Source organism: Arenibacter flavimaris (assembly GCF_030291335.1).
Taxonomy (GTDB): Bacteria; Bacteroidota; Bacteroidia; order Flavobacteriales; family Flavobacteriaceae; genus Arenibacter.
Window position 1 is genome coordinate 116,115 of record NZ_JASWIM010000005.1, and the last position, 57,671, is coordinate 173,785.

The window sequence follows — 57,671 nt, forward strand, 5'->3', positions numbered from 1 at the left end:
CCTTGATGTTCCCCAAGGCTTGTGGTGAACTATAGTTCCATCGCATATAGATGCAATTCTTAGGGAAGATATCCAGAAACTCCAATAACTTGTGCTCGTTATCCTTCCAAACCTGATCCACTTCTTCCTGTGTCATTTCCTTTTTGAACATGGGGTCGTAGACATCGGCCTGTTTTAGAGGCATATCATCCCAAAAAATAGGGATTTTTCCGTGTTCTTCAGCAAATTTGGACACTTTGTCCAACCACATCAACTGTAGTTTTAAAGGAGATTCCTTACTGCCCCGTCCAGTAGTGTGTACCTCGTCTCCTCCAACATGCAGGTATCTTCCGTAAGGAAAAGCCTCCATTGCGTCCAAATAAAGGTCAAATTGTACTTCGTAAGTTTTGGGATCCAGTGGATTAAAGGCCCAATCGCTTTCCGGACTATCTCTTAACTCCTTGTATTCGGGGTGCTTTAGAATAAAGGAGGCATGTCCCAAACCCTGTACCAATGGACTGATTTCTATATGGCGGTCCTTGGCGTAATCACTGATCTTTCTCCATTCCTCAATACTCAAGGCATCTTCGGAAGCAACTTTAGGTTGGCGTTTAAATTTCAATTTGTCCTCAACTTCCAAAATAATACCGTTGATCTTGTAGCTGGCTAACTTATCCATCAATTCATAATAGTATTCTGTTTTTTCCAAATGGTGTTTTACATCCAGGTGTATGGAACGATAGGCTAAAAGGGGGTAATCCTTTAATTGGCACAGTGGCAGGTTCACCTTCTGGTCCTTGGCATCTACCATCAATTGTTCCAGGGTTTTGAAGGCATAGAACAATCCGGTCTCATCCTTAGCCTTTATATGGATCTGTTCCTCGGAAATAGACAGGGTGTAACCTTCGGCAGGAGTATCAAGATTGTCATCTATCCCGTAGATCAAAGTATATTTACCTCCTGCTCCAAGCATTAAAATATCCTTGTTGATTACAGGTGTTGCTTCCCCGTTTTCTGCTTTTAATTTGAGGATGCCATCGTGGGAAATTGAACTAACACCGGACACTTCAAATTCTTGAAGTTGTGGCAGCAATTTAAAGTCGCCCAACTTATTGTTTTTTTGGGAACAAGAGAGGAGTAAAATGGAGATTGCCAATAGATAGAAACTTGTAATTCTTTTCATGAAATTTAAAATTGGGAATTGATAGTGGAATTGGTATTTTGATTAATCTGTAAAAATATTGAATAATATTCAAATAATAAATCATTTTTCAGGGAACGATACAGAGCTCTCTGGGAAGGTATTTATTAAGTGGCTAAAAGCTATATTCCTTTATTTGCTATACTCCAAATTGTTCCAGATGATGATTGAGATGCTTGTAAAACATATTGTTCCATTCCGTTTTGCCCAAGGCTCCAAAAGAATGTGACTCCTTATTGTGAAAGTAATCCTCCCCCAATTCTTGGGTTTTGATCAAATGGTCTATCAATCGCATCTTTTCATCATCATAATCCCTTTCGTCAACCATTAAGAAGGCTGGAGCAGTTCTGCTATTTCTTTTATAAGGTTTTTCACCGACCACAGTTTTTTTTACAAAAAGTTTAAGCATAAGCTTTATTGGTCCGTAGGGTTTGGGGTGCTTTTCGGTATACACCATTTCATAGGGGACATTGCAGTGGGCCAACATCTGGGCAACATTCATTTTGCCCCATATTCCCTTGCTTTTGGGAGTTAATTTATTGATTCTTTCTATAAGTCCGTCTACTACTTTTTTCTCAAAAATGTTCTTCATGTTTCAATATCTTATGGTTGTTGCTATTTCTTATACCGATCGTATGGTTTGGGTAAAGCATTCAAAAAATTGGGTTGCCCGCTTTGGTCCAATTTTAAGATCTGGATAAAATTCAAATTTGTGCCTAGGTTAGGAAGGGGTGTGTAAAATTACTAGATGTTTTTTTTTGATTTTTATTAATATGTTAAAAGGTTGCGATAGTAAATAGAACTTGTTTGGTAAAAGGGCTAAAGTGGTCCTACTTGCATTATTTTACCATAAAAAGTGCATTGACGAAGAAGAGTTTTCCATTTTCCCAAAAGCCCCTAAACAATGGGTTGTCTACCATATAAATAACTTGGCCCTTGCCCACTTCCTCTACACCGAATACCATTGTATTGGCAATTTTTTTCTTTGCCTCGCTACCAGCAAAGCCTGCAACCTTTGAATTGGCGTTCTCCAAGTAGACCACGGTCCCGGTCTCTAATTTTTCAAAGGCATCGTCACTTAATTTAAGGGTAAAATAACGATCGCCATAACCATATGCCAAGGGATGTGTTTGGTCGACCTTGGTTTTAAAGATGGCTCCGGTAATTGCATTTTTAATATTTTCCCGTTCCGCATCTTCATATGGGAGTATATTCTCTGTACTGTCTTTCTTTGTTTCCTTTTCCTTTATGGCAAACCCGTTCTCCCCATTTATACCTTTTATGGCTCCTTCCATGGCAATCAACTTTCCTCCATTGGAGACAAAGTCCTTTAGTTCTTGTCGTTTCTCCTTGGTAAAGAATTGGCTATACCAACCGTTGGGTAGTATAAGGACGTCGTATTCGGACAAATCCACCTCATCGTAATATTCGGTATCCAAAATAGTTAGTGGATAGTGAAGTTGTTGTTCAAAAAAGTGCCAAATTTCCCCAAATTCGAGGGTGCTCACAGGTTCTCCGGATAGCATGGCTATTTTGGTATCGGTAATCATAGGGACATAGCTGGAACCAAAATCATTTCCTTTTTCCACAAATCCGGTATTGGCTGGGGTCAATATGGTCCTAGTGTTGTTCGCAACGCGACTCAAGGTTTCCAAAAAGTCTTTGTGGTTTTTATTGTCGCCTTTGGTAATGATCAAGCTCCCCCGGTCAAATTTTTTGCCTTCTGCCCGAAAAGGATTTTTAGCAAATCGCACCCTGATATTTTCATTCAACAATGCAGTTAAAAAACGGGCGTCTTTCATGCTGGACCAATCGCTTATATAGGCATAGGTGTCCAGGTTGATGTTGGCGGACATGGGAGGGAAAATTTCCCAGTCCCCAGAGGGTACAGATTCCACTAATGCTTGGGAAGCAATAGCCTCCAAGCCGTATGCATAAGGTAAGGACCATGCGGTTATATCATAGGTAAGTGAATCACTTAGCTTTGTACTGGGTTCCAAAAGAACCTGGGCCAGGGTGCCTTTGGTCTGATCGCTGGAAACCACCAAACTGGATGGGGTGGTTTTTATGGAGCCCAATTTACCCGAACTATAAAGATGGCCTTTGGCAGTACCCTCTTTGGCCCAGCCATATTTAATCTCATGGGACCTAAGGAGGTTCGCAAGAGCATCAATTTTATCGGGATCCCCATTCATTACGTAACTTTTGTATTTGAAACTTTTTTCCTGATAAAACTTCTTGAATTCCCTATTTAATTTTTCTGTGTTTTTGGAAGCTACTTCCACGGTAGAGAGACCAGTGGTAAGATGATGGGCAATACGGTCATGTAAGGTAAGGGTGTCCCCAATAAAGGTTCTTACTCCCAGTCCGGCACGTCCACTGCCTCCTTGCTCATAGGTCATTCCAATGCCGCCATTATAGGTGGGGTAGGTATCACCATAACTGGGATATAAAAGGTCAAAAACTTCTTTTGTAAAATAAAACCAGCCATTGGCATCAAAGTACTTTGCGTGGTTCTTCCCAATGGTAATCTGAAAATCGCGTTGAAAATCGGTTACCACTTCATGAAAGGGTTCAGCGGCCGGGGCAAAATAATAGGGGTTGTTTACTCCTTGTTCATGGAAATCAACATGTACATGTGGTAACCATTGGTTGAAAACTTTTATACGTTGTTGACTCTCAATTTGGGTAAGCCATGCCCAATCCCGGTTTAGGTCGAACATATAGTGGTTGGAACGCCCGTTAAGCCAACCTTCATGGTGTTCCTTGCTGTTGGGGTCTATATTGTGGGGAGTGTTTTTGAATTGATTGTACCAGTTAACATATCGATCGCGACCATCTGGATTAATGCAGGGGTCTATGATTACTACCGTATTTTCCAAATAAGCCGATTTACTGGTCAAAAGTTCATAAGTGGTCTGCATGGAAGCTTCGGAACTTACGCTTTCATTGCCGTGAACATTGTAACTTAACCAAACGACGGCCTTGGTGGGTGATCCCTGGCCCGTGGTATTCATCATGTGCTCCAATCTAATGCTCTCCAAATTTGCCATGTTTTCCGAAGTAGAAACAAAGGCAACGATCAGGGGCCTACGTTCATTGGTTTTTCCATATTCCACCAATTTAACACGATCCGAAGCATTTTCGGCCAGATATTTATAATAGTCCACCACTTGATGGTGCCTTGTAAATTCTGTTCCCAATTCATATCCTAAAAATTCCGACGGAGATAGTAATTTTTGGGAAATACCCAAGGAGGTTGAAAGGAGAAAAAAGGATAGTAGCAGTTTTTTCATTTTAATCCATTGATTTGCAAGAATCAAATCTAAGGAATATTCGTGATATTGGTTGTCTTTCAATAATACTTGCCACATCCAGCATAGGGTAGGGTGCCTATCAAAAAGATATTAAAAAGGTGAATATTAAACTTCTTAACGTATTTTTAGGAACTGAAAAAAGGGATAATTTTATCTTTACCAGCTATTACCAATATTTCTATGGAAGTCGAATGTATACCCTTTAAAAAAACTGGTTATTTTTCCAATTTAATATGTGACTATCTTGATGGGAAGGAATGTTTGTCCCCATTTTATGGGAGGCCACCTCAAATAGATCAGTTTGCGGAGCAGATCAAAGCCAAGCAAAATTTCCCTAAGGCCCATCGTGAAGTGCTGTATTCGGTTCTGAAAAACCAGTATAAGGATGTTGATGTTTCGGAGGATACCAGGGTGAATATATCGCTCCTTAAGGAAGCCTCTACATTTACGGTAGTAACAGGGCATCAATTAAACTTGTTTACCGGGCCATTGTATTTCTTGTACAAGATCATATCTACCATTAATTTGACCAAAGAACTGAAGCTGGCCAATCCGGAAAGTAACTTTGTGCCTATTTATTGGATGGCGACCGAAGATCATGACTTTGATGAAATAAACTACTTCAATTTCAAGGGAAAAAAATTACAATGGAATAAAAATGTTTCAGGTGCGGTAGGGCCTTTGGCAACCGATGGACTGGAATCTATCCTAGAGGCTTTTTCCAATGAAATGGGCAACAGTATAAATGCCGGTAAACTTAAGGAATGGTTTAGTAGGGCATATTTGGAGCACGATAACCTTACGGATGCCACCCGTTTTTTGGCCAATGTACTTTTTGGCGAACACGGTTTGGTTATTTTGGATGGGAACAATACGGCCTTAAAGAGTTTATTGGTACCTTATGTAAAGCGCGATTTGCTGGAAAATGCTACGTACAATAAGGTGGTTGAAACCATAGATCAACTACAGCAACTTCCGGAAAAATATGGTATACAGGTCAATCCAAGGGAAATCAATTATTTTTATTTGATCGATGGGGTCCGTGAGCGGATTGTGGAGCAGGATGGTAGATTTTATATAAATGATACTAAAATTGAATTTAGCAAAGAAGAAATTCTTGCGGAATTGGAGAATTATCCTGAGCGATTTTCGCCGAATGTCATTACCAGACCTCTTTATCAGGAGGTGATTTTGCCCAATTTGTGTTATATAGGTGGTGGCGGCGAATTGGCGTATTGGTTGCAATTGAAACCCATGTTTACGGAAATGAAGGTGCCTTTTCCAATATTATTGCTGCGAAATTCGGCCTTGGTCATTACAGGGAAGCAGATGGATAAATTAAGGAGAATGAATATTTCCCTTTCCGATATTTTTTTAAAGCAAAGTAGTTTTATGAACAAAAAGATTAGGGAAATATCCAATATTGATATCGATTTTTCACCCCAAAAAAAATATTTACAGGAACAGTTCAAGGAATTGTACGACTTGGCCGCCCAAACGGACGCCTCCTTTTTGGGGGCGGTTAAAGCTCAGGAGGTGAAACAGTTAAAGGGGTTGGATAATTTGCAGGCCAGATTGCTGAAGGCGCAAAAAAGGAAGTTACAGGACCATGTAGTGAGAATGACGGATATTCAGAATCAACTTTTCCCCAATAGATCACTGCAAGAACGCAACCTTAATTTCTCAGAACTTTATTTAGAGTATGGAGAGCGACTGATTCCGCATTTGATGAAGGCACTCAGGCCACTTTCCGGAGAGTTTTCCATTGTAAAAATGGATTGATCTACACTGGTTTATTGCACTTCCGGGCAGACTTGTAGATAGGCAAAAAGCTTATATTTGTTAAAAACAGACTATGTCCATGCACAAAATAGACTTTGAAATGGTGGAAATGACATTGGATGTCATGAAATACGCCATTGGTCGAATTACCCATCCAGCTCCTGAATTGGGCAAACCTAAAAAAGAAGAAGAGTTAAAGAGCTTGGTTGGGGAAACAATAACTCCCGATGGAATAGGCGGGGAAAGGGCTTTTCAGTTGTTTAAAGAGGTACTTATAAAAGCTACCGTACCTATTGATCACCCCAGACATTTGGCATTTGTACCGGCCTCACCTACAAGAGCGGCGGTCATGTTCGATCTGGTAACTTCGGCATCAAGTATTCACGGAGCGTATTGGATGGAAGGGGCAGGGGGTATATTTTGCGAAAACGAGGCTATGAAATGGTTGGTGACCTTAACTGGTTTGCCAAAGGGATCGTTCGGGGTATTTACCAGCGGCGGAACGGCTGCCAATTTATCGGCCATGGTAACTGCTAGGGAAAATTGGAGGAAGAATCCGGGGAATGTGAATAAAAAAGGCTTGATCATAACCTCTTCCGGAGCCCATTCATCGGTAAAGTCGATGGCCAAGGTTATAGATTGTGATGTGCTTTTGGTGGAAACCGAGGAAAAGATGACCGCAGAGGCCCTAAGTGAAAGATTAAATTCCTTGGATGCCCAACAAAGGGATAGGTTATTTGCCGTTGTGGCAACTGGGGGTACCACAAACGCTGGTATAATAGATGATTTGTCCGGTATTGCCGAAATTTGCAAGACCGAAAACCTTTGGTTCCATGTGGATGCCGCCTATGGAGGGGGCGCCTTGGCCTCTAAATCGGCCCGGCCCTTGTTTCAAGGGATAGAAAGGGCTGATAGTATTACCATTGACCCGCATAAATGGCTTTTTTCACCCTATGATTGTGGGGCCATAATTTATAAAAATCCGGAATTGGCCAAGGAAGCGCATTCGCAGGAAGGTTCCTATTTGGAAATATTTAAGGATGAGGGTGCCCATGGTTTTAACCCTTCGGATTATCAAATACAATTGACACGTAGGGTCAGGGGATTGCCGCTTTGGTTTTCACTGGCCATGCACGGGACCGATAAATATTCATGGGCAGTTGATCAGGGTATTGGGTTGGCCAATTTGGCAGGGGAATTAATAAATAGGCACCCCTTGGTGGAATTGGTAAGGGAGCCAAGTCTTTCCTGTGTTTTGTTTAGAAGAAAGGGATGGTCTCCAGAAGATTATACCCAATGGACCTATAAAAATCACCGGGAAGGTTTTGCCCTTGTAACGCCCACCAAGTATAGACAAAAGGGTGTTTATGTAACGGTGGCTCGTTTTTGTTTTATTAATCCGGATACCACGGAGAAGGATATCTCGATGATATTGGATTCCATGGCCTAGAATGGTGTTAGGGCACCAAGTATTCACTTTCCCATTGTACACCTACTTTGGAGAATCGGACCCTAATATGGTGGGGTTGACTTAACTTTAGATATTCAATTTTGTAGGGTGTAATCTCTACAAGACAGAAATGGTTTTCTTCACTCAAATATTCAAGATTTTGGGGGTTGATTAAATTACTCCCAGGAGACCTGCTAGTAGTGTATTGCTTTTTTGCGTAGCTGTCCAGTTTGCTCCAATATTGCTCTTTGGTGGCATCGTCATCTTTGTAGGTGGCCGTGCCTTCGATTTTTAATTGAAGCAGTTTACCTGGATGGTATAGGAGTAGGCTAACCCTTTTGTTTTCTTTTATATGGGTAATTTTTTTTGAGCGCTTATCGGTATAAAAAATCAGTAGTAGATTTTCGGAAACTTCCCTCAATACGACAGTGCGTAAACGGGCTACCTGGTCCAACCCTACAGTGGCAAGCGTGAAAAAACGAAAGGGATGGTCTTTTTCCTTGGGGGCCTTTTGTAGTTCTTCCCTTATTTCCTCTAAATAATCGGTGGCCATGATAAACTTTTTTAGGTTTATTAAAGATAAAAATAAATGTTGGAGTAGGGTATTTCTTTTCTCAGGTGTTATAGATATAAATTGCTATGAATTTGAAAATAATTTCTCAGGAAATTGTGAGTACTAATAATTAGTTAATTGGTTTAGGTTGGTTTTGATTAGTAAGCCCGGTTGGTTACCGGGCTTTTTTTGTGCTTATATTAAAAAATCTTTGCAATTGAGCCAAATTTTCACCCTGTTCCAATTGGGTTGTTGTGGGTTACAGGCAATTTTTGTGTTTTTTACGGCTTTAATGAAGCCTTAGTTTAATAGGCTATATCGACAAATAGCCTCCCCAATAACTTGCTGTTTATAAGTTTTGTGATTATTATACCCAAAAGATACTTTTTCAAAAATTTCAAATTACTATTTTTGCCCATGCAAAATAACGTCCTCATATTAGATTTTGGTTCCCAGTATACGCAGCTCATCGCTAGAAGGGTCAGGGAACTTAATATTTTCTGCGAAATAAAACCGTACAACCATTTGCCCGAAGATTTATCGGAATACAAGGCTGTTATCCTTTCTGGATCGCCTTTTTCTGTTAGGGGGGATGATGCTCCACATCCTGATCTATCCCAGATCAAAGGGAAGAAACCTCTATTGGCAGTTTGTTACGGAGCCCAATATTTGGCGCACTTTAACGGTGGCAATGTGGCTCCTTCCAATACCCGTGAATACGGCAGGGCAAAATTGTCCTTTATAGATCACAGTGAATCCTTTTTTCAAGGGATTTCTGAAGGAAGCCAGGTTTGGATGAGCCATAGCGATACCATTAAAAAATTACCTGAAGGAGCCATTAAATTGGCAAGTACCCATGATGTGGAAAATGCGGCCTATAAGTTAAAAGGGGAAGATACCTATGCCATTCAATTTCATCCGGAAGTATATCATACTACCGATGGGAAGAAATTGTTGGAAAACTTTTTGGTCCATATAGCTGGGGTGGCCCAAACATGGACCCCGGATTCTTTCGTTGAAACTACCGTTGCGGAATTAAAGGCTAAAATTGGAGGTGAAAAGGTAATACTTGGGCTGTCCGGGGGGGTGGACTCCACAGTAGCCGCAGTCTTATTGCACAGAGCAATTGGAAAACATTTACACTGTATTTTCGTTAATAATGGACTGTTGAGGAAAAACGAGTTCCAATCGGTATTGGACCAATATGAAGGAATGGGATTAAATGTGAAGGGTGTTGACGCTTCGGCACGTTTTTTGGATAGTCTGGAAGGGGAAAGTGATCCTGAGAAGAAAAGAAAGACCATTGGAAGGGTCTTTATTGAGGTCTTTGATGATGAATCCCATTTGGTGGAAGATGCAAAATGGTTGGCACAAGGAACAATATATCCCGATGTTATAGAGTCTGTCTCTGCCACGGGAGGTCCGTCAGCCACCATTAAAAGTCATCATAATGTTGGTGGATTGCCAGATTATATGAAATTGAAGGTAGTGGAGCCCTTACGAATGTTGTTTAAAGATGAGGTTAGGCGTGTTGGTGCCAGTTTGGGAATAGATAAGGAGTTGTTGGGAAGGCATCCCTTCCCTGGACCAGGCTTGGCCATTCGCATCCTTGGGGATGTTACACGCGAGAAAGTGGCTATTTTGCAGGAGGTAGATGCCATCTTTATCAACGGATTAAAGGAATGGGGACTTTATGATAAGGTTTGGCAAGCAGGGGCTATGCTTTTGCCTGTGAATAGTGTAGGTGTAATGGGAGATGAAAGGACTTATGAAAAATGTGTAGCTTTAAGAGCGGTGGAAAGCACGGATGGTATGACGGCCGATTGGGTAAATTTACCCTATGAGTTCCTTCAAAAAACCTCCAACGACATTATCAATAAGGTTAGGGGTGTAAATAGAGTGGTTTATGATATTAGTTCCAAACCACCTGCAACGATCGAATGGGAATAATTTGAGAGCTAGTACCAAGGAATTATGAATTTCCGGCTGTGCATTATTTTTTAGTTTTAATTATAACATTGTTGTATTTATGTTCGTTCTCAATTTTGTACATGGCATATTTTAAATAGAACAAATAAAATCTATACTTGTGAAAATATTTGGAAAATTAATATTGACGACATTTTTATTAATGTTGGTGAGCATCAATGCAATTGCACAAAAATTCACTACCCATTCCGTTAAATCGGGGGAAACATTGGAAAGTATCGCAAAAAGATACAATGTTAGCGAGCAAGGAATATTACATTATAACAAGGAGCTAAAAAAGGGCCAGGCTCTAAGGGCCAATACTATTTTGGTAATACCATCTTCCAATGGCGCGGGTGTAAAAAGTGATAGCGTTTCAAAGGTAGATGCCTTATTGCAGGCATTACAAGTTGACGAGTCCAACCCTAAGCATCGGGAGCCAATAGGATATACTTCGCACAAGACCAAAAGAAAGGAAACCTTGTTCGGAATTGCCAAACGGTACAATATCTCGGAGGATGAAATTAAACGGTACAATAAAGAGCTGTACTCCGTTCAATTGAAAAAAGGCATGATTCTTAAGATACCCAAGTATAAAAGGGTAGACCCATCCGAAAAGGCATACATTGAAGAAAATTATGAAATCTATACGGTACAACCCAAGGAAACGCGTTGGAGTATAGCCAATAAGTACGGGATTACCATAGATAGCTTACTGGTGTTAAATCCTAAATTGTCCAAAATAACCGATTATCTGTCCTCTGGGCAAGAGTTGCTATTGCCCAAGATACTGGGGAGCTCCATTGAGGATCAGGATACCCAACTGTACAATTCATATACGGTTCCGGCCAAGCAAACTTTTTATAGTTTGGAGAAAAAATTTGGATTAACGGCCAACGAAATAATAGCCTTGAATCCTGAAATAAAAGAACGGGGAGGGTTAAAGGAAGGTATGGTCCTAAGGATTCCGGCGAAAAAGATTGAGACTGGTGAGGTCAATATTGATAATTACAATTTCTATGAGGTGAAACCAAAGCAAACCGAGTTTTCACTTACGCGCAAATTTGGTGTTACCTATACGGAGTTATTGGAACTAAATCCAGAGTTAAAGGATGGATTAAAGGCTGGTATGGTCTTGAAGCTTCCCAAGGCCCAAACAGGGAATTTTGATGTAAAAAATGCCCTTATCCTGGATAAGATCAATTTAAAGGACAGCATCAATACGCTAAACCGCCCAAAATTGGTATTTCTTTTGCCTTTTAGATTGGACAGATTGGATCTAAACGACAATGCAGCTACCAAAAGTGCCATTGAGAACAGAAAGGATGTAAAATATAGTTTGGGACTTTATTCCGGGGCCATGGTTGCCTTGGATTCCATAGCCAAACTCGGAATCTCCGTTGATGTTAAAACCTATGATACCCAATTGAACCTAAATCGCACCAAGGGCATATTGCAAAAGGAGAATTTAATGGGGGTATCGGCAATTTTCGGGCCTTTGGAGACCCAATCCCTAAAAGAGGTAGCGCTGCAGGCCTCTGAATATGGAGTGCCCGTGGTTGCGCCTTTATCGGATAAAAGCGATTTAAGTTTGAACAATGTGTTTTTCGCCCTTCCTTCGGAAAAGGTCATGCAGGAACATATGATGACCTATGTAGAGGGACTAAGGACAAATGAAAACGTTATCATAATTGCCGATCAAAAGAACAAGGCTACCGAATCTGCTTTGTTAATGAAGTTTCCTGGGGCTATAATAGTGGCTTTAAAGGAAGATCGTTCAGTGGATATCCAGAAAATCACCAAAATATTTTCTTTGGAGACGGAGAATTGGGTGTTTTTGGAAACTGATCAGGCAAATGTGGTTTATCACGTAGGCTCTTTGCTTAATTCAATGATAAATGAGGATATTAGCATACGCCTTTTTACCACGGATAAGAACAAGGCCTTTGAAAGTGAAATTGTTTCCTACGCCCATCTTTCCAATTTAAGATTTACCTACCCTTCTGCATCCAGGGAAGTTGGGGAGAATAGTTTTGTGAAATTATATAGGAAGAGGTATGGTGCGGAACCGGATGCTTACGCAATTCGCGGATTTGACCTTACTTATGACCTACTTCTAAAATTGGCTTATAAAGAAGACTTGGTAAGTGCTTCCAAACTTGTTGGTGAAACCGAATATGTGGGCAACAAATTCAATTTTAACAAAGATATCTCATCCGGGTATTACAACAGGGCTTCCTACATCCTCGGATTTGAGAATATGAATATTGTAGAACTTAAGGATTGATTCCGTTGAAAGCGAAACTAACCTTTGCAGATGGATTTGGCACGAGCTGTGAATTGATGGGGATGGAATCGGAGGACTTCCCTACCGGATCCAAAAAGCATATGGAGGTCTATCCTAGACGGATCGCCAAGATTGTTTCTAGTAAATACGGAAGAAATTTTAAGCATGCGGCAAGTACATATCCTGTGCATAATAGCCCGCATCCATCTATAGTAAGGAATATCATTTTTCAGTGGGAACTTTAACGAAAGTAGTATGGCTTCTTATATGGCTTATGTCCCATTTGGGCTATGCCCAGGAAGATGAGTTGATTTTATGGACCCCGGAAAAAAAATTAAGCTGGTCCGATTTCAAGGGGAGGCCATCCGGTATTTCCAGTGCCGCGGCTATTACGGCCAGTGGTATCTCCTATAGTTTTTCTGCACAAGGGACCAAGGATGCAATGGAACTTGATTTTAAGGTGGATACTTATTTTTATTCGGATAAATCGTGGTACAAGCCTAAATTGGCCAACCCGATCATCCTGAGCCATGAACAATTGCACTTTGATATTTCCGAAGTGTTTGCCCGAAAATTGAGACAAATACTGGCCAGGACCAAATTCACCAACAATGCAAAGGCGGAGGTTAAAGAGATATATAGGAATGTGCTCCGTGAGCTAAACGACTATCAGAACCAATATGACTCAGAGACCAATTTTTCCAGGGATACCGTTCAGCAATTAATTTGGAACAAAAAGATAGGAAAAGCACTAAACAATTAACGGGATACCTTTTCAAAAGTATCCCGTTCACCATATTTAACTTTATACGTCGCAAATGGTCACTCCCTCTTTTAGGGCGGCTATTTTATCCTCCCAAGTGGGGATGAATTCTTGGGCCACATGTCCTTTATAACCTGTTGCCAGAATAGCCCTCATGATGGCAGGATAATATAGTTCCTGAGTTTCGTTAATTTCATTTCGTCCGGGATTTCCACCGGTGTGGTAATGCCCAAAGTACGAATGATAGTCTTGGATGTTCCGAATAATGTCGCCTTCCATTATCTGCATATGGTAAATATCATAAAGCAGTTTGAAATTATCGGACCCTAATTTTTTGCATAATTCCACCCCCCATTCGGTGTGGTCGCACATATAATCTTCGTGGTTCACCTTGGAATTCAATAATTCCATTTGGATTACCACCCCGTGTTTTTCGGCAAGGGGCATAATCTTCTTTAATCCGTCTACACAGTTTTGTAGTCCAACGGCATCATCCATTCCCCTTCGATTGCCGCTAAAACAGATAAGATTGGTATAACCTGCGGCCGCTACCTTGGGAATCATCTCTGTGTAATTATTAATCAAAGTTTCATGATATTTGGGGTCGTTCCAACCCTCGGTAAGACTTATTTCGGCCCCGTTGCACATGGAGGAATTAATATTGTACTTCTTTAGCAAGGGCCAGTCTTTAGGACCAATAAGGTCTATACTTTTTATTCCCAATTCGTTTAGGGACTTTAGAAAATCTTCAAGAGGGATGCTCCCATAGCACCAATAGCAAACGCTGTGATTAATGTTGTTGTTTAGTTTTGCTTCAATTTTTGTGTTTGTTTGCATGGCATTTCCATTTTTGCAAGCCAGTAGGCCAACCGACGCGGCTGCTGAGGTTCCTATAAATGTTCTTCGTTTCATCTATGTGTTTTTATATGAAGGTCCAGTATGGTTTTTAAAAAGGTTCTTAGATGATATTTTCCGGATATATTGAACTACCTAATATCAGAATGATCAATCCAAATTGTTGATAAAGCCAAATCCAAGGCTAAAATTTATAAATGTAAATTATACGTGTTTAAAGATAGGGGATTTGTCTTAAAAATACGAAATTCCCTATGGGAATGTTGAAAATACGTTTGGTATAAAATTAGTATTGGATTTTGATCAAATGCTTGGGTTGCATCTTTGAAGGTCCTATCTTTGGATAGAATCTTTAGTATGAATGTAGTTCCGGACAAGAGGCAATTAATAGAATTGGCCCATTATAGAATGCCATTTGGTAAATTTAAGGGAAGATATTTGGTGGAACTTCCCGAACCTTATTTGGTGTGGTTTCAACAAAGCGGTTTTCCAGAGGGAAAGCTGGGAAATTTGTTACGGGCCATGCTGGAAATTAAAATTAATGGACTTGAGGGCTTAATTCGCAAAATTCAAAAAGATTTTCCCCAATAATACCCATGAATTGTTATAGCAATTCGTATTTTTGCTCGCGTTACGAATTCAACCTAACGCTTCATGTCGCAGACTAAATATATTTTTGTAACCGGTGGGGTTACTTCATCCCTCGGAAAAGGGATTATAGCAGCCTCTCTTGCCAAATTGTTACAGGCTCGGGGTTATAGAACCACTATTCAAAAATTGGACCCTTACATAAATGTTGATCCGGGAACTTTAAATCCCTATGAACATGGCGAATGCTATGTTACCGATGATGGTGCAGAGACCGATTTGGATTTGGGTCATTACGAGCGCTTTTTGAATGTTAGGACTTCACAGGCAAATAATGTAACCACCGGAAGAATTTACCAAAGTGTTATTGAAAAGGAACGCAGAGGTGAATTTTTGGGAAAAACGGTTCAGGTAGTGCCTCATATCACCAATGAAATTAAGGAGCGTATCCAGTTATTGGGGAAAAGTGGGGATTATGATATTGTCATTACCGAAATTGGGGGTACTGTTGGGGATATAGAATCCTTGCCATATATTGAAGCTGTACGCCAGTTGCTGTGGGAGTTGGGCGATAATAATGGGATTGTTATTCATTTAACCTTGGTGCCTTATCTTTCTGCAGCTGGGGAGTTAAAAACCAAACCTACCCAACATTCCGTAAAAACTTTAATGGAAAGCGGTATCAAGGCAGATATTTTGGTCTGTAGAACAGAACATGAGATTCCGGATGACTTAAAGGAAAAATTGGCACTTTTTTGCAATGTAAAAAGGGAAGCGGTTATACAATCCATTGATGCATCAACCATATATGATGTACCTATATTGATGCAAGAGGAAGGATTGGATACCGTAACCTTAAAAAAGTTGGCACTACCGGACAATGTAGTGCCCGATCTTACAAATTGGAACCAATTTTTACAGTGGCACAAGAATCCAAAAAATGAGGTGACCGTTGGTCTTATTGGGAAGTATGTGGAATTACAGGACTCTTATAAATCCATTTTGGAATCCTTTATCCATGCAGGATCGGTAAACCATGTAAAGGTAAAGGTGAAATCAATTCATTCCGAACATCTTACGGCCAAGAATGTGGAAAAAAAGATGCAGGGTCTGGACGGAATCCTAGTAGCCCCAGGTTTTGGTGAAAGGGGAATAGAAGGCAAAATTAAGGCAGTGCAGTTTGCCCGTGAAAATAAAATACCATTTTTGGGTATTTGTTTGGGAATGCAAATGGCCGTAATTGAATATTCCAGAAATGTACTAGGTCTAAAGGGAGCAAATTCCACGGAGATGGACGAAAACACCTCTGACCCGGTAATCAGTATTATGGAAGAACAGAAGAATATTGTTAACAAGGGGGGGACTATGCGACTGGGAGCTTGGGACTGTCATTTGGAAAAAGATAGTTTGGTACAAAAGATCTATCACGGAGCTTCCGAAATTTCTGAGCGCCATCGGCATCGTTATGAGTTTAACAACAATTATAAAAAGCAATTGGAGGAAGCCGGGCTGGTTGCCTCCGGGATAAATAAGGAAACTGGTTTGGTAGAAATAGTAGAGGTGCCTGCCCATCCTTGGTTTATTGGGGTACAATATCACCCTGAATACAAGAGTACGGTAGACAATCCGCACCCGTTGTTCGTAGGGTTTATTAAAGCTGCCTTAAAACATCAGAAGGAAGGAAAGCAATAAACTATGCCAGTTTGACATATATAATCTAATTGGGCATATATTTGCAAGCTGATTTAATCCGTTGGGAACGTAGCTGTTGTTTATATCCCTGCCGATAATATTTTAAAATTAAATTTTAGATGGAGGAAAAGAAATTGGATATTAATACCATTATCGGTTTTGTGCTGATTTTTGGTATTCTTATTTTTATGTTTTGGCAGAACCAGCCAACACCGGAAGAGCTGGAAGCGCAGAAGGCAAAACAAGAGCAGCTTGAAGCCGCTGAAATGCAAAAAGCCGATGTAACCAAAGAAGAGGTTGCCCAACCAAAAACAGTTGATCTACAAGATTCTACGGCCGTTGCAAGTTACAAAAGTGCTATAGGTGCCTTTGGTTATACGGCTCCTTCAGAGGGAACAACGGTATTGGAAAACGATGTTGTTTTTTTGGAAATAAGCAATAAGGGAGGCCAGATAATCGAGGCAAAGATGAAAGGGTACGTAACCTATGATTCCATTCCCGTTTATTTAATAAAAGATGGCAATGCCAATTTTGCCCTTAATTTTAGTACTTCGGACAACAGGGTATTGAACACCAATGATCTTTACTTTGAACCCACACTTTCCAAATCTGGTGACAATCAGGTGCTTTCCATGAAAGCCAAAGTGGCAGCGGATAAGTTTCTGGAGTATCGCTACGAAATGAAACCAGACGAATATCTCATTGGTTTTACAGTGCGTTCACAAGGTTTAAATGGCATTGTTAATAGTTCCAAACCCATTGATTTGGATTGGAAGATGAAGGCGATCCGCCATTCCAAAAGTATCCAATATGAGAATAGATATACTAGGGTTACCTATAACCACGATGGGGACAAAATAAGTAAGTTGTCCGAAGGTAGTGAGGATGAGGAAACGGAGGTGGATGTGAAATGGATTTCTTACCGTCAACACTTTTTTAGCTCTATACTTACCTATGCCAATAAGTTTGAAACCGCGAAATTGAATTCTGTAAATTTGGTGGAGGAAGAAAGTCACACCCAACAATTTACCAAAGAATTTGCCGCTGTGGTACCTTTGGAGTTGCAAGGTGGTGAATTTGCCTATAATTTTAACTGGTACTACGGGCCTACAGATGTCAAGGTCTTGGCTCAGTACAAGGAATTGGGGCTGGAAGATTCCATTCCCTTCGGTTGGGGTATTTTTGGATGGATCAATAGATATATCTTTACCCCTGTATATACATTCCTTAGTTCGTTCCTGCCTTATGGTATTGCCATTGTGGTCATGACTATTTTGGTAAGACTTATTATGTCACCGGCCACTTATAAATCTTACTTGTCCCAAGCTAAAATGAAGGTGTTGAAGCCTGAAATTACAGAGCTTAATGAAAAGTTCAAGGACAATGCCATGAAAAAGCAGCAGGAAACCATGAAATTGTACAACAAGGCCGGGGTAAGTCCTATGAGTGGCTGTGTGCCTGCTTTGTTGCAGATGCCAATTTTCTATGCCCTGTTTATGTTTTTCCCAACTTCCTTTGCATTGAGACAGAAGCCGTTTTTATGGGCAGATGACCTTTCTTCCTATGATGCCATTGCACAATTGCCGTTTACCATTCCATTTTATGGGGATCACGTAAGTTTGTTTCCAATATTGGCCTCCGTTGCCATATTCTTTTATATGATGATGACAACAGGACAGAATATGCAGACCCAACCCGGAATGCCTAATATGAAATTTATTATGTATTTGTCCCCCTTGATGATGTTGGTTTTCTTCAACAACTATGCAAGTGGACTGAGTTTGTACTATTTTGTATCTAACTTGATCACCATTTTTATAATGTTGGCCATCAAGAATTTTATTTTGGATGAGGATAAGATCCACGCCCAGATACAAGAGAATAAAAAGAAGCCTAAAAAGGAAAATAAGTTTCAGAAAAAGATGAGGGAAATGATGGAGCAGGCCGAGGAACAGAAAAAGTTAGGCAAGAAATAAGACGAAATCCACTTAATATAGAATTAAAGTGCTTGGATTTATTCAAGCACTTTTTTTTTGAATTTTATGGATGTGCTTAAAACCTAGTAGTAAGGTGCCGGAGTCATTCCTTAAGTAAACTACCTCGGGGCAAGCCCGCGAGGCATTCGTAGGATACGAACTTTAATTTACGAGGCAAGCCTTGGGGTATTATACCCTTTTGGCGGTATCAATAAAAACCCCGGCCATTTGGTCGGGGTTTTTAGCATTGGCTTGGTTTAATTTGGTAAGATTTGGGTCTCCAAAGATTGTTTTTTTTTAGGCTGTATAAAACTAATAGTTGTAAAGTGTTCTTTTTAGTATGCTAAAGTGGCTTCTTTTGATGTATGGGTGTTTTTTATAACTTGATTATTCTTCTTTAAGAGGGGGGGCTCCACTTTTATCAATATGGTATGCTTAAAAGAAATAGGCACAAGGCCAAATTAATATGGGTCCAGATAATTTATTAGTGAAACTCAATTTTGAGAAGTCAGTAAGACGCACTTAAAATTACAAGTTGAACTAATCCCGCCTTTTTCGGCGGGATCTAGGTTCAATACCTCGACCCTAGGGTCGATTCCTATTATTGGGTTCAGGGCCTGCCTTTGTCGGCAGACAGGCCTGCCTTTTTCGGCAGATAGGCTTGTCCTGAGGTTTAATACCTTTATTGGATGGCAATTGATTATCATTGGGTAAGCACATATCCCGGCAATTGTCATTACACGGTATTTTTGGGGGAAGCAAATTCCAATTTCGTATTTTTGCAGTGTAAGTCATAATTGGTTTGGAACGACTAAGGATAACATTAAATAATTACAGATGCAAAAGGTGGTAGTCGGACTTTCCGGCGGTGTGGATTCCAGTGTTACGGCATATCTATTAAAGGAGCAAGGCTATGAGGTTATTGGCCTTTTTATGAAGAATTGGCACGACGATTCCGTGACCATTTCCAAGGAATGCCCTTGGTTGGAGGATAGCAATGATGCCCTTATAGTGGCGGAGAAGTTGGGAATACCCTTTCAGACAGTGGACTTAAGTGCCCAGTACAAAGAACGTATTGTGGATTATATGTTCAGGGAATACGAAAAAGGTAGAACTCCAAACCCCGATGTGCTGTGCAATAGGGAAATAAAGTTTGATGTATTTATGAAAATTGCTATGCAGCTGGGAGCAGACTATGTAGCAACAGGACACTATTGTAGAAAGGGCATTATAAAAAATGAGGACGGAACGGAGACCTATCGATTGCTGGCAGGTGCGGACGGAAATAAGGACCAATCCTATTTTTTATGTCAACTATCCCAGGAACAACTCGCCAAAACCTTGTTCCCAATAGGGGAGTTACAGAAGCCTGAGGTTAGGAAAATAGCTGCTGATAATGATTTGATCACTGCCGATAAAAAGGATTCCCAAGGATTGTGTTTTATTGGGAAGGTACGGTTGCCGGAGTTTCTGCAGCAGAAATTACGACCCAAAAAAGGGGTAATTGTAGAAGTTCCAGCTGTGTTGGAGCAGTATGGGAGTACGGTTCCCCAGTTTGCCTCCAAACTGGAGGAATTGGCCTTTTTTGCTGAAAAGCCACACTATGAACCAACCGATGGGAAAGTAGTAGGGGAGCACCAAGGAGCCCATTACTTTACCAAAGGACAGCGCAAGGGATTGGACGTGGGGGGCACCAAAGAACCCTTGTTCGTAATTGAAACCGATGTTGACCAAAATGTAATCTATACTGGTCAGGGCAAGAGTCATCCTGGGCTTTACCGTAGAACGCTATTTGTGAACAATGATGAATTGCATTGGGTGCGCGCAGATCTGGCATTGGAAGTGGATCAGACCATGGAGGTTATGGCAAGGATAAGATATCGTCAACCATTGCAAAAAGCAACACTTTACAGGGTGGATGCAGGTCTGTATGTAGATTTTGTTGAAAAACAATCGGCTATTACGGAAGGGCAATTTGTAGCCTGGTATATTGGAGAGGAACTTATAGGTTCAGGTGTAATCTCTTAAAATGGCCAGGGCTACTCTTTTATTATTTATAATATTCTCGGTTTGGGGAAGGGCACAAGAACATGCCTGGGTATATTTTAATGATAAAGACCAAGTGGAGGAGTCCATTTTAAATCCATCAAGTATTTTATCGGAACGGGCAATACAAAAGAAGAATAGATTCAATATAGCCATAGACGAAAGGGATGTTCCTGTCAACGAGGACTATATTGCCCAGTTAAAACAGCAAAACGGCATCACGGTCAAGTCCAAGTCCAAATGGTTCAATTGCGTCCACGTTATAGGCAGTGAATCCAATATTGCAGCCTTAACGAACCTTCAGTTTGTAGACCGTATTTCTTATGCCGATAGGGTGTTAAATGCCAGGTCTGGCCCGGTTATTACATCGGAAAGTAAATCCAATAACCAGGTAAACAAGTTTTTGCAGCAAGAGACGGATTTTGTCTATGGCCAAAGCGATGTGCAGGTAAAACAATTGGGAGTGGATGTCTTGCACTATAATAACTTTACCGGTGAGGGATTTTTAATTGCCGTTTTGGATAGTGGCTTTCCCAATGTGGATCAAATGGAGGCATTTGATCGTTTACGTGCCAACAATGATTTATGGGGTGGGTACGATTTTGTTGCCCGCTCAACAAACATTTATGCAACCAATGGAAATGATCACGGAACAAGGGTGCTGTCCGATATGGCTGGTTTTGTAGACGGACGGTTTGTTGGTACCGCCCCTGATGCAAGTTATATTCTCTTTAGAACAGAAGATGCCGCTACCGAAACACCAGTGGAGGAAAGTTATTGGGTAGAGGCTGCCGAGCGGGCAGATAGCCTTGGGGTAGATATTATTAACAGTTCCTTGGGCTATAGTACTTATGATAATCCACGCTATAGTTATTCCCCAGTGGATATGGATGGAAATACGGCGTTTATTTCCCGGGGTGCCAGTATAGCAACTGAAAAAGGGATATTGGTTGTGAATTCTGCAGGGAATTCCGGTGATAGTTCTTGGGGCAAAATTACGGCTCCGGCAGATGCCAATGTATTTGCGGTTGGAGCGGTTGATGCCTCCGGCAACTATGTGGCATTTAGTTCCAGGGGGCCAAGCGTAGATAATAGGATTAAACCAGATGGGATGGCCTTGGGCAAAGGGGCAACGGTAATTGGGCCGGACAATAGATTGGTGGGAAATAATGGAACCTCTTTTGCTTCACCTATTATGGCTGGAGCCATCGCTTCCCTTTGGCAGGCTTTTCCTGATAAAGACAATATGGAAATTATGGACATGGTACGGGAATCCTCTTCCCTTTATCAAAATCCAAATTCACGAATGGGTTATGGAATACCCAATTTCGCCAAACCCTTGGTGCTATTGGGGATCGATATTTCAAAAGGCAAAGATGATTTGTGGTACCTATATCCGAACCCTTCAAAGACAGCATTTCAAGTACAGCTCCCCGAAACCTATGGGAATGCCCAAGTGACACTGTATGACATCTACGGAAAACGTATCCTGGAAAGGCAATTTAACCAAGGCAACGAGCAAATATCTGTGGATAATTTAAGCAAGGCCATATATATTATTCATGTGAAGGTGGATGGAATCAGTAAGAAATTTAAATTGATAAAAGAATAATGGGAAATAGAATTACCGATCTTTTTGGAATTCAATATCCAATAGTCCAGGCCGGTATGGTTTGGGCCAGTGGCTGGCGTTTGGCATCTACTGTTTCCAATGCCGGTGGATTGGGTATAATTGGAGCGGGATCCATGTATCCGGAGGTACTTCGAGAACATATAGAGAAGTGCAAGATGGCTACCAATAAGCCTTTTGGCGTTAATGTTCCTATGTTGTATCCGGATATTGGGCAGCTTATGGAGATCATAGTGGAGCTTGATGTAAAGATTGTATTTACTTCGGCAGGAAATCCTAAAACCTGGACTACCTATTTAAAGGACAGGGGCATCACTGTAGTGCATGTGGTGAGTAGTGTGAAATTTGCGCAAAAAGCCGAGGAAGCTGGGGTAGACGCTATTGTAGCGGAAGGTTTTGAGGCTGGCGGGCACAATGGTAGGGATGAGACCACCACACTTACATTGATTCCTGCGGTAAGGGAAAAAATAAGCATCCCTTTAATAGCTGCCGGTGGAATTGCTACTGGTAGAGCCATGTTGGCCGTTATGGTTTTGGGTGCCGATGGGGTTCAGGTGGGCAGTAGATTTGTAGCCAGCAATGAAGCCTCATCACACCCCTTGTTTAAGCAAAAAGTGGTAGAGGCGGGTGATGGTGCCACACAATTGACATTAAAAGAGTTGGCTCCGGTACGCTTGATCAAAAATAAGTTTTATGCCGATATACAAAAAGCCTATGCGGGCTGTGCAACGGTAGAGGAACTAAAATCCCTCTTGGGCAGGGCCAGGGCTAAAAGAGGAATGTTCGAGGGCGATTTGGAGGAAGGGGAATTGGAAATTGGCCAGGTAGCGGCACTAATCCATGAAATAAAACCCGCTGCCCAAATTGTGATGGACATGATGGCGGAATTTGCCCAAGCCAAGGAAGAAGCCAAGCATTTGTAGGAGGAGCAATAAATTCATTTCTGCATAATTCCCACAAAGGGAAAGGGTTTTTAAAACACCTTGCACACTTCCTTAAGCCGTGTTTCGTTATTTTGTTGTGCACAATTATAATACAGAAGTTTTTAAAGGGATATCGGCATGTTTCCATGCATCATTATATTCCTGCTCGATCTTTTTTGCTTCCTCCATTTTACCTTGGCTAATAAGGCTTTTATACAGACCCATTAAAGACCAGCCGTTTTGGCGGAGGATTTCCAGGTCTGCCTTATACACTTCTTCAGCTTCTTTATATTTTTGGGCCTTTAGTAAAACGGCACCCAAGGTCTGTCTTACCGGTATATGCCATGCTGTTGGTTCGCTGTAAATTAACTGGTCTTCATATAATACAGCTTGCTTTAGGTGTTGCACAGCCGCTGGAATATTTCCAATGGCACTGGCTAACTCACCTGAAACAACCCCATGTGCAATTTGGGCTATACTTGAAGATGGATTGGTGTAATTGGCCAGAACAGTTTCTAGTTCCGGATCGTTTTTCATGAGCCTTAGGGCCTCCAATTCTTCTTTGGCCTCCTTGATATTATTTTTCCTGATAAAGGCAATTCCCCTTGCGTAATGCCAAATAAGTTTAAGATGTTTATATTCATCTCCAGGGAAGGGGATGGTAAGAACTTCATTCCATTTTCCAAAACGGGTATAGGCCAAAAGTGGTGAGGAGGCAAAATCCTGTAAAAATGGCAAAGTTGCCATTTCGCCAATTGGGACCTTTTCCGCAGTTTTCTTGGCGGCATTAATGGCTTTGTCACTGTTGCCCAGGAGTGTAGAGGCAGACCATAGAAAGTGCAGATTGTGAGGGTAATATCCCAAGGGATACATACCCTGGGAATAACATTGGGAGATATAATCCTCATCTGCCAAAATAGCGGCTTCATTAACTTTTACTGCATCCGCGTATCTTCCTACCCTAATATAAATATGTGAAGGCATATGTACAATATGACCGGCTGCCGGCATTAAGGACCCTAGTTTATCCGCACTGGGTATGGCTAGGTCCGGTTTGGGAAGTTCAACCATATGAATATAGTAATGGTGCGCTCCTGGGTGATCGGGGTTTAATTCCATGGCCTTTTCCAGCGCAGTTTTGGCTTTAAGGGTGTTGTGAGCCGGGTTGCCCTCTAGGTCCCAATAGTTCCATGGCATCGTATTCATTATGGATGCCGCGTACAAGGTCTGTACATGGGCATCATCCGGAAATGATTCCACTACTTTTGCCATGGCCCTCATATAGGCCATGTTCAATTCTGATAATTCTTTGGTTATATCATCGCTATATCTATGGCTCAAAGCTTCTATTAAAGCTTTTTCTTTGGGCGAACTGTTTTGAGACAGGTTCTTGGCTTTTAAGATTGCTTCATATGCTTTTATTCTTCGTTCGTCATCGGGCGTGGGGTCATTTATGTTGGGCCCCAATGTGTAAGCCTGTCCCCAATAGGTCATGGCGGTCTTTGGATCAAGTCGCGAAGCTTCCATAAACGAGCGGTGGGCTTCGGCATGATTAAAGGCATAAGTAAGTTTTACGCCCTGATCAAAATAGGTTTGGGCTTTTTGGTCTTTGGTACTTATCCCAAAATGTAAATTTCCAAGGTTGGCAAATAAGGGGGCAATTTGTTGGGTGGTATCCACATTGCTCAAAAGATATTTGGCAACAGTACATTTCATGGAGTAAAAACCGGCTTCCTGTGTTACCTCCAACACCTCGGGGGTGGTTTGCGGTTTCCAATAAAGGGATATGGCCAATAGCACTAGCAAGAATATGGACAAGCTTAGTTTTGTTTTCATGATGTTGAAGTTTTATGTTGATGCTATTAAATCTAATTTGGATTTCCAAGGTGCTACAATGCGTCAACCCATGTCTGAAGATAGGTTGTTTCAATTTTTTTAATAAGGACTGTTTAATTGCGAAGGGGAATTCTGTGATCGCTCTTATACAGGGGAGATGAAAAAGTGATTTTTTATTTTATCTAAAAGTAGTGAATTCCAGTAGGTTATACAAGGGATCAACTGTTTGTGAAGCAAAGGGGGCAAAGTTGATATTTTAAAAACTTAGACTAGGCCATTTGTATAAACCTTAGGGTCAAGAACGATTCAGGGATAAATTTCATGTCCACACCTACTTTTAAGCACCAATAATTTCTTGGACAATACTTTGCGCTTTTTCCAACTCATCGGCATGGACAAAAACTTCCTGGTTCCCTTGGATGCTCGATCCAAAACCTGCCAATCTTCCAGATTCGGATTCATCCTTTATAACCGGTATTATGCCTATGGCCTTGAGTTGGTTGAATATGGTCTGGGCCAAAATAAAATTTCCTGAAAATATGCGGGTATAATTGGAATTCATTTTTTTAATATTGATTAACTCTTGTTAAGATACATATTTTTTATAAATCCCCATTTAAGAGTTTTTGTATTGGCATTAGTATCTTTGTGGCCGATGAAGTATGTTATAGTTGGGTTTATGTTTTTTTTGTGCTCCATGCCATTGTGTGCACAACTGGAAAAGGATAAGGTGAAACATTTTACGGCAGGTACCCTAAGTGGTGCTATTGGAGCAGATATAGCGGATGGCTTATCGGGAGGTAACCGCTATTGGAGAATTGCCGGTTCCGTAACTTCAAGTTTGCTGGCAGGCTTGGCCAAAGAGGCATATGATGAGTATAAATATAGTGGATGGGATAATAGGGATCTTGCGGCTACGGTATTGGGTGGGGTTTCCATTGGAATCACTATTGATATATTTTCGGAGCGGAAGCATAGAAAGCGAAATGAGATGTTGGTCCATATAACCCAAGAAAATATGGATTTTGGTAGTTGGGAAATGGATATCCAAAGGAATTGATGTATTCTTAATACTAAATAAGTCCCCGTGCTTTTATTTCCAAATATTTGTTAATGGTATTTATGGTCAGGTGCTCCGGTTTTGTTAGAATGGTTTGAATTCCGTATTTCCTTAATTCGTTAACGATAAGCTTCTTCTCATAAATAAATTTTTCGGCAACTGTTTTCTCAAATATTTGATGAATGGTCTCGGCTTTTTCTTCCGTAAATTTGATCAATTCGGTGTTTTCAAAGAAAATGACCACCAATAAATGTTCCCTGGCAACAGCTTGTAGGTAGGGTAGTTGTCGCTGCAGGGCATCCAAGGTCTCAAAATTGGTATAGAGTAAGAGCAGGCTTCTATGGGGGATATGCCTTTTAATATCGGCGTATAGTCGGCTGTAATCACTTTCTTCAAAATTGGTTTCCAAATTGTAGAGTGTTTCCAAAATAAGGTTCATTTGGGAGCTTCGTCTTTCTGCAACTACCCTATTTTCAATTTTTTTACCAAAGGCAAACATTCCGGCCTTGTCCTGCTTTTTAAGGGCAATGTGCGAAATGACCAATGTAGCGTTGATTGCATAATCCAGTAGGCTAAGTCCGTTAAAAGGCATTTTCATTACCCTGCCCTTATCTATTATGGAATAAATAGGTTGTGATTTTTCATCCTGGTACTGATTAACCATCAAGCCGCCTTTTTTAGCCGTTGCTTTCCAGTTGATGTTCCGGATATCATCTCCTAGGACATAGTCCTTTATTTGCTCGAACTCCATGGTATGGCCAATACGGCGAATTTTTTTAAGGCCGTATTCGAAGAGTTTATTGGAAAAGGCCATAAGGTCGTACTTCCGCAATTGTAGAAAGGAGGGGTACACCGGGACTTGCTGCTCATTGCCAAAAGTGTACTTTTTGCAAATGAAACCAATAGGGGAGTGGGCAAAGACATTTAAATTCCCAAAAGAATATACTCCTCTTTCGGTAGGTCTCAGATAATACTTAAAAACCTTTTCCTTTCCTTTCCCAAGAGTAGTGTAAATTCCGAAATCGCGCTTTTGAAATTGATGGGGGACTTCATCCAAAATTTTCAATCCGGCGGGGAACAAATATGAATTGGACACGCTTATTTTAATTTCGTTTTCATCCCCATTGGAAAGTTTTTCAGGAACCGAACGTATACCTTTGATTCTGCCTTTGGAGGCGAATACCAAAATAATATCGACCGCAACAAATAGGACAAAAACATAGAACAACAATTTTAGTGCCCCCAAAATGTCCGGTACCATATAGGAGATCAAAAAACCAAAGACCAAACCAGTAAATACAATAAAGAATCTTTTTTGTAGATAGATGTTTCTCAGGATTTTTTTCATTTGCTTGAGGTAGCTAAGATGAATTTTTGGGCCGATAGGCTTTGATTTTTATCTTGGAATTTCAATAGTCTCCAAAATTTGTTTTATCACCTTATCCGGGGTAAATCCTTCCATTTCCCTTTCTGGTGTCAATATAACCCGGTGTCCCAATATTGGGGATGCCACCTTTTTAATATCATCCGGGGTTACAAAATCTCGCCCGTTAATAGCTGCCAGCGCTTTGGAGGCGTCCATGATAGCAATGGAAGCCCTTGGAGAGGCCCCGAGGTATAGATTGCCATTGTTACGTGTATTATGGACAATTCCTGCTATGTACTTCATTAAATTGTTCTCTATTATAATTTCCTTGATAACCTCTTGGTAGCTGGCTATTTGGGCAGCGCTAAGCACTGAGGTTATTATGCTTTCCAAGTTCTGGTTTTTTTGGCGATGTTTACTTTCCAGAATCTCTATCTCTTCTTCCAAGGACGGATAGTTCACTTTGATTTTAAAAAGAAATCGGTCCAATTGTGCCTCTGGAAGTCGGTAAGTACCTTCCTGTTCTATAGGATTCTGGGTGGCAAATACCAAAAATGGCGGCCGCATTTCATAAGTTAGTCCATCCATGGTAATTTGGCGTTCGGCCATTGCCTCAAACAGAGCTGCCTGCGTCTTGGCGGGGGCTCTATTTATTTCATCTATAAGAATAATATTGGAAAATAAGGGGCCTTTTTTAAACTCAAATTCCGAAGTCTTTACGTTAAAGATAGACGTACCCAAAATGTCGCTCGGCATTAGATCCGGCGTAAATTGGATCCTACTGAAGTCTACGTTCATAGTTTTTGCCAAAAGTTTGGCTGTAACGGTTTTGGCTACTCCGGGAACCCCTTCAATTAGGGAGTGTCCATTGGCGAGGATAGAGATAATAAGTAGTTCTATCATTTCCTGTTGCCCAATGATGACTCTTCCCAATTCCGTTTTTATCTGCGCCACCGATGTCTGTAGTTGACCTAGGTCTATCCTATTTTTAAACTCCAACGGTTGGTGGTCTTCCCCTTGCTGACTTTCTTCCATGTATTATTTTTTAAATTGATTCAATAATTTGTTCAGGTGAATTACATCCTGTTCACTGTGATGTTTCTTGTTTTTAAGATGTACAATCAAATCTAAAAGCTCCTTGACTTTTATGAGTGGTTTATTCGACCTTCCCGCTAGATCCATAGCAGTCTTATCACTGATAGCTTCGGTATTTAGGTGGTAAGTACTTCTAATATATTCCAGGAAAAAATTAATCTTTTTGATGATCAAATCTGTATAATCCCTATGCTCATAATACAGCCCTCCAACGGTTTTGGCAAATTCAATGGATGAATTTTTCAAAGGTTTTATTATTGGAATGATACGTTGTTCCCGCTTCGCCTTAAATATTATAAAGATCAATAATCCCATCATACTGAGATAATAAGCCCATTTTAAGGGTTCTTGGTTAAGTACAAAGCGCATAGGGGAATCTATTACGATTCTTCCGGATTTTTTATAATTATCCCAAAAAATATCTATATCCTTAAGATAGGAAAGGGCATGTGCCACATACTCCTGATTGCCCCTCAGCATATAGTAGTTTGTGAACGTTTGCGGAGTAGTGTTGAGGTAAAAATGGCCCTTGCCGAATTTTACCCTTACAAAATTTAGTGCCTTGTTTTTGTTTATGGATGCAGTTGGTAAAGGCCCCTGTTCCGAATTAAATGCGATATACCCTAAGGCCGTTGAGTTCAATGTATCTACCGAAGTAAAATGCGTATTGTAAACTCCCCGTTTTAAGGGGTAATTTTGTTTGGAAAATGTACTGTTGGCAAGACTTATCCGTACAGTATCCTCCGTAATGGTGTATTGGGTTTCAACTTCAATATTTAGGGTATCCGAAAGGTAGGTCCCGAAATTGGAAGCAGCAATAAAGGTATCATTGCCGTCCTGTACGTATTGAAGTAATTTATTGACCTCCTGTTTGTCAAGTTCCAAGAAATCATTGATCAATAAATAGCTGGAGGCGCTGGTGGGATCCCGGTTCGCCAAGATATTGTACAAACTTTGGTTGGAAGTATGTATTTTTTGTCCCGGGAATAATTCTGGAAGTTCATTGTACAATACATAACATCCAAAGGGAATTTTGTCCGAGGATGTATAGGAAGGCCTCCAGTTCACCGGCTTGGGGCGAACAACCTCGGTTACCACAATACCAATAAGTACCGCAAGAAACAACCCGAGGATTATTTTGGAACGCTTATCCATGGGTACTTATATTGTTTAGGTGTACAAACTTCATTTGGGCTGCCTTGTATTTAAACTCGTCTATTTCCTGTTCCCCGTACCAAATATGGTCGTACAGATAGGATACATCCTTAAATAGCAATTTGGTTTCCGGGACTATTATTTCCTTTTCGTAGTCCTGATTTGTTTTTTCATAATGCCATTCAATGATTTGATGTTGGGACAGTGTTTTTAATACCTTTAGATGATGATAGCGAATGGCCAATCTGTAATTTTTTTGTTGTATGGCATCACTTATCAGCGCTTCCAGATCCAAACTTTCTATATGTTCTTCTGCCAGGTTAAGATTTATGGCCGGGGCCTCCTTTTTCCTAAATATTGACGAAGCGTTTTCTCCCGTCAGGAATCGTATGAGCAAGTAGATGGCCAAAGCTCCCATTAACCCATAAATTAGATATTCCATCAGTTGGGTAATCCTTGGTGGAATGTCAATACCAAAAACATTCCTGAGTCCGTTCATCACCCAATTGAGAAAGCGGGCCAGTAAATTTTGTGAATCCCCGTCCTTGATGTCATAGTTGAATTCTTTTCCCTGATACTTTTCGGAAAGATTTTCATCCAATGTCCGCAACACCAATTTAGTGTTGGTATCTTGGGGTAAGGGTACCGAATCTTTTTCCCCTTGGGCCAAACCGGGGAATAGGATGAAAAAACAATAAAAGGTGGCAACTAATCTTATCACTGGTCTTGATGGCCTATTTGGTCTATTTTGCTTCTTGAATTTAAATTATATGTTTTTTCGTGCAGTGAAAAATACAAGAGTCCATTTACGAACTGTGATAAACATTGTGAATAAACCCCTATGATAAGGAATAGGCAAGTCCCTAAAGTGTAAATGATGGTGGGTACCACAGAAGCTCCCAGATCTACATCATTTTGAACTACGTGAAAAGTATAGATACCTATAAGAATCCCTGGAATCATAATAACGACCATAAACAAAAGACCGATCAAAAATCCTAGGATAAAATTAACCCCTACCGATCTCCAAAAATTCTTGGTCACCAAGTTCCAGCCCTCCCCTAGGGCATCCGTAACACCTCTTTTTTCTTTTAGCATAACAAAAAATGATACGCCGACCCATGCCATTATGAAATATTGAATTACGTATTGTGCAAGCATTCCTGCCAAGGGAATAAAGGTCAAGATTACGGCGGCGATCATAAGACCAAAAAAAAGCAGTATCACTATCAAAATAAAAATAACAATGCTTCCCAAATTATTTTTTACTTCTTGCCAAACGTCGGTTTTATCAAAATTCTGTCCTTTTCGCTCTTCGTATTTTATCATATAGGAAGTGCTGAGACTATAATTTAGCACGGCTACCATTAAAAAAATTATAAAGAACAAAACTCCTCCAAAGATAAAATACATTATATAGGCTTCACTGCCGGAACCTATTGTATCCAGGACTGTATTTTGGTTATCGGTGATTAGGCCTATTACTCCGGATACCAGTAAGTAGCTAACGATCAATAGCCCTATTAGGAAAATTCCATTGTAGCTTAGGAAAACATTGGTGAATTTTTTAAGGTTTTGCTTGAAGAATTCGAAGTAAACATTGATGATATCCCCAAAGTCCCTATCGACTCTAAGTTCAATAAATTTTTCCTGGTTTTTGACTTGCATAAGATTGGTTTAACAAAATGGGATAAATGATATAATAAAAAAGAATCAGGAGTAAGGAACAGCCTATAATTAAAAACGCCAACCAAGGGGACATATTGGAATAGCGGGTAATAAACCCTTCTATAAATCCGGCAATTATAAAAAAGGGAATGGTGCTGACCACCACCTTTAATCCATCCTTGGCACCCTTCATAAAGGAAGCGCGTCTGGAATATGTTTTGGGGAACAGGATACTATTGCCCATGATCAATCCGGCACACCCAGCAATGATAATGACGGAAATTTCTATGGTTCCATGTAGCCAAATCTGTTTGTTTGCTTGGTAAAAGACATCCTGAGTGTAAAAAAAAGTAATGAATGCTCCCAGCATTACGCCATTGCTGAATAGAATATAGGCGGTGCCAATACTGGTAATTACCCCAAAGGAAAAGGCCATAAAGGCTACTTTTATATTGTTAATGGTAATCCCTAAAAAAGTACCAATTTCACTACCTCCTTTATATATGGCCGTTGGGTCTCCATTGGCAATATTGTTGAGGGTTTCGTTAACATAGGCATCACCTAAAATCAATCTTACAAAGGTATCGTCGTTCATTGCGGATACACTACCTATAGCAGCGGCAATCATAAAAATTAGAAAGGCGATACCCAAGGTTTTGTGATATTGCCTAAAGAAAAGCGGGAATTCCGTTTTCCAAAAATCCACTATTCTATTCCGATTCTCCTTTTTGTTTTTATATATTTTTTGATGTGCCTGGGATGCCAAGGAATTTAAGTACAATAAAGTCTTGCTTTCCGCGTAATAGGTCTGTGCGTAGGCAAGGTCGTTGGTCAGTTGAATATAACCATGGGCAAATTCGTCCGGGCTAATGTGGGCATTATAGTTGATAGCCTTTTCAAATGCTATCCATTTTTCTTTATTTTGCTTCACAAAAGCTGCCTCACGCATACTGGGATAATCCTTTAAGAAATAAAAATAATACTAATATGTCCAAACTTCAAATCAATACAACGCAAAATGTTAACCTAGATTATAAAATTGTTGGTATTGGTGAAAGGATCGTAGCTTTTTTAATCGACGGATTTATACTATACCTATATGCCGTGCTTGTGCAGGTGATTGGAACGGCCATAGGATATGTGTTTGACGATAGTTGGACACAAATAGGATTGGAGAGCCTTATTTTTCTTCCAGCCATGTTTTATAGCTTAATAATGCACAGCCTATTCAATGGTAGAACAGTAGGGAAAATGCTCATGAAAATAAGGGTGGTAAGATTGGATGGATCCCCGGTGCATTGGTCCAATTTATTGGTTAGGTGGATGCTACGTGTGGTTGATATTTGGCTTTTCTTTGGGTCTGTAGGATTGCTGACCATTTTATTTACCGATAAAAAACAAAGATTGGGGGATGCCGCGGCCGGTACCGTGGTCATTAGTACAAAAAATTCGGTAAAAATTTCCCATACCATTTTGGAAGAGGTAGAGGAAACCTATGTCCCTAAGTTTACCAATGTTACTTTATTGACCGATAAGGATGTTCGTCTCATAAAGGAGACCTACCAAATTGCCAGAAAAAGTCATGATTTTAAGACAATGAAGGCCTTACGCGATAAGGTGGAGAGTCTTTTAAATTCAAATTCCGACCTTTATGATGTGCCATATATTGATACCGTATTAAAGGATTATAATTTTTACACCCAGAAACCATAGCCTATGTTTTATTTTGTGATTGATATATTAGGAATAATTTCCTTTGCTATTTCGGGGGTTATGGTGGCCATGGATAAGAAATTGGATCTATTTGGTGTATTTATCATTGCTTTTGTCACAGCTATTGGAGGTGGTACGTTAAGGGATATGCTGATTGGAAATACTCCCGTATTATGGATGCAGGAACCAACGTACGTTTATGTAATTGCCGGAACCGTTGTTTTTGCAATTATTTTTAGGGATCAGCTGAAGTATGTACGAAAGTCGCTGTTTCTTTTTGATACCATTGGTATTGGTCTGTACACCATGGTAGGTATTTCACATGGACTACAGTCGGGCCTGCCTCCTGTTATGTGTATTGCCCTTGGAACAATAACAGCTTGTTTTGGAGGGGTAATACGGGATATATTATGCAATGAAATACCTGTAATATTTAGAAAGGAAATATATGCCACGGCATGTATATTAGGGGGCATCGGTTTTTTTCTTTTGCGTAAATTGCCCTATGACGAGGCATACGCCTATGTAGCTACCATATTGATTGTCATAGGAATCCGATTACTTGCCGTTAAATTTAAAATCTCGTTGCCCAATATATATCGCCATTCCAAGGTGTGATAGGTTTAATTTACAATGGGGATCAAAGTAGGGTATGGGTAGGGGCCCATTTTTTTTTCTATTTTTTCCCAATTGTCCATCCTCTATTCAAAAGCTTCCGCTTTTAGAATATAGATGTTTTGGGAAGGCCAATCCCCGTTGTCCACAGGTTGGCTGTTTATTTTGTCTACCACATCCATACCGTCTATCACCCGTCCAAATGGGGTATATCCTCCGTCCAAATGATAGGAGCCCGGTTTGGTAACTACAATAAAGAATTCGTAGGGTGATGCCAACTTATGGGGGTTGTTAATTTCACTACTGGGCATGGATACAACTCCCCTATGGTGTTTGTGTCCTTTTCTAGTATCAGGAGGTAAAAGATACCGTCCTATCTTCGATCTTTTTTCGGCCGTTTCCACATTGTCGGCATTTCCTCCTTGTATTATAAAGTTTTTAACCACCCTATGGAAATAGGTGTTATTAAAATACCCCATTTTGGTAAGGTATATAAAGTTGGCTTTGTGATAGGGGACGTTGTTGAACAACTGAATTGTAATGGTTCCTAGACTAGTGGTAAGCTTTACCTTATTCTCCTTTAGGGTTTTGCTGTAATTGAAGAAAAACTCTATGGCATTATCCTCTGTGAGCTCAAAGGCTTCCTCTTCCTCTTCTTCTTTTTCTTCTTCACTTGGAACTTCGGGAGCAATGCTATCTTTTTTAATACTGTTTTGGAGAAGCTTATTTTCCTTGGAAGCCGGCTGGTCTTTGCAGCTTCCTAAAAGGAGCATAAACAATATTGCAAAAAGTGAAATCTCTTTAAGTGCCATGTAATATGTGTTATTTTTTAAATGATTGTTAAAAGATTAATATCGCCCAAGGGTTGGTTGTTTTTTAATTAATTTGCTGAAAATTACAAAAATTGAATTCGTGCGTTTTGACGATTTTTCCAACAGAATATCAAAAATAGAAAATCTAGAACTTCCAGGGAGTGCTTCTCATTATAAAATGGCCCCAATGTTTAGGGTTAAGGAACTGGAGTCTGGTAAAATCGTAAAACAAAATCCGAGACAGGCTGCGGTTATGGCCCTTTTTTACCCAAGTGTGGATTACGGGACCAACTTACTTCTAATACTGAGAAATACCTATAAGGGTATACATAGTAATCAGATTGCATTGCCGGGGGGCAAGGTGGAAAAGAGGGATCTAAATTTAATGGAGACGGCTTTACGTGAAACCCATGAAGAAGTGGGGGCTGTTCCGGAGCAGATTACCGTAATCCGTTCTATGAGCAAAATCTATATTCCTCCGAGCAATTTTGAGGTCACCCCATACCTTGGGCTCTATAGGAAGGAGCGGCCATTTTTAAGGCAGGTAGACGAGGTAGCCGCCATTGTTGAGGTTCCTTTGAATGATTTAATGGATGATAAGAAAATATTTCATCAAATTTTAAACACTTCCTATGCCCAGAATGTAGAGGTACCAGCCTTTAAATTAAATGGTTATACGGTTTGGGGGGCAACGGCTATGATGTTGAGTGAAATTAAGGAATTGTTCAAACAAGTGTTATAAGATACTTATTTTGTAATTTTGAATGTTAACAAAAAAATATGGGCTTGTTTAAGAAAAATCCGTTTGGACATAATTTGTTTTTAAAGAAGTGGCTTATTCGTATTTTGGCCGTTATTACCCACAAAAGATATAGAGGGTTTAATACCATTGAAATTGAGGGGTCGGATATTATTAGAAAACTACCGCCACAAAATGTTCTTTTCGTAAGTAACCATCAAACTTACTTTGCCGATGTAGTGGCCATGTTCCATGTATTTAACGCCAGTTTAAGTGGGCGTGAAGACTCTATAAAGAATTTGGGGTATATATGGCAGCCCAAATTGAATATGTATTACGTAGCGGCCGCAGAAACCATGAAGAAGAGCCTGTTGACAAAAATTTTGGCCTATGCCGGGTCTATAAGTGTAGAACGAACTTGGCGGTCCGAAGGTAAGGATGTTAACAGGAAGGTTAAATTTAGCGATATATCCAATATTGGTACAGCCCTTAATGACGGATGGGTAATTACCTTTCCACAGGGTACTACAACACCGTGGAAACCTTTGAGAAAAGGGACGTCTCATATTATTAAAAAATACAAACCTATTGTGGTGCCTGTTGTTATAGATGGTTTTCGCCGTTCATTTGATAAAAAGGGTTTACGCATAAAGAAGAAGGGAATCCTTCAATCAATGGTAATCAAGGAGCCATTGGATATTGATTATGAGAATGAGTCATTCGATTCCATCATTGAGAAACTGGAATACGCCATAGAGCAACACCCTTCCTTTTTAAAGGTTATTCCCAAGAGTGAGTTATTGGCTTACGAAGAAGAAAATAAAAAACGAAAATTTAGGGTTTAAATATCCATTTCCTTAAGTTCTTTATAGTTTTTATTGAGTTTCTTAAGGAGAATACCGTAAAGTAAAAAATAAATGCATCCCATTACAAGGGTTACAACCACCCCTAATACAACAACTGTTGCAACCAAGGTGGTCTTTAATTTTTCGGGGTTAATATTTTCTGCTTTATAGCCATAACCCAAGGCGGTCATAGGGTCTTCGTTCAAATATATCCCTACGGCCATGACGATAAAGGATATAAATATCAGGGACAGACAAAAAATGACATAATATTTAACGGTCTTTCTAGTTTTTAAGATGTTGGACATTAGTTTTTTGGCATTGTCCAAAGTAGATATTTCCCTATATCTTTTATAAAATTGAAAGATAAAAAATAGTACTACGGAATATTGAACTACGTTGGAAATCACTAAAATATTCCCTAGTCCCAGATCTTTCCCGACCGCCAAATTTTTGGACATAGATGGAACCAAGTATATCAAGTGGGGCACTAAAAATTCCATGATACTTATAAAGAAAATCCATTTTACGACTGAAGAGGATTTCTTCCAGATCATTTTGTAAATCTCATCAAAGGATAGTTGAGGCAATTGCTTGTCTTTCTTTTGCCAATCCCTCTTTAATAATTCCAGTTCATCCATCATATGGCTAGGGATTTAAAATAGTTTTTAATTTGTTTTTTATTCGGTTCATTTTTACTCTGGCATTTACCTCGCTAATACCCAAGGTTTCCGCTATTTCCCTATAGTCTTTGTCTTCCAAATAGAGAAAGACCAAGGCTTTGTCCACATCCCCTAATTGTTTTACCGCATTGTACATCAGTTTAAGTTGTTGTTCCTCGGTAGGGTCGTATTCGTCCGCTGTTATTTTAAACATAACCGACTCATAATCTTGGGTCGGAATACTTTTTTTCGATTTTCTATATAATGTTATGGCCGTATTAAGCGCAACGCGATACATCCAGGTACTAAACTTGGATTCTCCCCTAAACTTCGGATAGGCCTTCCATAATTGAATCGTAATTTCCTGAAACAAATCATTATGGGAGTCCCTGTCATTGGTGTACAACGTACAGACCTTGTGTACAATATTCTGATTGCACTCTAATTCCGTAACAAATTGATGTTCCAAATCTTTGGTCACTCGGTTCTTGTAGTTAGTTGATGATTAGTAGTTGAAAATTTGGTTTTGTTACAACGAATATAGAAAATACTTCTATAAGGTGGGTAATTGAAAAATATTGCCGATTGGCTAGGGCGGACGGTATGTTTTGGAGCTCCATTGGGCACGGCTATTGGCTAAAGTTGCTAAGGTTGTGTACTGTTTAATGGCTGTGGAACCCAAATAGTCTTAAAACCAATATTCTTCTTCTTGAATAGTTTTCGAATGTTTAAATTTACCCATATTTTAATATATGAATATTCCTAAGACTAGTTTTCCAAGAATTGTTATTGTAGGTGGTGGTTTTGCAGGTATTTCCATCGCCAAAGGATTGAAGAACAAAGAGGTGCAGGTAGTACTTCTGGACAAACATAATTATCATACGTTTCAACCCTTGCTTTATCAAGTATCTACAGGGGGGCTGGAACCAGACTCCATTGCTTATCCCATACGCAAGGTTTTAAAGGACTATAATAATTTTTTCTTCAGACTGGCCCATGTGGAGGAAATAAGGACAGAGGAAAATACCATAGTGACCAATATTGGCACTTTGGATTATGATTATTTGGTAATAGCCACTGGTTCTGAAACCAATTATTACGGGAATAGGGAAATTGAATTAAATAGTATGGCTATGAAGACCATACCCCAGTCATTAAATCTTAGAAGTTTAATACTGGAAAACTTTGAGCAGGCCCTTCTTACAGATCAATATCATGAAAGGGATGCCCTTATGAATTTCGTTATTGTAGGGGCTGGGCCTACGGGGGTGGAATTGGCCGGTGCCTTGGCGGAAATAAAAAAAGGAATTCTGCCAAAGGACTATCCGGATTTGGACACCAGACGGGTACAAATTCACCTCATCCAATCCGGAGATCGTATTTTAAAGGAAATGAGTGAAAAGGCTTCCCAAAAAGCAGAGGATTTTTTAGAGGGACTTGGTGTTCAAATTTGGAAAAATTCGAGGGTAACGGGCTATGACGGCAAAACGGTTACCACCAATACCGATGTTGATTTTGAGACCGCGACCCTAGTATGGGCAGCTGGTGTAAAAGGGGTGGAGATTAAAGGCTTAAATGCCAAAGATCTTTTGGTAGCTGGCAGTAGAATTCCGGTAGATGAGTATAACAGGGTTAAGGGGTACAATAATATTTTTGCCGTAGGGGATGTGGCCTGTATGCAGACAAAGGATGCGCCCAAGGGGCATCCCATGATGGCTCAGCCGGCAATGCAGCAAGGAAGGAACCTTGGGGAGAACTTGGTGCGATTATTGGAAGATAGACCCTTGGAACCTTTTGTTTACAGGGATAAGGGCAGTATGGCCACTATTGGAAGGAACAAGGCGGTAGTGGATATGAAGAATATTAGATTCCAAGGTGTTTTTGCCTGGTTCGTTTGGATGTTCGTACACCTGTTCTTTCTTATCGGATTTAGGAACAGAATGGTCGTCTTCGTGAATTGGGTGTACAACTACGTGCGCTTCGATAGGGAGGCGCGTCTGATCATTAGACCTTTCAATAGAAATTATAGCGCCTTTAAGGATTAGGGGCATTAACCACTAAGTTTAATCGTCTAATTGGATATCCCACTTTTTCTAGGATGGTACTTGTTCATTACCTCGGCCAAATGTGTGCGATCTACATGCATATAAACTTCGGTAGTGGTTATACTCTCATGGCCGAGCATTTGTTGAATGGCCCTCAAATCGGCCCCATTCTGCAATAAGTGAGTAGCAAAAGAATGACGAAAGGTATGGGGACTTATACTTTTTTGAAGCCCTATATCCTGTGCAAGTTGTTTAATTATGGTGAATATCATGGCACGGGTCAATTTGTTCCCTCTGCGATTTAAAAAAAGGACATCTTCGGCTCCCTTTTTAATGGCCATATGTATGCGTATTTCCTTTCTGTAGATATTGATATATCTTTTGTTGATTTCGCTAATGGGGACAAAACGTTGCTTGTCTCCTTTACCGGTAACCTTGATGAAATCCTCCTCAAAATAAAGGTCCGATAATTTTAGATCCAATAACTCGGAAACCCTTAGCCCACAACCATATAGTGTTTCCAAAATAGCACGGTTACGCTCCCCTTCCGGTTTGGAAAGATCTATGGCCCCTATTAATTTGTTGATTTCCTCTTCGGATAGAGTGTCGGGCAGTTTACGGCCAACCTTAGGGGATTCTATTAATTCCATAGGGTTGTCCGCGCGATAATCCTCGAAGACCAAGTAATTGAAAAAACTTTTTAATCCTGATATAACCCTAGCCTGAGACCTGGGGTTTACATTTTTCGCTAGGTCGTGTATAAACTGTTGAATCCTATTTTTATCAATATTTATAGGGGTTTCCAAAATTTCATGGGATTCAAGAAAAATAATTAATTTCTCAACATCCAAAACATAGTTGCTTATGGAATTCCTGGATAGACCGCGTTCCAAATGTAGGTAATGTTGAAAATCCTGAAGTGCATGATTCCATTTCATAGGTTAAATATAATGGACTTTTTTGGGTTCAAATAGTATTCATGTACATTAACTGTTGCGTTACAACCATTATCCTTCTTTTTACAACTTTCATTTTATGGTAAGGCTACACTCCATTATGTTTGGTGCAACTTAAACAATAACATTAAAATCCAATTATGAAAAAAGTTTTATTAGTAGCAATGGTTGTTATAGGAGCAGCGTTTCAGGCAAAGGCCCAGGACGGAACCCCAACTTCCAAAGGGAAATATCTTATTGAGGCCAATACCGGTTTCGGTGGGGGAGGCATAGGTGTTGGACATACAGCAAATACAAGTTTCGGTTTGGTTTCCATTGATGGCACCACTATATGGTCTATTGGTGGCGAGGGAGGTTACTTCGTGGCAGATGATCTTGCGGTGAAGGTAGGATTGGGCTATTCGGACACGGACGGCAGTAATTCCATTTCCTATAAACTAGGTGCCAAGTACTATATAAATAGTTCCATTCCTGTTCAGCTGGACCTTACTGGGGCAAGTATTGAAGATTATAATGAAAACCCTTTATGGTTGGGGATTCAAGGTGGTTATGCCATATTTTTAAACGACTTTGTTAGTGTGGAACCAGGTTTACGATATAATTTAAGTTTAAACAGGGATTTTACGGACGAAGGGATCTTGGAATTTAGAATTGGGTTCGCCTTACATTTTTAAAAGTAAATAAGGGCGTTTTTAGTAAGGACTTGGATAATTTAATGTCCTTAGGAATTGTATAAAAAAGTGGGATCAAGAATTGGATTCCACTTTTTTTATGAAGTACAATTCCTTACATTTAACCCATGAAGATTATCATTGTCAACGGACCAAATCTTAACCTTTTGGGCAAGCGCGAACCGGAGGTTTACGGAAAAACAACTTTTGAGGAATATTTTGCAACCCTGCAATTCAAGTTCAAGGAGGTGCAATTGGAATATTATCAGTCCAATATAGAGGGTGAAATCATAAATAAATTGCACGAATGTGGTTTTGAAGGATACGAAGGTATTATCTTGAATGCCGGTGCATATACCCATACGTCCATAGGTATTGGCGATGCCATAAAAGGAATTAACACTCCAGTAGTGGAAGTGCATATAAGCAATACATTTGGACGCGAGGAGTTTAGGCACACTTCCTATATTTCCCCGGCGGCCAAAGGTGTAATTTTAGGTTTTGGCCTAAAGAGTTATGACCTGGCCATTCAAAGTTTTTTTAATTAAAGACTAAGGTTGCGAATAGGATTAAATACTTGCCATACAAGTTCAATACATTAATTGGACAATAAAAAGGGACTGTTTCAAAAAAAAACAGAGGTATTGCCTCCTCAAAACTGCCACCGGTACACTGGGGACTGTTCACTTTTTACGCCATCTGAGGCCTTAAATACTTCTTGTCTATATAAAAAGTACCGAATGGGACCAGGGAAGCAATAAAAAGAATGGCAAACATTTTTAGGCCCCATTTTTTTTCTACACAGACTACGATTGCCAAGACAACATAGGCCATGAAGAGAAATCCGTGGGCATACCCTATATAGATGTTGGGCTCTGGTATTTGGGCCATATATTTTAAGGGCATTCCAATACCAAAAAGTAGCAAATAGGAAATACCTTCGAGAATTGCGGTCAAGCTAAAAATCTTCAACATGTCGTTCTTGGTAATGTTTAGTGATCTGATTATTATTTAGACCCGTTAGGTTTGGGCCTAACGGGTCTATTTTGTAAAGGTCTATGCCTTCAGAAATTATTTAAATGTGTATTACTTCGCCGTAAGCATGTGCTACAGCTTCCATTACCGCCTCACTCATGGTAGGGTGTGGGTGTACAGCTTTGAGGATTTCATGTCCGGTAGTTTCCAATTTACGGGCTACTACCGCTTCGGCTATCATATCCGTAACTCCTGCGCCGATCATATGGCAGCCTAACCATTCACCGTATTTGGCGTCGAATATTACTTTTACAAAGCCGTCCTTGTTACCGGAAGCACTGGCTTTACCACTTGCCGAAAATGGGAATTTACCCACTTTTATATCGTATCCTTTTTCAATGGCCTGTTTTTCGGTAAGACCAACGGAGGCAATCTCAGGGGTGCAATAGGTACATCCGGGAATGTTGCCGTAATCCAAAGGCTCCACATGCATACCCGCAATTTTCTCAACACAAAGTATGCCTTCTGCCGAAGCAACATGAGCCAAGGCCTGTCCTGGTGTTACATCGCCAATGGCAAAGTATCCGGGAATATTGGTCTGGTAATAATCGTCCACCAAAATTTTATCCCTATCCGTTGCAATACCAACATTTTCCAAACCAATATTTTCTATATTGGTCTTGATGCCTACGGCAGACAATACGATATCGGCTTCGAGGATTTCTTCCCCTTTAGTGGTTTTAACGGTGGCCTTTACTCCTGGGCCAGAGGTATCTACCTTGGTTACTTCAGCGGAGGTCATAATCTTTATTCCGGCTTTTTTAAGACTTCGCTCCAATTGTTTGGAAATTTCTTCGTCCTCTACGGGTACCACATTGGGTAAAAACTCCACTACGGTAACTTCGGTACCCATTGCATTGTAGAAATAGGCAAATTCTATGCCTATGGCCCCACTGCCCACTACCAGCATTTTTTTGGGTTGTTTGTCCAAGGACATGGCTTCACGGTACCCTATGATCTTTTTACCGTCCTGCGGCAAACTAGGAAGTACCCTGCTGCGCGCGCCTGTGGCAACAATAATGTTATTGGCCGAATACTCTGTTTCTTTGCCATCATCCGACTTTACGCTTACCTTTTTACCCGGTTTTAAGGTTCCGTAACCTTGTATGACTTCAATCTTATTTTTTTTCATCAAAAATTGAACGCCCTTGCTCATTCCTTCAGCAACGTTCCTACTTCTTTTGACCACCGCATTAAAGTCCTTGTCCACACCTTCGGCCTTTAGTCCGTAGTCCGACGCATGTAGCAAATACTCGAAAACCTGAGCGGATTTCAATAATGCTTTGGTAGGGATACAGCCCCAATTTAAACAAACGCCACCAAGACTTTCCTTTTCAATAATGGCAGTCTTAAATCCCAATTGAGAAGCTCTGATTGCGGCTACATAGCCCCCAGGACCACTACCTAATACAATAATATCGAAATTGCTCATTTATATTTTTTTTGATAAATAAATTATGAAGTCGCAAAGTTACAAAACCATACTGAATTCACACAGATGCCGTTTTAATTTAATTGGAATTAATAAGGCTGGTCCGTATGTGTATATGGACCAGCCCAATGGATTGAAAAAATTACGGTATTGCGGTCAATACCTATTTTTGAGGCACAAAATTTAAGGCGGCACCGTTGATGCAGTGTCTCTCGCCAGTGGTATTTTTAGGGCCATCGTTAAAGACATGGCCTAAGTGGCCACCACAAGTTGCGCAATGTTCTTCTTTTCGGGCATATCCTAAATTGTAATCCACATCAAAGGCAACGTTACCTTTGATTTCCCTATCAAAACTAGGCCATCCCGTTCCAGAATCGAATTTGTGTTCGCTTTTGAAAAGTTCGGTTCCGCAGGCGGCACAGGTATATACGCCTTTTTGTTTATTGTTCAACAATTCACTGGATCCCGGGTTTTCCGTTCCTGCTTTCCTAAGGACATAAAACTGCATGTCCGTAAGCTGTTTTTTCCACTCAGCTTCCGTTTTGTTGACCTTGAACTGCTCCTTCTTTTTGGAATCCAATTTGGATGCCTCTTTTTCCTGTGATGTTCCCTTACATCCAATAAACACTACACAGAGTGCGAATATAAATTTTTTCATAGCGTATTTTATTTTTGATCTTCTCCATTTGTTTGGACGGGATTATTGGAGCTTCCTTTCATTCCCGGCCAAGGTCAAATTTCTTGACCATATTGTAAGGTATAAAAATAGCCCTTATTTCCTACAAGAAATAAGGGCCAATAATATTTAGGGTCAATTTTAATCCAAGGTAAATCGCTTAACGTCTTTGTTTTCAACGCCAATAGTTCTCATTACCGCATTAATATTGGATTTGTCCAATTTGGACTCAGCATATTGGCTTGGTAGGATGACAATTCTGAACAATTGATTGTCTGTAAATCCGGGATCCAAATTGGCGAGGTCAAAATTACCATCAATAAAAATCTCAACATCTATGAACGTATGGGCATTGGTATATTGAATGGTTCCTTCGGGCAAAAAGAAATTTTGTGGTATCAGGCTCCATGCGTCTGCCGTTGTATTATCTTGATAGTCTACCGAGCCATCGTATCGGTAAACCAAAACTGCATCTGCCTCGTACACAGGAAAACTGGTAAAATCAGAATAGGTAATTATGTAGGAATAGATGTCTCCCCCGGCATCATAGTCGAAGTCAATGTTGTCCACTTCAAATACCTGTCCTTCTATCCCGTCTTCTCCGTCCTTTCCGTCTTCACCGTCAAAACCGTCATAGCCCGGAGGTCCTGCCGGTCCTTCACAAGAGATAAAAAATATTGCAACGAATGCGCCGAGTAATAAGGTAACTTTTTTCATAATAATTATTTTTAGGGATTAATCAATATCTATAAATGTTATTGTATTTTTATTGTTGTTTCAAAAAGCGTTCCATTTTTTATATCTATACTTGCAAAGTTAGGTTTTAGAGGAAATTTGCTGTTCGTATAACTGAACTACGGAACAAAGTTGACCGAACTATGCACTAAATAACGTAATCATGACCAAAGTAGTATCCCATAGTTTATTTACGGATTTTGATATAAATCTTTTTAAGGCTGGCAAACATTTTAAATTGTACGAAAAGTTGGGGTCCCATCTTACTGAGGTCAATGGGGTAAAAGGCACATATTTTGCTGTTTGGGCGCCTACGGCGCGTTCCGTTTCCGTGATGGGCGATTTTAATAATTGGAACGGAGAGGACCATCAACTGTTTGTACGTTGGGACGGAAGCGGTATCTGGGAGGGATTCGTTCCCGAGTTGGAAAAAGGCACTTTGTACAAATACGTTATCCACTCATCAAATCATGGAGTGGTAACGGAAAAGGCAGACCCTTTTGCCCGAAGCTGCGAACACCCACCAATGACAGCTTCCGTGGTCTGGGAAGATAAACACCGTTGGGGAGACGAAAACTGGATGAAGACCAGAAAGGTAAAAAATGCCCTGGACAAACCATTTGCTGTTTATGAAGTGCATTTGGGGTCTTGGAAGCGAAAGCCCAATAATGATTACTTGACCTATTCGGAATTGGCTGAAGATTTGGTGAAATATGTTAAGGAGATGAATTTTACCCATGTGGAGTTCATGCCCATTATGGAGTACCCTTATGATCCCTCCTGGGGATACCAGTTAACGGGCTATTTTGCTCCTACTTCAAGATTTGGAAAGCCCGAAGGATTTAAACTGCTGGTAGATACATTGCACCAAAATGGCATTGGGGTTATCCTGGACTGGGTCCCTTCCCATTTCCCGGAAGATGCCCATGGCTTGGGATTTTTTGATGGCTCCCATCTTTATGAGCATCCCGATAGTAGAAGGGGATATCACCCAGATTGGAAAAGTTTGATTTTTAATTATGGTAGAAATGAGGTCAGGGCATTTTTGATCAGTAATGCCATGTTCTGGTTAGATCAATTCCATGCCGATGCCCTGCGAGTAGACGCAGTAGCGTCCATGCTATATCTGGACTATTCCAGGGATGAAGGTCAATGGGAACCAAATATATATGGTAATAATGAAAACTTGGAGGCCATTTCCTTTATTAGGGAGCTTAATGAAACCGTTTATTCCAATTTTGAAGGAATACAGATGATTGCAGAAGAATCAACCTCGTTTTCAATGGTATCCAAACCCGTAAGCATGGGAGGTCTTGGATTTGGAATGAAATGGATGATGGGATGGATGCACGATACCTTGGAATACTTTAAGAAGGAGCCTATTTATAGGAAGCACCATCAAAACGATTTGACCTTTAGTGCTACCTATGCCTTTACAGAGAATTTTATGTTGCCCTTTTCCCATGATGAAGTGGTTTATGGCAAACAATCCTTATTGTATAGGATGCCCGGGGATGAATGGCAACGATTTGCCAACTTAAGATTGCTTTTTGGTTATATGTATACCCATCCCGGGACGAATTTAATTTTCATGGGCGGGGAATTCGGGCAATCGTCCGAATGGAATTTCCAAAAAGGTCTGGATTGGCATCTTTTGCAGTATGATTTCCATAGTGGCATCCAGAAATTAGTAAGGGACTTGAACAAATTATATCAGGAATATCCTGCCCTGTACGAGAAACAATTTAGTCAGGAAGGCTTTCAATGGATAGATTATGGGGATCATCAAAATTCTGTTCTAACCTATATTAGAAAAGGTGTCGACCCCAAGGAGAATATCTATATAGCATGCAATTTTACCCCTATTCCGCGGGAGAAGTATAGAATGGGAATTTCAAAATCGGGACAATTAAAGGAGATTTTTAATAGTGATGATACCGAATATGGTGGTACCGGAATGAAAAACGGTACCTTGAAAATTGGTAAAACCGCTTGGCATGGATATGATAAGTCTGTGGAAATCAATATTCCACCACTAGGGGTGGTAGTTTTCAAGTGATTTTGGGTGTTGTAATGCTGTAGAATTTAATTGCACTGCATATCGTTTCTTTAATTCATATGAATGTATTTTTTTTGTATTCTCAAAATTAACCGACCATGATTACTAATACTGAACTTGAATACAAAGGCAATTTATACCCCAATACAATTGTTGAGTTTCACAGGGATACGGATAAATTGTATTTTACCACCTCTAACGGGGTCATCTTGGAGATGACCGTTTTGCGGGACAGTATATTGCGATTTAGATATGCTACCGAAAATATTTTTGAGCCCGATTTTTCATATGCTATAAGTGAAAATGCCAGTGTTGGGTTCAACCATCTTAAAATAGAGGAGACGCCTACCGAATATTTGGTATATACGGCCAAATTAAAGGTGTTATTGGATAAAAAGACTTTAAGGACCCAGATTTCGGATCTTGAAGGAAATATTATCAATGAGGATGAACTCGGTTTTCATTGGGAAGAGAATTATGAGTTTGGGGGGAATTCTGTAAAAATGAGCAAAATTACCCAAAATGCGGAAAGCTTTTATGGCTTGGGGGATAAAGCAACCCATTCCAATCTTAAAGGTAAACGTGTAAGTAATTGGGTAACGGATCAATACGCCTATGGAAAGGATCAAGATCCTTTATACAAAGCAATTCCATTTTTTATAGGTCTGCATAGCAATAAGTGCTACGGAATTTACTTTGACAATACCTTTAAAACAAATTTTGATTTTGCGCATGAACGGCGGAATGTAACCAGTTTCTGGGCAGATGGGGGAGAGATGAACTATTATTTTATCTACGGTCCCCAAATGGGCCAAGTGGTCAAGGCCTATACCAATTTAACAGGGACGCCAGAATTGCCGCCCATGTGGGCTATGGGTTACCATCAATCCAAATGGAGCTATTATCCGGAAAGTAATGTTAGGGCAATAGCCAAGAATTTTCGAAAAATGAGGATTCCTTGTGACGCCATTTATTTGGACATAGATTATATGGACGGATTCAGATGTTTTACTTGGGATAAATCGCGTTTTCCGAATCCAAAAAAAATGATTTCCGATTTGGAGGAGGATGGTTTCAAGACGGTTGTAATGATAGATCCGGGGATAAAAATAGATAAGGATTATTGGGTATATCAGGAGGCCATTGAAAATGATTATTTCTGCAAAAGGGCCGATGGTGCATTTATGAAAGGTAAGGTGTGGCCCGGGGAATGTAATTTCCCGGATTTTACCAATCCCAAGGTTAGGGAATGGTGGGCCGAACTCTATAAGGAAATGATGTCGGAAATTGGGGTGCATGCGGTATGGAACGATATGAACGAGCCGGCAGTCATGGAGGTACCTACCAAGACGGCACCTTTGGATACCCGGCACGATTATGACGGGCACCCTTGTTCGCACAGAAAGGCCCACAATGTTTATGGAATGCAGATGGTGCGTGCCACTTACGAGGGAATTAAAAAGTACGTATATCCAAAGAGACCCTTTGTAATTACCAGGGCGGCATTTGCCGGGACCCAAAGGTATTCTTCTACATGGACCGGCGATAATGTTGCCACTTGGGAACATTTATGGATTGCCAATGTACAGGCGCAACGCATGTGTATGAGCGGCTATTCGTTCGTAGGGTCCGATATCGGTGGGTTTGCGGAACAGCCCAATGGCGAGCTGTTTGCCAGATGGATACAATTAGGGGTGTTCCACCCTTTCTGTAGGGTGCATTCCAGTGGCGATCATGGCGATCAGGAGCCTTGGTCCTTTGATGATGAAGTAACCAACATTGTACGTAAATTTATTGAATTGCGGTATCAACTTTTACCCTATTTATACACTATGTTCTATAGGTATTCCAAAGAAGGAGTGCCCATGCTGAAACCATTGGTGCATTTCGATCAAGAAGATCATCAGACGCATTTTAGGACCGATGAGTTTATATTTGGGGAGCAAATTCTAATTTGTCCGGTACAGGAACCCAATGCTCAAGGACGCAGGATGTACATTCCTAGGGGTGTATGGTATAATTATTGGACGAATGAGGCCGTGGTTGGTGGTATGGAAAAATGGGTGGTTGCCGGATTGGACAAAATTCCAATTTTCATCAAGGAAGGTGCCATGATACCCAAATATCCGGTTCAGCAATATGTTGGCGAATTGGAAATTAAAGAATTGGTGTTGGATGTGTATTATAAAAAAGGGGTGGAGACTTCAACCGTTTATGAGGACGGACAGGATGGCTATGATTACAAAAAAGGAAGGTACAGCCTTAGAAACTTCAATTTTAAAGGGAAGGACAATGAACTGGTAATACAACAGTTTAAAGATGGTAGTTTTATAACCTCGTATAAAACCTTCAAGTTGAATCTTCTTGGACTGCCCTTTAAAATTAAACAGATCCAGGTAGACAATGAGTATGTGGATTTAAAGGATGTACAGTTGAATGGAAATACCAACAATATTCATATCAGCAAAGATTTTACGGTGCTGCACATTATCGGCGAGTAATTTTTTTGTAATTTTCGGGGAATAAATATCTAAATCTTAAGATGAAAAAAATTATTTTAGTAATAGTGGTCTTTTTGGGTGTAGTGGCTTGTAAGACCAATCCATTTACAGGGCAAAAGGTTTTGAACTTTTATCCCAATAGTCAGATCTTCCCAACCGCTTTTGCGCAATATGACCAATTTCTAGGAGAGAACAAGGTAATTACCGGAACGGACGATGCAAAAATGATAACCAAAACAGGTCAGCGTATTGCAGCTGCTGCCGAGCGTTGGCTAACGGCCAATGGTTACCCAGGTTACCTCCAGGATTACAAATGGGAGTATAATTTGGTGAACGACGAAACAGTGAATGCTTGGTGTATGCCGGGTGGTAAAATTGTTTTTTATACAGGAATACTTCCAATATGCAAAGGGGAAACTGGAGTAGCAGTGGTTATGGGACATGAGGTGGCCCATGCCCTAGCGGACCATGGTGCGCAAAGGATGAGCGCCGGCACCATACAGCAGTTGGGAGCTGTGGCCGGAAATGTGGTGATACAGGATGAGCAAAAACGAAATATATTCAATCAGGCCTATGGTATTGGTTCCCAGGTTGGGGTTATGCTTCCTTTTAGCAGAAGCCATGAGACAGAAGCCGATAGAATTGGTTTGCAGATTATGGCCATTGCCGGATATAATCCTGATGAGGCTGCCGAATTATGGAAAAGAATGAAGGCCAATAGTGGAGACGGTGCACCCCCGGAATTTTTAAGTACCCACCCTTCCAATGAAACCCGTATTGCCAATCTAACAGAATGGGCGCCCTTGGCCAAGCAAGAAGCCGCAAAATTTGGAGTTACCTCTTTTCAATAGTGATGGGCAAAAAAATATTAACTACTAATTTCAATTGGGAAGCTGCTCTTATAGGAGCAGCTTTTTTTTGTATATGACTAGAATCCTACCTATAAAAGGCAGTAAAAAATTGTTAAACGCTTGGGCATTTTATGATTGGGCAAATTCTGTTTATAGCCTGGTAATTTCTTCCGCCATATTTCCAATTTTTTATGGAGCCTTATTCCGGGTCGCGGGAATTGAGAAGGTCATGGTCTTTGGAGGGGAAATAGCCAGGGCGCCCCTAATAAGTTATGTTACTTCGGCGGCATTTTTGTTTATAGCACTGATAACACCAATTTTGGCCGGTATAGCGGACTATTTGGGGAACAAAAGGCTTTTTATGAAATTGTTTTGTTACTTGGGTGCCTTGTCCTGTATAGGGCTATATTGGTTTTCCTTGGAGAATATTTACTTCAGTCTAATTTGTTATTTTTTTGGATTGGTGGGGTTTTGGGTAAGTTTTGCCTTTAACAACTCATACCTGCCGGATATCGCATTTCCAGGACAACAGGATCAAATTAGTGCCAAAGGCTTTTCACTGGGCTACATAGGAAGTGTTATTTTGCTGCTGATCAATTTGGCCATGGTCATGAAACCCGATTTTTTTGGAATTGAAACCGACGCTGGCGGGGTCGCCGAAATTAAGGCTATGAGGTACTCTTTTTTAACGGTAGGTCTTTGGTGGATAGTGTTTTCCCAGTACAGTTTTCATTTTCTTCCCAAGGGGTTTAAGAAGGAGGGTAGAAGGGACCATATAATCCTTAATGGTTTTAGGGAACTGAGAGCGGTTTGGCACCAGTTAGGTACTGAGGTAATATTAAAACGCTATTTGGTGGCTTTTTTTGTTTTTAGCACCGCAGTACAAACTATAATGCTAATAGCGGCTTTTTATGGGGAAGAAGAGATTACATGGGGCAACGATGAGGAAAGGACGATAGGGCTTATTATAAGTATTTTGGTCATCCAAATTGTAGCAATTTTTGGCTCCCTTATATCGGCAAAATCATCCAGGGTATTTGGAAATATTTATACTTTGATTTGCCTTAATGTTATTTGGATATTCTTATGTGTATATGCTTATTTCTTGAAAACACCAGTAGATTTTTACATTGCTGCAGGATTGGTGGGCTTAGTAATGGGGGGCATTCAAACCTTGGCCCGTTCAACTTATTCCAAATTTTTGCCAAACACGACCGATACGGCCTCTTTTTTTAGTTTTTATGATGTTGCAGAAAAAATAGGATTGGTTATTGGAACTTTTTTGTTTGGGTATATATCGCAAATTACCGGTAGTATGCGTAATGCAACAATTTTGATGGGATTATTGTTTTTAATTGGCGCTCTATTACTGGGAAGAATAAAAAAAAGTGTTTAAAGTTAAAAACGAATAAAAGGTTTTAATTTAATAAAATAGGCTAAATGAAAAAGTCCAAAAAATCAAAAGGAAAACCATTGTACAGTACCATTGACCTTAGCAAAAATGAGATAGTGGTTTTTAATATTGAAGAAATTAAAAGTATGCGTGAGGAAATAAATTGGCGGGTAAAGGCGGCATATAACTCCAGTATTGCATTTATATCGGTAATAACCTTTATTATAGGTCAACTCTTAAATAGGGAAAATGGGGTAATTGAAAGTATTCAAGAAGACCCTAACTTGTTTATGATGACTTCCATTGCTATGTTGATAGTAATTTCGGCATGGGTAGGTGTTCAGAATGCAAATCATCTTATTGAAAAAAGAATAGAACTTTATTCTTTGGATCTGATGAAAACAATACATTCCGCATCAGAGCATATTTTTTTTTCTTGGTTGGGCTATCTTTATGGGCATGTGTATTTTAGAAAAAAGGTTAAGAACATGTTGGCCAAATTGCTCAATGCCTCCATTGGGTTTTTTATTTATTTTTTACCTAATCTTATAGCCTTTGGTTTGTGGGTTTTTTTACTAGGCATTGATGGCATAAGGAATCATATTCCATTATTTATTTTGGCTACATTCTTTATTTTTATAGCCATATTAACTTCATTTCTCCTGTTTTTTTATGTTATTAAGGTTAATAAAAGATATACCGATTTTCATGATAATTATATGAAGCCCTATTTTGAAGCCAAAAAGGGAATAATTACAAGTCATTAACGCATGATATTTTTTGCGATATTCGGAAAATCGGTAATGATATAACTAGCACCGATTGAGGCAGCTCTAAGCATATCCTCTTTTTTGTTTACGGTAAAAACACCGGTTTGTATTCCTTTTTTTTCATACATGCTTTTTGATTTTTCGTCTAAGTATAAATAAAAGGTATTTACGGAGCTGATGTTTTCCAATGGTTCGAAGTTTCCAAATCTTATTTTGGTATCATAATAGACAGGGAAGAAAGAAGAATCACCAAATAACAATTGATGGCATTCCAAAGCAGGTTTAATCCTGGAAATCTCCTTAAGGTATGCTGTTTCAAAGGATTGTATTATAACTTGTTGGCTTAATTCTTCCTGTTCCAAATAAGTTACAAGTTTTTCTACGATACCATCATATGTGCCTTTTCGGGGCCATTTGATTTCAATGATCACCTTGCATCTCCCGTCGATAAGATCAAAAACTTCCGGTAGCGTAGGTACTTTTTCAGAACCGTATTTTTTATCATACCAACTACCAGCATCTAATTTTTTTAAATCTTCAACGGATAGATTTTCAATTTCACCTTCTCCATTGGTTGTCCTTTTAACATTGGAGTCGTGCATTACAACCAATTGATCATCACTTGATAGATGTATGTCCAATTCGATAATATCCACACCAATTTCCAAAGCTTTGCTAAAGGAGGCTAAAGTGTTTTCTGGAGCAAGTCCTGCAGCCCCTCTATGACCAATAATCTTAACTTTGTCATGGTCAATAAACTCAGGGGTCTTTATTCTTTTAAATCTAACGAAAGGTATTATGACACTAAAGAGAAGAAAAATAATTAGGGATATGGTCATTGTATATATTATTTTTTTTAAAATTTTCATTGTCTGGATCGAAGTGTATTTAAATTTATGATAGCTAAGAAGTACATAATGTTACAAATTTAGGCATTTAGTATTCGAATGAGAATTACTTAATATATTTATATGGACCCAATTATGGTATTTATCCGATTATTCTCTACACGTAAAAAGGAAATATTAAAAATGGAACAAAAAAATAACGGAGATAAAACTCCGTTATTTTTTATTAGCATTCTTTATTGGTGCTCTTGGATTTGGACCCGATCCCTTAAAAGGCTTCCTATAACTTAGTATATTGTTTTTATTTGAATGAAACCTTTGTGATATCCCCCGATCCCGAAACTTTTGTGCTGATTTTTTCAGGATTGCCCCGATAATCTATATCGCCCGATCCAGATACCCTTGCATTAATCCCCCTATTGGCTGTTACCTTAACATTGGCCGAACCCGATACCGAGGCATCCACATTGTCGGCAATAAGGTCATAGGCATCGATATCACCGGATCCTGAGATGGATACGTCAAAATCTCTGGTTTCTCCACTTAGGACCATATCCCCGGAACCGGAAATACTTGCTTTCAGGGATTTTACGTCCAGAGCAAGGCTAATGTCCCCGGAGCCGGACATAGTGGTTTCAAAATTATCGGCAACCAAGGTAGTTTCGCCAACAATATCCCCCGAACCGGACAAGCTCAAGGCACTTATACTTTCTACAGGAATGGTTATGGAAACCCCTTTTCTCCAAGAGGATGGTTTTAAGTGATACCCATTTTTAATCTTTATCGTTAATTTATTGCCATGAACTTCGGTTGTAATATGGTCCAAAATATTTTGTTCCCCCTTCAATGTGATCATGCCCTCTTTGCCTTCTACCAATGCAACATCGAAGAAACCTGAAATCGCAATTTCATCATAGTCTTTCGTTGTTCTCTCAAGGGTAACCTGATGGCCGTTCCCGTTAATCTTGTGGTTTTTTTGGGAGCTGAGGCAGCCCATTATTAAAAGACCAAGTAAGGTGGTTGTTAAATGTTTCATCTTTAAATGTTTAATCTTTTTTTTTATGAAATGAAATTCCGCCATATTCACTGGTGATAGTCATTAGGTTACCACTGTTTTGACTCCCGTAATAGCCCTTAAAATAATTTTGGTTGGATTTTTCGTTGCTAATGTTTATTTCGAATTCGTCCTTTCCATCTACGCCGGCATATTTTGTTTCAATTTCAAAATTGAAATGATAATTTGGGGAGTACCCTATTTTGATGCCGGTATAATCCGTATTTAACTGAAGGTTTTTGGCATCATGCGCCATTTCATCAATTTTAACGGACCCGTAGCTCGATTTTATATCCACGTTGCCGTGTACGCTCCCCAGGCTAACATTTATATAATCGCCATTTCCTTGAATATTTCTGGCTTGCTTTATTTCCAATTTGCCATAATCGCAGACATAGGACAGGTCTTCCATGGTTTGTATCGTGGCATTGGTATAATCGGCAACAATATCCAGACTCCCTGCCTTTTCAATGGTAAAACCGGAATAATCGGCATTGATTTTACCGCTGTTTATATAGCCAATGGTAGATTTGGAAGTATAATCGAAGGATAATTGGTTGCTTCTCCCGTGCAACTCCCCAATTTCCAATCGGCCATAATCGCAGTTTATTTTGGCATGTCCGTCTATTCTGTCAAGAATAATACTGCCGTAATCGTTGTTAAGGTTAACACTGTTCTTAATGGGGATTTTAACCGTATAGTTTACCTGCATATTTACATTATTGCTGTTGCCCCAATTCCATCCCCAACTGTTTCTTTCCTTTTTGAAGATAGTAGCGGCGGAAACCATAGTGCTGCTGCCCTCAAAATCCACTGTAATTTCATCCAGTTTGCGTTGAACCTTATCTTCATTGTCGCCTGTGGTCTTAATATGGACCTCTATGGTTACCCTATCCTGGTTCCAGGAGGTAATATTTAAATTTCCATAGCTATTGTCTATTTTAAGTAAGGCATCCAAATTTACTTTGTACTCTTTTTTAAGTGTTTTTTCCTTGGTGTACTTTCCTCTGGGCATATCATTGTTGCAAAAGGAATTGATGGGAGCAAGCCATAAGAGGGTAAGTATATAACTAAGCTGTAATATTTTCATTTTTGTATTTTTTTAAGTTCTTAATTTCTTCAATTTGTTCCAGCACTTCGTTGATCAAATCTATTCTGGTCTGAAAATTGGTGATCATGGCGCTTAAAATTAGTTTGCTATTACCGCCATCCAATAGGTCCCGTTCCATCTTTTTGTAATCGCTATCCAAGTTTCTAAGTTGAATCATGGTATCGGCAATCAATTTTTGGGTCTCGGGGGTACTTTCATTTTGCATCTTTTTTATCTGATCCTCTATTACACTGGCAAAATAAAATTCGGTGTTGGTGATTTCCGGCGAAATTTTGGAAACCTGCTGCTGCACGCTTGGGGATGTATAAAGGTAATTGTAGCCTATAGTGCAAAGTAATAGCAAGGTGGCAGCTACGGTTAGCGGCTTCCATATTACACGGTTCCTTTTTAATTTTGTTTTCCCTGTTGCAGAGGCTTCCAATTTTGCCAAGAAACGAAGTCTGTGGCCATCTGTTGGTTCAGCTGTGTCAAAGGAGCCTTTTAATTCCCCAAACAGTTTTTCTATAGGATCAACTTCCATAGTATGTGGTATTTAATTTTTGTCTCAGGCTTTCTTTTGCCCTTGAAATCATTGTACGGCAATTGGCGTAACTCAAATTCATTATTTCACAAATTTCTTCGTAATCGTATCCTTCTATTAAATGTAAGGTCAAAGAAATTCTGTAATTGTCTTTTAACAGCTTCATGGTTTCAATCACTTTTTGAGCCTTTAGTTCAATCATTCCATTATCTGGGACATATCCATCATTGTCTTCGACCTTGTACATTACACTTCCAAGATCAACTTCCTGGCGTTTTAACCTCTTTTTATATTGAAGGATACTGTTGTTGACCACAATCCGTTTTAACCAGGCCCCAAAGGTAACTTCTCCCTTAAATTGGTCCAGTTTGGTCAGTGCGCTTAATAACGATTCCTGCATTACATCTTCTGCAATGGCGCTATCTTTTACGATCCTATGGGAAACATTGTACATTCCCTTGTAATAGCGATTGTAAATTTCTAGTTGCGCGTTGCGGTTACCCTTTAAGCACAGTGGTAACAGTTCATCAATATGTCTCTTTTCTAGGCTCAAAAAGGTATTGGTTTGCTTAATAGATGGGGTAATTTATGGAATGTTACAGTTTATTTCTAAAAAGATTTTATTTGTTGGCATAAGAATTGCCCAAATAGAAATGAAAGGAAATGCTAGAATCCTCAACCTCCTTATTTTTATAGGGAAAGGAGGCATATGTAGGATTAAATATAAATTGTTTCTCTGTCTTTGAATGACAGAATGACCGAAATTAGAATATGGCTAAAACAAAAAACATACAATTTGACACTATGTCATTGCACGGGATAGATGAGGATGCAGAGTTAATACCCTTGATGACACCTGAAGATGAGGAGGAAATCAATAATGAAAATTTGCCGGAAACCTTGCCTATATTGCCGTTGCGCAATACTGTGCTGTTTCCCGGAGTAGTTATTCCAATTACAGCGGGAAGGGATAAATCCATTAAGTTGATAAAGGATGCCAATAACGGATCCAAGGTGATTGGTGTGGTGGCCCAAAAGGATGAGGAAACAGAGAATCCTGGTGTAAAGGATATCAATACTTTGGGGACTGTGGCAAGAATTCTAAGGGTGCTTCAAATGCCCGATGGAAATACCACCGTCATCATTCAGGGCAAAAAACGCTTCGAAGTGGCCGAAGTGCTTACCGAAAAGCCTTATATCACGGCTACTGTAAGGGAAACTACCGAAGTTAGGCCTGCACGTGACGACAAGGAATTTAGGGCAATCATAGATACTATAAAAGAATTGTCATTACAGATTATTAGGGATAATCCCAATATTCCCAGTGAGGCGTCCTTTGCCATAAAGAATATTCAGAGCGATTCTTTTTTGATAAACTTTGTCTCCTCCAACCTAAACTTGAATGTAAAGGACAAACAGGAATTACTGGAGATAGGCAGTTTACAGGATCGTGCATTGGCCACTCTTAAATATATGAACATTGAGCTTCAGAAGCTGGAACTGAAAAATGACATTCAGTCCAAGGTGCGAAGTGATATGGATCAGCAACAACGGGAGTACTATCTTCATCAACAGATGAAAACGATCCAAGAGGAATTGGGCGGCCTCTCATATGAGGAAGAAGTTGATGAGATGAGGTTAAGGGCCAAAAAGAAGAAGTGGAACAAAACCGTTGCCGAGCATTTTGAAAAGGAATTGGCCAAAATGCAGCGGATGAATCCGCAGGTAGCGGAATATTCCATTCAACGCAATTACTTGGATCTGTTCTTGGATCTTCCCTGGAATGAATATTCCAAGGATAAGTTCGATTTAAAAAGGGCCCAAAAAATATTGGATAGGGACCATTATGGTCTGGAGGATGTAAAAAGAAGGATAATTGAATATTTGGCTGTGCTAAAATTGCGGAATGATATGAAATCGCCCATCCTTTGTCTTTATGGACCTCCGGGAGTTGGTAAAACCTCTTTGGGTAAATCTGTGGCCGAAGCACTGGGAAGGGAATATGTGCGAATTTCCCTGGGTGGTCTCAGGGACGAGGCCGAGATTCGAGGGCACCGTAAAACCTATATAGGAGCCATGCCAGGTAGAATTATTCAAAGTTTAAAAAAGGCCGGTAAATCCAACCCTGTCTTTATTTTGGATGAAATTGATAAACTGTCCAATAGCCATCAGGGCGATCCTTCCTCTGCAATGTTGGAGGTTTTGGATCCGGAACAGAACAATGAGTTTCATGATAACTTTTTGGAAATGGGCTATGACCTGTCCAAAGTAATGTTCATTGCAACGGCCAATAGCTTGTCCGAAATACAACCAGCCCTGCGGGATAGAATGGAAATTATTCACGTAACCGGGTATACCATAGAGGAAAAGGTGGAAATTGCAAAGAGGCATCTATTGCCAAAGCAGTTGAAGGAGCATGGACTAAATGTAAGCCATTT

52 protein-coding genes (2 of these 52 cut by a window edge) are annotated in these 57,671 nt (G+C 40.0%); 26 read left to right on the top strand and 26 right to left on the bottom strand.

From position 1 onward, the window contains the following. From QSE00_RS06410 to QSE00_RS06420, 3 genes are all read right to left on the bottom strand, one after another. Positions 1-1,162 carry the 5' portion of a beta-N-acetylhexosaminidase gene (locus QSE00_RS06410; RefSeq protein WP_286105339.1) on the bottom strand. The gene continues 935 nt to the left of window position 1, outside the view, so only the first 1,162 of its 2,097 coding nucleotides appear in the window; its start codon is at positions 1,160-1,162; the stop codon falls past the left edge of the window. A gap of 157 nt (positions 1,163-1,319) precedes the next feature. Next, positions 1,320-1,772: a DUF1569 domain-containing protein gene (locus QSE00_RS06415; RefSeq protein ID WP_286105340.1), complete on the bottom strand. Its 453-nt coding sequence runs from the start codon at positions 1,770-1,772 to the stop codon at positions 1,320-1,322. A gap of 247 nt (positions 1,773-2,019) precedes the next feature. Continuing rightward, the gene (locus QSE00_RS06420; RefSeq protein WP_110357836.1) at positions 2,020-4,476 is read right to left on the bottom strand and encodes a M14 family metallopeptidase; all 2,457 of its coding nucleotides are present in this window, start codon (positions 4,474-4,476) and stop codon (positions 2,020-2,022) included. 201 nt (positions 4,477-4,677) lie between these two features. On the opposite strand from QSE00_RS06420, the gene bshC reads away from it, so the two are divergent. Together bshC and QSE00_RS06430 are read left to right on the top strand one after the other, a co-directional pair. Continuing rightward, positions 4,678-6,279 carry a bacillithiol biosynthesis cysteine-adding enzyme BshC gene (bshC, locus tag QSE00_RS06425; protein WP_286105341.1) on the top strand — a complete coding sequence of 534 codons (1,602 nt, stop codon included), beginning with the start codon at positions 4,678-4,680 and terminating at the stop codon, positions 6,277-6,279. 79 nt (positions 6,280-6,358) lie between these two features. Beyond that, positions 6,359-7,729 (top strand): pyridoxal phosphate-dependent decarboxylase family protein, encoded by a 1,371-nt coding sequence (locus QSE00_RS06430; RefSeq protein WP_286105342.1) that lies wholly within the window; start codon positions 6,359-6,361, stop codon positions 7,727-7,729. A gap of 7 nt (positions 7,730-7,736) precedes the next feature. On the opposite strand, the gene QSE00_RS06435 is transcribed toward QSE00_RS06430, so the two are convergent. Then, positions 7,737-8,282, bottom strand: coding sequence for a pyridoxamine 5'-phosphate oxidase family protein (locus QSE00_RS06435; protein ID WP_286105343.1), 546 nt, complete (start codon positions 8,280-8,282; stop codon positions 7,737-7,739). 417 nt (positions 8,283-8,699) lie between these two features. Here QSE00_RS06435 and guaA point away from each other — a divergent pair, with 417 nt between their 5' ends. The 4 genes from guaA (at position 8,700) to QSE00_RS06455 (ending at position 13,300) form a co-directional block, all read left to right on the top strand. Continuing rightward, on the top strand, positions 8,700-10,232 hold the full coding sequence (guaA, locus tag QSE00_RS06440; RefSeq protein WP_286105344.1) for a glutamine-hydrolyzing GMP synthase: 1,533 nt from the start codon (positions 8,700-8,702) through the stop codon (positions 10,230-10,232). A gap of 139 nt (positions 10,233-10,371) precedes the next feature. Beyond that, the gene (locus QSE00_RS06445; RefSeq protein ID WP_286105345.1) at positions 10,372-12,537 is read left to right on the top strand and encodes a LysM peptidoglycan-binding domain-containing protein; all 2,166 of its coding nucleotides are present in this window, start codon (positions 10,372-10,374) and stop codon (positions 12,535-12,537) included. A 5-nt stretch (positions 12,538-12,542) separates the two neighbouring features. After that, positions 12,543-12,782 (top strand): hypothetical protein, encoded by a 240-nt coding sequence (locus QSE00_RS06450; RefSeq protein WP_286105346.1) that lies wholly within the window; start codon positions 12,543-12,545, stop codon positions 12,780-12,782. Next, positions 12,770-13,300 (top strand): DUF922 domain-containing protein, encoded by a 531-nt coding sequence (locus QSE00_RS06455; RefSeq protein ID WP_286105347.1) that lies wholly within the window; start codon positions 12,770-12,772, stop codon positions 13,298-13,300. Before QSE00_RS06450 ends, QSE00_RS06455 begins: the two co-directional genes overlap by 13 nt. A 42-nt stretch (positions 13,301-13,342) precedes the next feature. Here the strand turns inward: QSE00_RS06455 and QSE00_RS06460 are convergent, their stop codons facing one another. Beyond that, positions 13,343-14,212: a hydroxypyruvate isomerase family protein gene (locus tag QSE00_RS06460; RefSeq protein ID WP_286105348.1), complete on the bottom strand. Its 870-nt coding sequence runs from the start codon at positions 14,210-14,212 to the stop codon at positions 13,343-13,345. A gap of 300 nt (positions 14,213-14,512) precedes the next feature. On the opposite strand from QSE00_RS06460, the gene QSE00_RS06465 reads away from it, so the two are divergent. From QSE00_RS06465 to QSE00_RS06490, 6 genes are all read left to right on the top strand, one after another. Further along, positions 14,513-14,746: a DUF3820 family protein gene (locus QSE00_RS06465; RefSeq protein WP_072862729.1), complete on the top strand. Its 234-nt coding sequence runs from the start codon at positions 14,513-14,515 to the stop codon at positions 14,744-14,746. Positions 14,747-14,809: 63 nt separating this feature from the next. After that, a complete protein-coding gene (locus QSE00_RS06470; protein WP_110357828.1) occupies positions 14,810-16,435 on the top strand; it encodes a CTP synthase in 1,626 nt (541 codons plus the stop codon). Positions 16,436-16,554: 119 nt separating this feature from the next. After that, positions 16,555-18,411 carry a membrane protein insertase YidC gene (gene yidC / locus QSE00_RS06475; protein ID WP_286105349.1) on the top strand — a complete coding sequence of 619 codons (1,857 nt, stop codon included), beginning with the start codon at positions 16,555-16,557 and terminating at the stop codon, positions 18,409-18,411. 837 nt (positions 18,412-19,248) lie between these two features. Continuing rightward, positions 19,249-20,439, top strand: coding sequence for a tRNA 2-thiouridine(34) synthase MnmA (gene mnmA / locus QSE00_RS06480; protein ID WP_286105350.1), 1,191 nt, complete (start codon positions 19,249-19,251; stop codon positions 20,437-20,439). A 1-nt stretch (position 20,440) separates the two neighbouring features. Then, positions 20,441-22,069 (top strand): S8 family serine peptidase, encoded by a 1,629-nt coding sequence (locus QSE00_RS06485; RefSeq protein ID WP_286105351.1) that lies wholly within the window; start codon positions 20,441-20,443, stop codon positions 22,067-22,069. Next, the gene (locus tag QSE00_RS06490; protein WP_286105352.1) at positions 22,069-23,010 is read left to right on the top strand and encodes an NAD(P)H-dependent flavin oxidoreductase; all 942 of its coding nucleotides are present in this window, start codon (positions 22,069-22,071) and stop codon (positions 23,008-23,010) included. The genes QSE00_RS06485 and QSE00_RS06490 overlap by 1 nt, the downstream gene beginning before the upstream one ends. A 105-nt stretch (positions 23,011-23,115) precedes the next feature. Here QSE00_RS06490 and QSE00_RS06495 read toward each other — a convergent pair whose 3' ends face one another. Next, entirely contained in the window at positions 23,116-24,846 is a 1,731-nt protein-coding gene (locus QSE00_RS06495; RefSeq protein WP_286105353.1) for a tetratricopeptide repeat protein, read from the bottom strand. A gap of 337 nt (positions 24,847-25,183) precedes the next feature. Next, the gene (locus QSE00_RS06500; RefSeq protein ID WP_286105361.1) at positions 25,184-25,408 is read right to left on the bottom strand and encodes a putative signal transducing protein; all 225 of its coding nucleotides are present in this window, start codon (positions 25,406-25,408) and stop codon (positions 25,184-25,186) included. Positions 25,409-25,501: 93 nt separating this feature from the next. On the opposite strand from QSE00_RS06500, the gene QSE00_RS06505 reads away from it, so the two are divergent. Further along, the gene (locus QSE00_RS06505) at positions 25,502-25,906 is read left to right on the top strand and encodes a hypothetical protein (protein ID WP_181422939.1); all 405 of its coding nucleotides are present in this window, start codon (positions 25,502-25,504) and stop codon (positions 25,904-25,906) included. Positions 25,907-25,919: 13 nt separating this feature from the next. On the opposite strand, the gene QSE00_RS06510 is transcribed toward QSE00_RS06505, so the two are convergent. Genes QSE00_RS06510 through QSE00_RS06535 form a run of 6 tightly spaced genes read right to left on the bottom strand, consistent with a single transcriptional unit; the run spans position 25,920 to position 32,139 of the window. Further along, positions 25,920-27,254 (bottom strand): DUF58 domain-containing protein, encoded by a 1,335-nt coding sequence (locus QSE00_RS06510; RefSeq protein WP_286105362.1) that lies wholly within the window; start codon positions 27,252-27,254, stop codon positions 25,920-25,922. 48 nt (positions 27,255-27,302) lie between these two features. Then, entirely contained in the window at positions 27,303-28,307 is a 1,005-nt protein-coding gene (locus QSE00_RS06515) for an AAA family ATPase (RefSeq protein WP_286105363.1), read from the bottom strand. Between the two features lie 3 nt (positions 28,308-28,310). Beyond that, positions 28,311-29,522, bottom strand: coding sequence for a DUF4350 domain-containing protein (locus QSE00_RS06520; RefSeq protein WP_286105364.1), 1,212 nt, complete (start codon positions 29,520-29,522; stop codon positions 28,311-28,313). Further along, the gene (locus QSE00_RS06525; RefSeq protein ID WP_286105365.1) at positions 29,515-30,243 is read right to left on the bottom strand and encodes a hypothetical protein; all 729 of its coding nucleotides are present in this window, start codon (positions 30,241-30,243) and stop codon (positions 29,515-29,517) included. The genes QSE00_RS06520 and QSE00_RS06525 overlap by 8 nt, the downstream gene beginning before the upstream one ends. Next, the gene (locus QSE00_RS06530) at positions 30,240-31,190 is read right to left on the bottom strand and encodes a hypothetical protein (RefSeq protein ID WP_286105366.1); all 951 of its coding nucleotides are present in this window, start codon (positions 31,188-31,190) and stop codon (positions 30,240-30,242) included. Before QSE00_RS06530 ends, QSE00_RS06525 begins: the two co-directional genes overlap by 4 nt. Continuing rightward, the gene (locus tag QSE00_RS06535) at positions 31,159-32,139 is read right to left on the bottom strand and encodes a stage II sporulation protein M (protein ID WP_286105367.1); all 981 of its coding nucleotides are present in this window, start codon (positions 32,137-32,139) and stop codon (positions 31,159-31,161) included. The genes QSE00_RS06530 and QSE00_RS06535 overlap by 32 nt, the downstream gene beginning before the upstream one ends. Positions 32,140-32,177: 38 nt before the next feature. Here QSE00_RS06535 and QSE00_RS06540 point away from each other — a divergent pair, with 38 nt between their 5' ends. Together QSE00_RS06540 and QSE00_RS06545 are read left to right on the top strand one after the other, a co-directional pair. Beyond that, positions 32,178-32,903 carry an RDD family protein gene (locus tag QSE00_RS06540; RefSeq protein WP_286105368.1) on the top strand — a complete coding sequence of 242 codons (726 nt, stop codon included), beginning with the start codon at positions 32,178-32,180 and terminating at the stop codon, positions 32,901-32,903. Positions 32,904-32,906: 3 nt separating this feature from the next. Beyond that, the gene (locus QSE00_RS06545) at positions 32,907-33,521 is read left to right on the top strand and encodes a trimeric intracellular cation channel family protein (RefSeq protein ID WP_110357814.1); all 615 of its coding nucleotides are present in this window, start codon (positions 32,907-32,909) and stop codon (positions 33,519-33,521) included. Between the two features lie 83 nt (positions 33,522-33,604). On the opposite strand, the gene QSE00_RS06550 is transcribed toward QSE00_RS06545, so the two are convergent. Beyond that, a complete protein-coding gene (locus QSE00_RS06550) occupies positions 33,605-34,330 on the bottom strand; it encodes a peptidylprolyl isomerase (RefSeq protein WP_286105369.1) in 726 nt (241 codons plus the stop codon). Between the two features lie 100 nt (positions 34,331-34,430). Here QSE00_RS06550 and QSE00_RS06555 point away from each other — a divergent pair, with 100 nt between their 5' ends. Together QSE00_RS06555 and QSE00_RS06560 are read left to right on the top strand one after the other, a co-directional pair. Then, positions 34,431-35,072, top strand: coding sequence for an NUDIX hydrolase (locus QSE00_RS06555; protein WP_110357812.1), 642 nt, complete (start codon positions 34,431-34,433; stop codon positions 35,070-35,072). Positions 35,073-35,110: 38 nt separating this feature from the next. Beyond that, positions 35,111-35,914, top strand: coding sequence for a lysophospholipid acyltransferase family protein (locus QSE00_RS06560; protein WP_110357811.1), 804 nt, complete (start codon positions 35,111-35,113; stop codon positions 35,912-35,914). On the opposite strand, the gene QSE00_RS06565 is transcribed toward QSE00_RS06560, so the two are convergent. Both QSE00_RS06565 and QSE00_RS06570 read right to left on the bottom strand, forming a co-directional pair. Then, positions 35,911-36,555: a hypothetical protein gene (locus tag QSE00_RS06565; protein ID WP_459076834.1), complete on the bottom strand. Its 645-nt coding sequence runs from the start codon at positions 36,553-36,555 to the stop codon at positions 35,911-35,913. The genes QSE00_RS06560 and QSE00_RS06565 overlap by 4 nt on opposite strands. 7 nt (positions 36,556-36,562) lie before the next feature. Beyond that, positions 36,563-37,057: an RNA polymerase sigma factor gene (locus QSE00_RS06570; protein WP_110357809.1), complete on the bottom strand. Its 495-nt coding sequence runs from the start codon at positions 37,055-37,057 to the stop codon at positions 36,563-36,565. Between the two features lie 271 nt (positions 37,058-37,328). On the opposite strand from QSE00_RS06570, the gene QSE00_RS06575 reads away from it, so the two are divergent. Further along, the gene (locus tag QSE00_RS06575; RefSeq protein ID WP_286105374.1) at positions 37,329-38,621 is read left to right on the top strand and encodes an NAD(P)/FAD-dependent oxidoreductase; all 1,293 of its coding nucleotides are present in this window, start codon (positions 37,329-37,331) and stop codon (positions 38,619-38,621) included. 26 nt (positions 38,622-38,647) lie between these two features. On the opposite strand, the gene xerD is transcribed toward QSE00_RS06575, so the two are convergent. Then, on the bottom strand, positions 38,648-39,559 hold the full coding sequence (xerD, locus tag QSE00_RS06580; protein ID WP_110357807.1) for a site-specific tyrosine recombinase XerD: 912 nt from the start codon (positions 39,557-39,559) through the stop codon (positions 38,648-38,650). Between the two features lie 158 nt (positions 39,560-39,717). Between xerD and QSE00_RS06585 the strand changes: the two genes are divergently transcribed. Then, on the top strand, positions 39,718-40,251 hold the full coding sequence (locus tag QSE00_RS06585) for a hypothetical protein (protein ID WP_286105375.1): 534 nt from the start codon (positions 39,718-39,720) through the stop codon (positions 40,249-40,251). A gap of 125 nt (positions 40,252-40,376) precedes the next feature. Beyond that, a complete protein-coding gene (gene aroQ / locus QSE00_RS06590) occupies positions 40,377-40,796 on the top strand; it encodes a type II 3-dehydroquinate dehydratase (RefSeq protein ID WP_286105376.1) in 420 nt (139 codons plus the stop codon). 142 nt (positions 40,797-40,938) lie between these two features. Here the strand turns inward: aroQ and QSE00_RS06595 are convergent, their stop codons facing one another. From QSE00_RS06595 to QSE00_RS06610, 4 genes are all read right to left on the bottom strand, one after another. Beyond that, positions 40,939-41,223: a DUF3817 domain-containing protein gene (locus tag QSE00_RS06595; RefSeq protein ID WP_110357804.1), complete on the bottom strand. Its 285-nt coding sequence runs from the start codon at positions 41,221-41,223 to the stop codon at positions 40,939-40,941. Between the two features lie 100 nt (positions 41,224-41,323). Continuing rightward, positions 41,324-42,715, bottom strand: coding sequence for a dihydrolipoyl dehydrogenase (gene lpdA, locus QSE00_RS06600; protein WP_286105377.1), 1,392 nt, complete (start codon positions 42,713-42,715; stop codon positions 41,324-41,326). A gap of 163 nt (positions 42,716-42,878) precedes the next feature. Then, on the bottom strand, positions 42,879-43,373 hold the full coding sequence (gene msrB / locus QSE00_RS06605) for a peptide-methionine (R)-S-oxide reductase MsrB (RefSeq protein WP_286105378.1): 495 nt from the start codon (positions 43,371-43,373) through the stop codon (positions 42,879-42,881). A 159-nt stretch (positions 43,374-43,532) separates the two neighbouring features. Continuing rightward, positions 43,533-44,108, bottom strand: a complete 576-nt coding sequence (locus QSE00_RS06610; RefSeq protein WP_110357801.1) for a collagen-like protein — start codon at positions 44,106-44,108, stop codon at positions 43,533-43,535. A gap of 181 nt (positions 44,109-44,289) precedes the next feature. On the opposite strand from QSE00_RS06610, the gene glgB reads away from it, so the two are divergent. The 5 genes from glgB to QSE00_RS06635 all read left to right on the top strand — a co-directional run bounded on the left by glgB (position 44,290) and on the right by QSE00_RS06635 (position 51,697). Continuing rightward, positions 44,290-46,185: a 1,4-alpha-glucan branching protein GlgB gene (glgB, locus tag QSE00_RS06615; protein ID WP_286105379.1), complete on the top strand. Its 1,896-nt coding sequence runs from the start codon at positions 44,290-44,292 to the stop codon at positions 46,183-46,185. A gap of 98 nt (positions 46,186-46,283) precedes the next feature. After that, complete coding sequence (locus tag QSE00_RS06620; RefSeq protein WP_286105380.1) at positions 46,284-48,686, top strand: glycoside hydrolase family 31 protein; 2,403 nt, start codon at positions 46,284-46,286, stop codon at positions 48,684-48,686. A 41-nt stretch (positions 48,687-48,727) separates the two neighbouring features. Beyond that, positions 48,728-49,537 (top strand): M48 family metallopeptidase, encoded by an 810-nt coding sequence (locus QSE00_RS06625; RefSeq protein WP_110357798.1) that lies wholly within the window; start codon positions 48,728-48,730, stop codon positions 49,535-49,537. A 73-nt stretch (positions 49,538-49,610) separates the two neighbouring features. After that, on the top strand, positions 49,611-50,933 hold the full coding sequence (locus QSE00_RS06630; RefSeq protein ID WP_286105381.1) for an MFS transporter: 1,323 nt from the start codon (positions 49,611-49,613) through the stop codon (positions 50,931-50,933). Positions 50,934-50,977: 44 nt separating this feature from the next. Further along, complete coding sequence (locus QSE00_RS06635; RefSeq protein ID WP_110357796.1) at positions 50,978-51,697, top strand: hypothetical protein; 720 nt, start codon at positions 50,978-50,980, stop codon at positions 51,695-51,697. Here the strand turns inward: QSE00_RS06635 and QSE00_RS06640 are convergent. The 5 genes from QSE00_RS06640 to QSE00_RS06660 form a co-directional block, all read right to left on the bottom strand. After that, positions 51,694-52,539, bottom strand: coding sequence for a glycerophosphodiester phosphodiesterase (locus QSE00_RS06640; protein WP_286105382.1), 846 nt, complete (start codon positions 52,537-52,539; stop codon positions 51,694-51,696). The two genes, QSE00_RS06635 and QSE00_RS06640, sit on opposite strands and share 4 nt — an antisense overlap. 310 nt (positions 52,540-52,849) lie before the next feature. After that, positions 52,850-53,584 (bottom strand): head GIN domain-containing protein, encoded by a 735-nt coding sequence (locus QSE00_RS06645; protein WP_286105384.1) that lies wholly within the window; start codon positions 53,582-53,584, stop codon positions 52,850-52,852. Between the two features lie 10 nt (positions 53,585-53,594). Further along, entirely contained in the window at positions 53,595-54,692 is a 1,098-nt protein-coding gene (locus QSE00_RS06650; protein WP_286105385.1) for a DUF4097 family beta strand repeat-containing protein, read from the bottom strand. Then, positions 54,673-55,233 (bottom strand): hypothetical protein, encoded by a 561-nt coding sequence (locus QSE00_RS06655; protein ID WP_286105386.1) that lies wholly within the window; start codon positions 55,231-55,233, stop codon positions 54,673-54,675. The genes QSE00_RS06650 and QSE00_RS06655 overlap by 20 nt, the downstream gene beginning before the upstream one ends. After that, the gene (locus QSE00_RS06660; RefSeq protein ID WP_110357791.1) at positions 55,223-55,786 is read right to left on the bottom strand and encodes an RNA polymerase sigma factor; all 564 of its coding nucleotides are present in this window, start codon (positions 55,784-55,786) and stop codon (positions 55,223-55,225) included. Before QSE00_RS06660 ends, QSE00_RS06655 begins: the two co-directional genes overlap by 11 nt. Before the next feature lie 218 nt (positions 55,787-56,004). Between QSE00_RS06660 and lon the strand changes: the two genes are divergently transcribed. Beyond that, on the top strand, positions 56,005-57,671 hold the 5' portion of the coding sequence (gene lon / locus QSE00_RS06665) for an endopeptidase La (protein WP_286105387.1). It continues 784 nt past the right edge of the window; the window shows 1,667 of its 2,451 coding nt (coding positions 1-1,667); its start codon is at positions 56,005-56,007; its stop codon lies off the right edge, out of view.

Bases quoted from the DNA above. Each gene is read 5' to 3' on its own strand.
- QSE00_RS06415 (WP_286105340.1), bottom strand. From the start codon at position 1,772: ATGAAGAACATTTTTGAGAAAAAAGTAGTAGACGGACTTATAGAAAGA.
- QSE00_RS06420 (WP_110357836.1), bottom strand. From the start codon at position 4,476: ATGAAAAAACTGCTACTATCCTTTTTTCTCCTTTCAACCTCCTTGGGT.
- bshC (WP_286105341.1), top strand. From the start codon at position 4,678: ATGGAAGTCGAATGTATACCCTTTAAAAAAACTGGTTATTTTTCCAAT.
- QSE00_RS06430 (WP_286105342.1), top strand. From the start codon at position 6,359: ATGCACAAAATAGACTTTGAAATGGTGGAAATGACATTGGATGTCATG.
- QSE00_RS06435 (WP_286105343.1), bottom strand. From the start codon at position 8,282: ATGGCCACCGATTATTTAGAGGAAATAAGGGAAGAACTACAAAAGGCC.
- guaA (WP_286105344.1), top strand. From the start codon at position 8,700: ATGCAAAATAACGTCCTCATATTAGATTTTGGTTCCCAGTATACGCAG.
- QSE00_RS06460 (WP_286105348.1), bottom strand. From the start codon at position 14,212: ATGAAACGAAGAACATTTATAGGAACCTCAGCAGCCGCGTCGGTTGGC.
- QSE00_RS06465 (WP_072862729.1), top strand. From the start codon at position 14,513: ATGAATGTAGTTCCGGACAAGAGGCAATTAATAGAATTGGCCCATTAT.
- QSE00_RS06470 (WP_110357828.1), top strand. From the start codon at position 14,810: ATGTCGCAGACTAAATATATTTTTGTAACCGGTGGGGTTACTTCATCC.
- yidC (WP_286105349.1), top strand. From the start codon at position 16,555: ATGGAGGAAAAGAAATTGGATATTAATACCATTATCGGTTTTGTGCTG.
- mnmA (WP_286105350.1), top strand. From the start codon at position 19,249: ATGCAAAAGGTGGTAGTCGGACTTTCCGGCGGTGTGGATTCCAGTGTT.
- QSE00_RS06485 (WP_286105351.1), top strand. From the start codon at position 20,441: ATGGCCAGGGCTACTCTTTTATTATTTATAATATTCTCGGTTTGGGGA.
- QSE00_RS06490 (WP_286105352.1), top strand. From the start codon at position 22,069: ATGGGAAATAGAATTACCGATCTTTTTGGAATTCAATATCCAATAGTC.
- QSE00_RS06495 (WP_286105353.1), bottom strand. From the start codon at position 24,846: ATGAAAACAAAACTAAGCTTGTCCATATTCTTGCTAGTGCTATTGGCC.
- QSE00_RS06500 (WP_286105361.1), bottom strand. From the start codon at position 25,408: ATGAATTCCAATTATACCCGCATATTTTCAGGAAATTTTATTTTGGCC.
- QSE00_RS06505 (WP_181422939.1), top strand. From the start codon at position 25,502: ATGAAGTATGTTATAGTTGGGTTTATGTTTTTTTTGTGCTCCATGCCA.
- QSE00_RS06510 (WP_286105362.1), bottom strand. From the start codon at position 27,254: ATGAAAAAAATCCTGAGAAACATCTATCTACAAAAAAGATTCTTTATT.
- QSE00_RS06515 (WP_286105363.1), bottom strand. From the start codon at position 28,307: ATGGAAGAAAGTCAGCAAGGGGAAGACCACCAACCGTTGGAGTTTAAA.
- QSE00_RS06520 (WP_286105364.1), bottom strand. From the start codon at position 29,522: ATGGATAAGCGTTCCAAAATAATCCTCGGGTTGTTTCTTGCGGTACTT.
- QSE00_RS06530 (WP_286105366.1), bottom strand. From the start codon at position 31,190: ATGCAAGTCAAAAACCAGGAAAAATTTATTGAACTTAGAGTCGATAGG.
- QSE00_RS06535 (WP_286105367.1), bottom strand. From the start codon at position 32,139: ATGCGTGAGGCAGCTTTTGTGAAGCAAAATAAAGAAAAATGGATAGCA.
- QSE00_RS06540 (WP_286105368.1), top strand. From the start codon at position 32,178: ATGTCCAAACTTCAAATCAATACAACGCAAAATGTTAACCTAGATTAT.
- QSE00_RS06545 (WP_110357814.1), top strand. From the start codon at position 32,907: ATGTTTTATTTTGTGATTGATATATTAGGAATAATTTCCTTTGCTATT.
- QSE00_RS06550 (WP_286105369.1), bottom strand. From the start codon at position 34,330: ATGGCACTTAAAGAGATTTCACTTTTTGCAATATTGTTTATGCTCCTT.
- QSE00_RS06560 (WP_110357811.1), top strand. From the start codon at position 35,111: ATGGGCTTGTTTAAGAAAAATCCGTTTGGACATAATTTGTTTTTAAAG.
- QSE00_RS06565 (WP_459076834.1), bottom strand. From the start codon at position 36,555: ATGGATGAACTGGAATTATTAAAGAGGGATTGGCAAAAGAAAGACAAG.
- QSE00_RS06575 (WP_286105374.1), top strand. From the start codon at position 37,329: ATGAATATTCCTAAGACTAGTTTTCCAAGAATTGTTATTGTAGGTGGT.
- xerD (WP_110357807.1), bottom strand. From the start codon at position 39,559: ATGAAATGGAATCATGCACTTCAGGATTTTCAACATTACCTACATTTG.
- QSE00_RS06585 (WP_286105375.1), top strand. From the start codon at position 39,718: ATGAAAAAAGTTTTATTAGTAGCAATGGTTGTTATAGGAGCAGCGTTT.
- aroQ (WP_286105376.1), top strand. From the start codon at position 40,377: ATGAAGATTATCATTGTCAACGGACCAAATCTTAACCTTTTGGGCAAG.
- QSE00_RS06595 (WP_110357804.1), bottom strand. From the start codon at position 41,223: ATGTTGAAGATTTTTAGCTTGACCGCAATTCTCGAAGGTATTTCCTAT.
- lpdA (WP_286105377.1), bottom strand. From the start codon at position 42,715: ATGAGCAATTTCGATATTATTGTATTAGGTAGTGGTCCTGGGGGCTAT.
- msrB (WP_286105378.1), bottom strand. From the start codon at position 43,373: ATGAAAAAATTTATATTCGCACTCTGTGTAGTGTTTATTGGATGTAAG.
- QSE00_RS06610 (WP_110357801.1), bottom strand. From the start codon at position 44,108: ATGAAAAAAGTTACCTTATTACTCGGCGCATTCGTTGCAATATTTTTT.
- glgB (WP_286105379.1), top strand. From the start codon at position 44,290: ATGACCAAAGTAGTATCCCATAGTTTATTTACGGATTTTGATATAAAT.
- QSE00_RS06620 (WP_286105380.1), top strand. From the start codon at position 46,284: ATGATTACTAATACTGAACTTGAATACAAAGGCAATTTATACCCCAAT.
- QSE00_RS06625 (WP_110357798.1), top strand. From the start codon at position 48,728: ATGAAAAAAATTATTTTAGTAATAGTGGTCTTTTTGGGTGTAGTGGCT.
- QSE00_RS06630 (WP_286105381.1), top strand. From the start codon at position 49,611: ATGACTAGAATCCTACCTATAAAAGGCAGTAAAAAATTGTTAAACGCT.
- QSE00_RS06635 (WP_110357796.1), top strand. From the start codon at position 50,978: ATGAAAAAGTCCAAAAAATCAAAAGGAAAACCATTGTACAGTACCATT.
- QSE00_RS06640 (WP_286105382.1), bottom strand. From the start codon at position 52,539: ATGACCATATCCCTAATTATTTTTCTTCTCTTTAGTGTCATAATACCT.
- QSE00_RS06645 (WP_286105384.1), bottom strand. From the start codon at position 53,584: ATGAAACATTTAACAACCACCTTACTTGGTCTTTTAATAATGGGCTGC.
- QSE00_RS06650 (WP_286105385.1), bottom strand. From the start codon at position 54,692: ATGAAAATATTACAGCTTAGTTATATACTTACCCTCTTATGGCTTGCT.
- QSE00_RS06655 (WP_286105386.1), bottom strand. From the start codon at position 55,233: ATGGAAGTTGATCCTATAGAAAAACTGTTTGGGGAATTAAAAGGCTCC.